The sequence below is a fragment of the Deinococcus planocerae genome (genome assembly GCF_002869765.1).
In the GTDB taxonomy this organism is placed as follows: Bacteria; Deinococcota; Deinococci; order Deinococcales; family Deinococcaceae; genus Deinococcus; species Deinococcus planocerae.
Genome location: NZ_PNOR01000015.1, coordinates 1 through 56,973 on the forward strand (window position 1 = coordinate 1; position 56,973 = coordinate 56,973).

52 protein-coding genes and 1 pseudogene (1 of these 53 only partly in view) are annotated in these 56,973 nt (G+C 70.7%); 38 read left to right on the forward strand and 15 right to left on the reverse strand.

The annotated features are described in order from the left end of the window. The 4 genes and pseudogenes from A7B18_RS10100 to A7B18_RS10110 form a co-directional block, all read left to right on the forward strand. Positions 1-126: pseudogene (locus A7B18_RS10100) on the forward strand (IS701 family transposase); the annotation flags it as partial. Between the two features lies 1 nt (position 127). Further along, positions 128-778, forward strand: a complete 651-nt coding sequence (locus tag A7B18_RS21415; RefSeq protein ID WP_146009516.1) for a hypothetical protein — start codon at positions 128-130, stop codon at positions 776-778. Beyond that, on the forward strand, positions 771-3,869 hold the full coding sequence (locus tag A7B18_RS10105; protein ID WP_102126668.1) for a type I restriction endonuclease subunit R: 3,099 nt from the start codon (positions 771-773) through the stop codon (positions 3,867-3,869). The genes A7B18_RS21415 and A7B18_RS10105 overlap by 8 nt, the downstream gene beginning before the upstream one ends. 103 nt (positions 3,870-3,972) lie before the next feature. Further along, positions 3,973-4,611: a class I SAM-dependent methyltransferase gene (locus A7B18_RS10110; RefSeq protein ID WP_102126574.1), complete on the forward strand. Its 639-nt coding sequence runs from the start codon at positions 3,973-3,975 to the stop codon at positions 4,609-4,611. Positions 4,612-4,617: 6 nt separating this feature from the next. Here the strand turns inward: A7B18_RS10110 and A7B18_RS10115 are convergent, their stop codons facing one another. Next, positions 4,618-5,799, reverse strand: a complete 1,182-nt coding sequence (locus tag A7B18_RS10115; protein WP_102126575.1) for an acyl-CoA dehydrogenase — start codon at positions 5,797-5,799, stop codon at positions 4,618-4,620. A gap of 23 nt (positions 5,800-5,822) precedes the next feature. Beyond that, entirely contained in the window at positions 5,823-6,083 is a 261-nt protein-coding gene (locus A7B18_RS10120) for a hypothetical protein (protein WP_102126576.1), read from the reverse strand. Positions 6,084-6,138: 55 nt separating this feature from the next. Here A7B18_RS10120 and A7B18_RS10125 point away from each other — a divergent pair, with 55 nt between their 5' ends. From A7B18_RS10125 to A7B18_RS10160, 8 genes are all read left to right on the forward strand, one after another. Further along, the gene (locus A7B18_RS10125; RefSeq protein ID WP_102126577.1) at positions 6,139-6,441 is read left to right on the forward strand and encodes a hypothetical protein; all 303 of its coding nucleotides are present in this window, start codon (positions 6,139-6,141) and stop codon (positions 6,439-6,441) included. 82 nt (positions 6,442-6,523) lie between these two features. Then, entirely contained in the window at positions 6,524-7,564 is a 1,041-nt protein-coding gene (mreB, locus tag A7B18_RS10130; protein ID WP_102126578.1) for a rod shape-determining protein, read from the forward strand. Between the two features lie 67 nt (positions 7,565-7,631). After that, a complete protein-coding gene (fabZ, locus tag A7B18_RS10135; protein WP_102126579.1) occupies positions 7,632-8,060 on the forward strand; it encodes a 3-hydroxyacyl-ACP dehydratase FabZ in 429 nt (142 codons plus the stop codon). Positions 8,061-8,205: 145 nt separating this feature from the next. Continuing rightward, on the forward strand, positions 8,206-9,351 hold the full coding sequence (locus A7B18_RS10140; protein ID WP_102126580.1) for an LptF/LptG family permease: 1,146 nt from the start codon (positions 8,206-8,208) through the stop codon (positions 9,349-9,351). After that, the gene (locus A7B18_RS10145) at positions 9,348-10,541 is read left to right on the forward strand and encodes an MGDG synthase family glycosyltransferase (protein ID WP_342747169.1); all 1,194 of its coding nucleotides are present in this window, start codon (positions 9,348-9,350) and stop codon (positions 10,539-10,541) included. The genes A7B18_RS10140 and A7B18_RS10145 overlap by 4 nt, the downstream gene beginning before the upstream one ends. Continuing rightward, the gene (locus A7B18_RS10150; protein ID WP_102126582.1) at positions 10,538-11,761 is read left to right on the forward strand and encodes a polysaccharide deacetylase family protein; all 1,224 of its coding nucleotides are present in this window, start codon (positions 10,538-10,540) and stop codon (positions 11,759-11,761) included. Before A7B18_RS10145 ends, A7B18_RS10150 begins: the two co-directional genes overlap by 4 nt. A 64-nt stretch (positions 11,762-11,825) precedes the next feature. Further along, positions 11,826-12,584 (forward strand): class I SAM-dependent methyltransferase, encoded by a 759-nt coding sequence (locus tag A7B18_RS10155; protein WP_102126583.1) that lies wholly within the window; start codon positions 11,826-11,828, stop codon positions 12,582-12,584. 41 nt (positions 12,585-12,625) lie between these two features. Continuing rightward, positions 12,626-13,246: a LysE family translocator gene (locus A7B18_RS10160; protein ID WP_102126584.1), complete on the forward strand. Its 621-nt coding sequence runs from the start codon at positions 12,626-12,628 to the stop codon at positions 13,244-13,246. Between the two features lie 21 nt (positions 13,247-13,267). Here the strand turns inward: A7B18_RS10160 and A7B18_RS10165 are convergent, their stop codons facing one another. Further along, positions 13,268-13,780, reverse strand: coding sequence for a metal-binding protein (locus A7B18_RS10165; protein WP_180970100.1), 513 nt, complete (start codon positions 13,778-13,780; stop codon positions 13,268-13,270). A gap of 67 nt (positions 13,781-13,847) precedes the next feature. Between A7B18_RS10165 and A7B18_RS10170 the strand changes: the two genes are divergently transcribed. The 4 genes from A7B18_RS10170 (at position 13,848) to A7B18_RS10185 (ending at position 19,872) form a co-directional block, all read left to right on the forward strand. Further along, a complete protein-coding gene (locus A7B18_RS10170; protein ID WP_102126586.1) occupies positions 13,848-15,923 on the forward strand; it encodes a S8 family serine peptidase in 2,076 nt (691 codons plus the stop codon). A 141-nt stretch (positions 15,924-16,064) separates the two neighbouring features. Beyond that, a complete protein-coding gene (locus tag A7B18_RS10175) occupies positions 16,065-17,642 on the forward strand; it encodes an ABC transporter substrate-binding protein (protein WP_102126587.1) in 1,578 nt (525 codons plus the stop codon). An 88-nt stretch (positions 17,643-17,730) separates the two neighbouring features. Then, positions 17,731-18,768: an ABC transporter permease gene (locus A7B18_RS10180; RefSeq protein WP_102126588.1), complete on the forward strand. Its 1,038-nt coding sequence runs from the start codon at positions 17,731-17,733 to the stop codon at positions 18,766-18,768. A gap of 102 nt (positions 18,769-18,870) precedes the next feature. Then, complete coding sequence (locus A7B18_RS10185; protein ID WP_102126589.1) at positions 18,871-19,872, forward strand: ABC transporter permease; 1,002 nt, start codon at positions 18,871-18,873, stop codon at positions 19,870-19,872. Positions 19,873-19,955: 83 nt separating this feature from the next. Here A7B18_RS10185 and A7B18_RS10190 read toward each other — a convergent pair whose 3' ends face one another. Both A7B18_RS10190 and A7B18_RS10195 read right to left on the reverse strand, forming a co-directional pair. After that, positions 19,956-20,708 carry a shikimate dehydrogenase gene (locus A7B18_RS10190; RefSeq protein WP_102126590.1) on the reverse strand — a complete coding sequence of 251 codons (753 nt, stop codon included), beginning with the start codon at positions 20,706-20,708 and terminating at the stop codon, positions 19,956-19,958. Positions 20,709-20,789: 81 nt separating this feature from the next. Next, complete coding sequence (locus A7B18_RS10195) at positions 20,790-21,998, reverse strand: hypothetical protein (protein WP_102126591.1); 1,209 nt, start codon at positions 21,996-21,998, stop codon at positions 20,790-20,792. A gap of 219 nt (positions 21,999-22,217) precedes the next feature. On the opposite strand from A7B18_RS10195, the gene recN reads away from it, so the two are divergent. The 3 genes from recN (at position 22,218) to pckA (ending at position 26,952) form a co-directional block, all read left to right on the forward strand. After that, positions 22,218-23,912, forward strand: coding sequence for a DNA repair protein RecN (recN, locus tag A7B18_RS10200; RefSeq protein ID WP_102126592.1), 1,695 nt, complete (start codon positions 22,218-22,220; stop codon positions 23,910-23,912). Between the two features lie 81 nt (positions 23,913-23,993). After that, entirely contained in the window at positions 23,994-25,139 is a 1,146-nt protein-coding gene (locus tag A7B18_RS10205) for a protease complex subunit PrcB family protein (protein WP_102126593.1), read from the forward strand. A 223-nt stretch (positions 25,140-25,362) separates the two neighbouring features. Continuing rightward, entirely contained in the window at positions 25,363-26,952 is a 1,590-nt protein-coding gene (pckA, locus tag A7B18_RS10210; RefSeq protein ID WP_102126594.1) for a phosphoenolpyruvate carboxykinase (ATP), read from the forward strand. A gap of 650 nt (positions 26,953-27,602) precedes the next feature. Here pckA and A7B18_RS10215 read toward each other — a convergent pair. Then, positions 27,603-28,493: an EamA family transporter gene (locus tag A7B18_RS10215; protein ID WP_102126595.1), complete on the reverse strand. Its 891-nt coding sequence runs from the start codon at positions 28,491-28,493 to the stop codon at positions 27,603-27,605. Between the two features lie 89 nt (positions 28,494-28,582). Further along, positions 28,583-31,099 carry an alpha-glucan family phosphorylase gene (gene glgP / locus A7B18_RS10220; RefSeq protein WP_102126596.1) on the reverse strand — a complete coding sequence of 839 codons (2,517 nt, stop codon included), beginning with the start codon at positions 31,097-31,099 and terminating at the stop codon, positions 28,583-28,585. Between the two features lie 130 nt (positions 31,100-31,229). On the opposite strand from glgP, the gene A7B18_RS10225 reads away from it, so the two are divergent. Next, positions 31,230-31,718, forward strand: coding sequence for a hypothetical protein (locus A7B18_RS10225; protein WP_245872820.1), 489 nt, complete (start codon positions 31,230-31,232; stop codon positions 31,716-31,718). Between the two features lie 13 nt (positions 31,719-31,731). Here the strand turns inward: A7B18_RS10225 and A7B18_RS21945 are convergent, their stop codons facing one another. Both A7B18_RS21945 and A7B18_RS10230 read right to left on the reverse strand, forming a co-directional pair. Beyond that, positions 31,732-31,908 (reverse strand): hypothetical protein, encoded by a 177-nt coding sequence (locus A7B18_RS21945; protein WP_180970101.1) that lies wholly within the window; start codon positions 31,906-31,908, stop codon positions 31,732-31,734. 6 nt (positions 31,909-31,914) lie between these two features. Continuing rightward, positions 31,915-32,700, reverse strand: coding sequence for an inositol monophosphatase family protein (locus A7B18_RS10230; protein ID WP_102126597.1), 786 nt, complete (start codon positions 32,698-32,700; stop codon positions 31,915-31,917). A 28-nt stretch (positions 32,701-32,728) separates the two neighbouring features. Between A7B18_RS10230 and A7B18_RS10235 the strand changes: the two genes are divergently transcribed. Beyond that, complete coding sequence (locus A7B18_RS10235) at positions 32,729-33,409, forward strand: hypothetical protein (protein WP_102126598.1); 681 nt, start codon at positions 32,729-32,731, stop codon at positions 33,407-33,409. Positions 33,410-33,477: 68 nt separating this feature from the next. Here the strand turns inward: A7B18_RS10235 and A7B18_RS10240 are convergent, their stop codons facing one another. After that, positions 33,478-34,020: a hypothetical protein gene (locus A7B18_RS10240; RefSeq protein WP_102126599.1), complete on the reverse strand. Its 543-nt coding sequence runs from the start codon at positions 34,018-34,020 to the stop codon at positions 33,478-33,480. A 109-nt stretch (positions 34,021-34,129) separates the two neighbouring features. Next, on the reverse strand, positions 34,130-34,729 hold the full coding sequence (locus tag A7B18_RS10245) for a hypothetical protein (RefSeq protein ID WP_102126600.1): 600 nt from the start codon (positions 34,727-34,729) through the stop codon (positions 34,130-34,132). A gap of 41 nt (positions 34,730-34,770) precedes the next feature. Between A7B18_RS10245 and purB the strand changes: the two genes are divergently transcribed. The 8 genes from purB (at position 34,771) to A7B18_RS10285 (ending at position 41,850) form a co-directional block, all read left to right on the forward strand. Beyond that, positions 34,771-36,078 carry an adenylosuccinate lyase gene (gene purB, locus A7B18_RS10250; RefSeq protein ID WP_102126601.1) on the forward strand — a complete coding sequence of 436 codons (1,308 nt, stop codon included), beginning with the start codon at positions 34,771-34,773 and terminating at the stop codon, positions 36,076-36,078. Positions 36,079-36,174: 96 nt separating this feature from the next. Next, positions 36,175-36,543, forward strand: coding sequence for a phage holin family protein (locus tag A7B18_RS10255; protein WP_102126602.1), 369 nt, complete (start codon positions 36,175-36,177; stop codon positions 36,541-36,543). Beyond that, positions 36,540-37,427 carry a pantoate--beta-alanine ligase gene (panC, locus tag A7B18_RS10260; protein WP_102126603.1) on the forward strand — a complete coding sequence of 296 codons (888 nt, stop codon included), beginning with the start codon at positions 36,540-36,542 and terminating at the stop codon, positions 37,425-37,427. Before A7B18_RS10255 ends, panC begins: the two co-directional genes overlap by 4 nt. Continuing rightward, positions 37,424-38,500 (forward strand): PilT/PilU family type 4a pilus ATPase, encoded by a 1,077-nt coding sequence (locus A7B18_RS10265; protein WP_102126604.1) that lies wholly within the window; start codon positions 37,424-37,426, stop codon positions 38,498-38,500. Before panC ends, A7B18_RS10265 begins: the two co-directional genes overlap by 4 nt. Positions 38,501-38,547: 47 nt before the next feature. Next, positions 38,548-38,736: a hypothetical protein gene (locus A7B18_RS10270; protein ID WP_102126605.1), complete on the forward strand. Its 189-nt coding sequence runs from the start codon at positions 38,548-38,550 to the stop codon at positions 38,734-38,736. 283 nt (positions 38,737-39,019) lie between these two features. Next, entirely contained in the window at positions 39,020-39,490 is a 471-nt protein-coding gene (greA, locus tag A7B18_RS10275; RefSeq protein ID WP_102126606.1) for a transcription elongation factor GreA, read from the forward strand. A 182-nt stretch (positions 39,491-39,672) separates the two neighbouring features. Continuing rightward, complete coding sequence (malQ, locus tag A7B18_RS10280) at positions 39,673-41,178, forward strand: 4-alpha-glucanotransferase (RefSeq protein ID WP_102126607.1); 1,506 nt, start codon at positions 39,673-39,675, stop codon at positions 41,176-41,178. 99 nt (positions 41,179-41,277) lie between these two features. Continuing rightward, a complete protein-coding gene (locus A7B18_RS10285) occupies positions 41,278-41,850 on the forward strand; it encodes a cob(I)yrinic acid a,c-diamide adenosyltransferase (RefSeq protein ID WP_102126608.1) in 573 nt (190 codons plus the stop codon). 338 nt (positions 41,851-42,188) lie between these two features. On the opposite strand, the gene A7B18_RS10290 is transcribed toward A7B18_RS10285, so the two are convergent. Then, entirely contained in the window at positions 42,189-43,304 is a 1,116-nt protein-coding gene (locus A7B18_RS10290; RefSeq protein WP_102126609.1) for an N-acetylmuramoyl-L-alanine amidase family protein, read from the reverse strand. A gap of 131 nt (positions 43,305-43,435) precedes the next feature. On the opposite strand from A7B18_RS10290, the gene A7B18_RS10295 reads away from it, so the two are divergent. Then, entirely contained in the window at positions 43,436-44,062 is a 627-nt protein-coding gene (locus A7B18_RS10295; RefSeq protein ID WP_102126610.1) for a hypothetical protein, read from the forward strand. Between the two features lie 39 nt (positions 44,063-44,101). Here A7B18_RS10295 and A7B18_RS10300 read toward each other — a convergent pair whose 3' ends face one another. Next, positions 44,102-45,154, reverse strand: a complete 1,053-nt coding sequence (locus tag A7B18_RS10300; RefSeq protein ID WP_245872821.1) for an HD-GYP domain-containing protein — start codon at positions 45,152-45,154, stop codon at positions 44,102-44,104. A 341-nt stretch (positions 45,155-45,495) separates the two neighbouring features. On the opposite strand from A7B18_RS10300, the gene A7B18_RS10305 reads away from it, so the two are divergent. The 8 genes from A7B18_RS10305 to A7B18_RS10340 all read left to right on the forward strand — a co-directional run bounded on the left by A7B18_RS10305 (position 45,496) and on the right by A7B18_RS10340 (position 55,871). Beyond that, complete coding sequence (locus tag A7B18_RS10305; protein WP_102126612.1) at positions 45,496-46,305, forward strand: TIGR00282 family metallophosphoesterase; 810 nt, start codon at positions 45,496-45,498, stop codon at positions 46,303-46,305. Further along, entirely contained in the window at positions 46,289-48,775 is a 2,487-nt protein-coding gene (locus A7B18_RS10310; RefSeq protein ID WP_102126613.1) for a phosphoenolpyruvate carboxylase, read from the forward strand. Before A7B18_RS10305 ends, A7B18_RS10310 begins: the two co-directional genes overlap by 17 nt. A gap of 103 nt (positions 48,776-48,878) precedes the next feature. Next, positions 48,879-49,613 carry a Stf0 family sulfotransferase gene (locus A7B18_RS10315; RefSeq protein ID WP_102126614.1) on the forward strand — a complete coding sequence of 245 codons (735 nt, stop codon included), beginning with the start codon at positions 48,879-48,881 and terminating at the stop codon, positions 49,611-49,613. Between the two features lie 80 nt (positions 49,614-49,693). Beyond that, complete coding sequence (locus tag A7B18_RS10320; protein ID WP_102126615.1) at positions 49,694-51,151, forward strand: alpha-amylase family glycosyl hydrolase; 1,458 nt, start codon at positions 49,694-49,696, stop codon at positions 51,149-51,151. Positions 51,152-51,211: 60 nt separating this feature from the next. Beyond that, positions 51,212-52,855 (forward strand): chloride channel protein, encoded by a 1,644-nt coding sequence (locus A7B18_RS10325; RefSeq protein ID WP_245872822.1) that lies wholly within the window; start codon positions 51,212-51,214, stop codon positions 52,853-52,855. Between the two features lie 53 nt (positions 52,856-52,908). Then, a complete protein-coding gene (locus A7B18_RS10330; protein WP_102126616.1) occupies positions 52,909-54,153 on the forward strand; it encodes an MFS transporter in 1,245 nt (414 codons plus the stop codon). An 87-nt stretch (positions 54,154-54,240) separates the two neighbouring features. Beyond that, a complete protein-coding gene (msrP, locus tag A7B18_RS10335) occupies positions 54,241-55,233 on the forward strand; it encodes a protein-methionine-sulfoxide reductase catalytic subunit MsrP (protein ID WP_102126617.1) in 993 nt (330 codons plus the stop codon). A gap of 89 nt (positions 55,234-55,322) precedes the next feature. Beyond that, entirely contained in the window at positions 55,323-55,871 is a 549-nt protein-coding gene (locus A7B18_RS10340) for a protein-methionine-sulfoxide reductase heme-binding subunit MsrQ (RefSeq protein ID WP_102126671.1), read from the forward strand. A 20-nt stretch (positions 55,872-55,891) separates the two neighbouring features. Here the strand turns inward: A7B18_RS10340 and A7B18_RS10345 are convergent, their stop codons facing one another. Next, entirely contained in the window at positions 55,892-56,677 is a 786-nt protein-coding gene (locus tag A7B18_RS10345; RefSeq protein ID WP_102126618.1) for an amino acid ABC transporter ATP-binding protein, read from the reverse strand. 42 nt (positions 56,678-56,719) lie between these two features. Next, positions 56,720-56,973: the final stretch of an HIT family protein gene (locus A7B18_RS10350; RefSeq protein WP_102126619.1), read on the reverse strand. It continues 268 nt past the right edge of the window; only the last 254 of its 522 coding nucleotides appear in the window; its start codon lies off the right edge, out of view — the gene reads right to left on this strand; its stop codon occupies positions 56,720-56,722.

Sequence of the window (56,973 nt, forward strand, 5' to 3'; positions counted from 1 at the left end):
GAAGTCGCCGCCCGGGTGGCCCTGCCCCTGCTGGTCATTCAACGACTCGCTGCACAGGTCTGTCGAGAGGAAGAATTCCTGCGCCAGCACGGGTATTCACTCACCTTATCCAGATGCAAGACCTAAGTTGACCCTGCCGCCCTGGGTATATGGTCCATTCGAGTTATTACTTCACGCAGAGCTTCACTATCGTGAGGGAGGAGAGTTTGACCGACGCATAGCGTTGATAAGTTTTGACAATGCTATCGAAGTCGCAGTGAGCACGTTCCTATCTTTACATCCTTTACAAAGAGGCAAGGAGGAATATGATGGAGCTAAGGTGCAACACTGGTTGCGCTCATTTCCAAACAAATTAGAATTTATAGAGCACAGGTGCGGCAATCAAAAGATTACTCCCGCGGTCAGCAGCGCAGACATGATTTACTATCACAATATACGTAATGACCAGTATCATGAAGGGAAGGCAACAATACCAACCTGGGAGACTCTAAGCGGTATTAGATCGGCTGCTTTATGGGTTTTTAACTTTCTTTACAATGTACCTGATATAGAATCAAGAATTGAAACAAGAATTAGAAGCTTGACTCCCGAAGTTGATATACCTAAACGGGATGATGAACTTGATAAATTTATAGATACCAAGTACGGCGTGGTGTGGTTTGGCGAGACCTCAATTTATGCTAGCGATCTTCTTTTTGCCTACGATCCCATCGCCTATCGCAACATAGGTATTGAGGCAAAACAAATAAAGCTGCAAGGCGGTGACGGTGATGAGTAGTTTCAACGAATCCACCGTCGAACTCGCCGCAATTGAATGGTTGGGGCAACTCGGCTACGAGTACCAGTACGGCCCCGACATCGCGCCCGAAGTGCCGGGGGCCGAGCGAGCAGCCTTTTCTGAGGTGGTCCTGGTTGAGCGGCTGCGCGTGGCACTCGAACATCTCAACCCCGGCGCCTCGGCCCAGGCACTCGAAGAAGCTCTGCGGCAACTGACCGCGCCGGACCTCCACCCCAACCTGCTTCAGGCCAACCGCGCCCTGCACGCCCTGATCGTGGGCGGCGTGCGGGTGGAGTTGCCCGACGACTCTGGAGGCACGCGGGCCGAGCATCTGCGGGTGATCGACTTCGACCAGCCCCAGGGCAACTCCTTCCTGGCGGTGAATCAGTTCACCGTGACCGAGGCCAGGGTGGAGCGCCGACCGGACCTCGTGCTGTTCGTCAACGGGCTCCCGCTGGTGGTGCTGGAGTTCAAGAACACGCGCGACGAACGGGCGACGATTGAAAAGGCGTTCGACCAGTTGCAGACGTACCAACTGCAACTCACGCGCTTGATGGCCTACAACGCCCTGCTGGTGATCTCGGACGGCACCGGGGCGCGGCTGGGCGTGGTGGGGGCGCCGTTCGAGCGGTTCCAGCCCTGGAAGACGGTCACGGGCCGGGAGGTGCTGCCCGAGAGCCTGGGCACGCTGATTCAGGGGGCCTTGAGCCCGGCGGTGCTGCTGGACCTGCTGCGGCACTTCACGGTGTTCGAGGCGGATGGTCCGGAGCTGGTGAAGAAGGTGGCGGCCTATCACCAATACCACGCGGTCCTGCGGGCAGTCCATCAGACGGTGGAGGCCAGCCGTGCCGATGGCGACCGCAAGGGCGGGGTGGTATGGCACACGCAGGGCAGCGGCAAGAGCCTGTCGATGGTCTTCTACGCCGGAAAGCTGGTGGTGCAGCCCGAACTGGCGAACCCGACGCTGGTGATCCTGACCGACCGCAACGACCTCGACGACCAGCTCTTCGGGATCTTCAGCCGCTGCGCGGAGTTGCTGCGGCAACAGCCCGAACAGGTGGGCAGCCGGGCCGCGTTGCGGGAGTTGCTGGGCGCGCGGGCGGCGGGCGGCATCGTCTTTACGACCATCCAGAAGTTCATGCCGGGGGACAGGGGCGACACCTTCCCCACGCTCTCGGAGCGTTCCAACGTCGTGGTGATCGCGGACGAGGCGCATCGCAGCCAGTACGGCATGAAGGCGCGGGTGGATCAGAACACCGGCCAACTGTCTTACGGCTTTGCCAAGCACATGCGCGACGCGCTGCCGAACGCGACCTTCCTGGGCTTCACGGGCACGCCCGTCGAGCTGCGGGACGCCGACACGCGCGCCGTGTTCGGCGAGTACATCGACGTGTACGACGTGCAGCGGGCGGTGGACGACGGCGCGACCGTACCCATCTTCTACGAGTCGCGGCTGGTTCGCATCAGGCCCGACGACGCGGCCTGGGACACCCTGGACAGCGAATTCGAGGACATCACCGAGGGCGAGGAGGTCGCCAGCCGCGAGAAGCTCAAGACGAAGTGGGCGGCGCTGGAGGCCCTGGTGGGCGACCCCAAACGGGTGCGGCTGGTCGCCGAGGACCTGGTACAGCACTTCGAGCAGCGGCAGGAGGTCATCGAGGGCAAGGGGATGATCGTAGGGATGTCACGACGCATCTGTGTAGCCCTGTACGACGAGATCATCCGCCTGCGCCCCGAGTGGGAGGGCGCCGGAGACACCGAGGGCGTCATCAAGGTCGTCATGACCGGCAGCGCCACCGACGACAAGAGCTGGCAAAAGCACATCCGCAGTGGCGCCCGCAACCGCGAGATCGCCGACCAATTTCGCCAAGCGGACAGCTCCATGCGGCTCGTCATCGTCCGGGACATGTGGTTGACGGGCTTCGACGTGCCCAGCCTGCACACCATGTACATCGACAAACCCATGCACGGCCACAACCTGATGCAGGCCATCGCCCGCGTGAACCGCGTGTTCCGGGACAAGCCGGGCGGGCTGGTGGTGGACTACCTGGGGCTGGCGAACAGCCTCAAGGAGGCCATGCGCGTCTACACGGACGACGGGCGGGTCGAGCCCAAGCGCGACTTCGAGGAAGCCCTGGACCTGATGCAGGAGAAGCTCGACGTGGTACGGGGCATCCTGCACGGGTTCGACTACACCGACTTTGCCGGGGCCACCCCGGCAGAGCGCGTGGCCCTTATTGCGGCGGGACAGGACTTCGTTCTTGGGAAGCGCGAGGCCGTCAAGGAGCGGTACATCCGGGAAGTGCTGGCCCTGGGGCAGGCCTACGCGCTGGCGATTCCACACCCCGACGCCCTGGCCGTGCGGGAGGAGATCGTCTTCCTGCAAACGGTTCGCGCCGCCCTGAGCAAGCAGGAAACTACCCAGACCCGGCAGGCGCGGCATGAGGTCAACCACGCCATCCAGCAACTCGTCGAGAAGGCGGTCGCGCCGGACGGGGTGATCGACGTGTTTGCGTCGGCGGGACTCAAGCGTCCAGACATCTCGATCCTGTCAGAGAGCTTTCTTCAGGAAGTACGCGACATGCCCCAGCGCAACCTCGCCGTAGACCTGCTGGAAAAACTGCTGCGGGACGAGGTGCGAACCCGTTCACGCCGCAACGTGGTTCAGTCGCAAAACTTCAGCGCGAAGTTGGAAGATGCCATTGCCCGATACCAGAGCCGCAGCATCGAGACGGCCCAAGTGATCGAGGAGTTGCTGGACCTGGCCCGGCAGATGCGGGAGGCTCAGCGGCGCGGCGACGACCTGCGGCTCTCGGAGGACGAAATCGCTTTTTACGACGCGTTAGAGGTCAACGACAGCGCGGTCAAAATCATGGGCGACGACGTTCTGCGGGAGATTGCACATGAGATCGCCGAAACAGTGAGGCGTAATGCCACAGTCGATTGGCACCTCCGCGAACAAGCGCGGGCCAAGTTGAGATTAATGGTGAAAAAGGTTCTGCGCAGGCACGGCTACCCGCCGGACAAGACCGAAAAGGCCAGCCAGTTGGTCCTTGATCAGGCGGAACTCTTCGCCGGACAGGTCACGTAACTTCTTGCCTCCGGGGTCTGCTGGAGCTTAGAACGCAGCTCGTGATGAATCCTGCCCCACCACCGGACGGGGCTTCTACTTGCCCCCAGGAGAGAGGGGCCCCGTGAACGACACCCCTTCCCCCTCCGCCGATCACTGGCAGGCCGAGCACTACCGCGACCGTCACGCCTTCGTCTTCGAGACGAGCCGTGACCTCGTGTCGGGCTGGCTCGCGCCGCAGCCGGGCGAACGTGTCCTCGACCTGGGGTGCGGCACGGGAGAACTGACCGCCCAGATCGCCGGGAGCGGCGCGGTGGTGACGGGCGTGGACGCCTCACCCGACATGATCGCGGCGGCACGGGAGCGGCACCCCGGTGTGACCTTCCGGCTGGAGGACGCCCACCACCTCACCTTCCAGGCGGAGTTCGGCGCCGTGTTCAGCAACGCGGCGCTGCACTGGATGAACCCCCTGCCGCCCGTGTGGGCCTTCCCCAGCCCCGCGGAGCTGGCGACGCTCCTGGAGACGGCAGGCTTCCGGGTCGAGCGTCTGCACCGCTTTGGCCGCCCCTCGGTCCTGAGCGGCGCGGACGGCTTGCGGGCGTGGCTGGAGGGCTTCGCGGGGGCTTGGCTCGCGCCACTCGGAGACGACGAACGGCAAGCCGTCCTGGCCCGCGCCGAGGAGCGGGCGAGGCCCCGGCTGTGGAACGGGCAGGACTGGGTGGCCGACTACGTGCGGCTGCGGGCGCTGGCGGTGAAGGCGTGAGGCACCTCAGCCCACGATCTCCCCGAACACCGCCCGGCTGATCACGAGCTGCTGAATCTCCGAGGTGCCCTCGTAAATCTCGGTGACCTTGGCGTCGCGGTAGAGGCGTTCGACGGGGTACTCGCGGCTGTAGCCGTTGCCGCCGAAAATCTGGATGGCGTCGCGCGCAGCGTCCACGGCGGCTTCCGAGGCGAGCAGCTTGGCGATGCTGGCCTCCTTGCCGTGGGGCTGGCCCTGCTCGCCCAGCCACGCGGCCTTGAGGGAGACGAGCCGGGCGGCCTCAATGCGGGCGGCCATGCGGGCGATCTTGAAGGAAACCCCCTCGAACTCGCGGAGCTTCTTGCCGAACTGCTCGCGCTCGGCGGCGTAACGGGTGGCGTGCTCCAGCGCCGCGCGGGCGATCCCGAGGGCCTGCATGGCAATCCCCACCCGCCCCGAGTCGAGGCTGGACAGGGCGATGATCAGGCCCTGGCCCTCCTCGCCGACCATGTTCCCCTGCGGCACGCGCACCCCGTCGAAGGTCACGGTGGTCGTGTGCGCGGCGTGCAGCCCCAGCTTCTCCTCAGTGCGCCCGAAGGAGAGGCCGGGGGTGCCCTTCTCGACGACGAAGCAGCTCACGCCGCGGGCCCCGGGACCGCCCGTGCGCGCCATCACGAGGTAGGTGTCCGCCTGCCCACCCGAGGTGATCCAGGCCTTGGCGCCGCTGAGGACCCAATCTTCGCCGTCGCGCGTGGCCCGGAGTTGCAGGCTGGCAGCGTCGGAGCCCGCCCCGCTCTCGGTGAGGCAAAATGCGCCGATGCGCTCGCCCGTGGCGAGGGGGCGCAGGTACTTCTCACGCTGGGCGTCCGTGCCGTACTTCAGCAGCATCTTCTCCGGCAGGCCGTTTTGCACGGAGACGATCACGGCCACCGAGGCGTCGGCGGCGGCGATCTCCTCCAGGCACAGGGCGTAGGTCACGGCGTCGAGCCCGGCCCCGCCCCACGCCTCGGGCACGGTCGCTCCCAGGAGACCCAGCTCGGCCAGGCCACGCAGTTGCGGCCAGGGGTACTCGCCGCTGCGGTCGTACTCGGCACTCAACGGGGCGATCTCGGCGCGGCAGTAGTCGCGGACGTGCCCGACGATCAATCGCTGCTCGTCCGACAGGGCGAAGCCCAGGCCGGAGTCGGGGGGAGTGACGGTGGTGGTCATGCCACCACGCTACCAAACGGGCGTTAGGAGCCGTGTAGTGCGGCTGACAGCGCCTCCTCGATGCCCCGCCCGCGCCAGCCGGTGTCCACGCCCAGGGCCTCGCCCCCCTCCCACCGCAACGCCGCGCCGATCACCGCGCCGCCCGCGATGGCGAGGGCCGCGCCCGTCAGCGCGTCCAGCGGGGCTCCCGGGCACAGCCGCGCCGCCGACGCCTTCAGGGCGGGCGCGAGGGGCCGGGGGGGCCGGGTGACGCGAACGCGGGCGGGCAGGGGCGGGACGCTCACGGGGCGGAGTCTACCGCCGGGGGGGCGGATTCCCTTCTCAGGCGGTACCTCTACAATGCCCGGCGATGACGGCGACCATCCGGGCGGCGGGGCAGGGGCGAGGGTGCGGGCGCTGAGGTGGGGGCTCGTCGTGGTGCTGGCGCTGGCGGCGCTGGCGCTCGCCGCGCTGACCCTCGGCACGTTCGCCACGCTCAACCCGGGCGCGCCGCTGTGGCTGCGGTCGCTCGGCAGTGTGGAGGGGGTGCTGAGCGCTCAGGCGGGGCTCGGGGAATTCGGGAGCTTCCAGCGCGCCCTGGGGCTGATGGTCCTGGCGAGCCTGCTCGCGGGGCTGGCGGCGTACCTGAAACCGAGAGGGTGAGGGGGGGCGGCTTCCGGCCCCCCGCTTCAGGGCGCTTTCATGACCCGTGCTACGATTGGGGCGTTTTGAGCGGAGGCATGGCGTGAGGTTTTCTGAAGACATCGGCATCGATCTGGGTACCGCGACATTCCTGATTTACACCAAGAGCCGGGGCCTGGTCCTTCAGGAACCCAGCGTGATCGCCATGACGCGCGACAGCAAGCAGGTCAAGGCCGTCGGCGAGGAGGCCTACCGCATGATCGGGCGCACCCCCGGCGGGATCGTCGCCGTGCGGCCCATCAAGGACGGCGTGATCGCCGACGAACTCCTCACCGAGCGGATGATCACCATGTTCCTGCAAAAGGTGCAGGGCGGGGCGGGGCGCATGTTCGGCCTCAAGCCGCAGCTCATGGTGGGCATTCCCAGCAACGTGAGCGACGTGGAAAGGCGGGCGGTGCTGCGCGCGGCGCTGAATGCCAACGCCCGGCGCGCCTTCCTGATCGAGGAGCCGCTCGCGGCGGCCATCGGGGCGGGGCTCAAGATCGCCGAGCCGGTGGGCAGCATGATCGTGGACATCGGCGGCGGGAGCAGCGACATCGCGGTCATCTCGCTCGGCGGCATCGTGGTCAGCGAGTCGCTGCGGGTGGCCGGGGACGAGTTCGACGAGAGCATCATCCGCTACGTGCGGCGCAAGCACAATGTCCTGGTGGGCGAGCGCACCGCCGAGGAGATCAAGGTCAAGGTGGGGGCCGCCACCCTCCTCGACGAGGGCGAGAACCTCACCGCCGAGGTGCGGGGCCGCGACCTCGTGAACGGCCTGCCGAAGACGATCACGCTCGATACCCGCGAGGTGGTCGAGGCGCTCAGCGAGCCCGTCAGCCAGATCGTCGAGGGCGTCAAGCGGGTGCTGGAGATCACCCCGCCCGAACTCGTGAGCGACATCCTCGACCACGGCATCGTGATGACGGGCGGCGGCTCCCTGCTGCGCAACTTCGACGTGCTGATCCAGCAGGCGACGAACATCCCCGTGCGGGTGGCGGAAAACGCCGTCGAGGCCGTCGCCATCGGCACGGGCATGGCGCTGGAGATGATCCCGGTGCTCGGCGACAGCCTCGTGTCGAGCGACCACTACCTGCGCCGCTGACCCCGTGGGAGCCGCCGGGGGGCCGAGTGTGGCGCCCGGCCTCCCCCACGCCCCAAGGAGACCTGCTATGGAACCCCTCCTCATCCAAGACGTGCTACGCGTGCTGCCCCACCGCTTCCCCTTCGTGCTCGTGGACCGGGTGCTGAGCGCCGGGAACGGCGAGGTCCACGCCCTCAAGAACGTGACCGTCAACGAGCCCTTCTTTCCGGGGCACTTCCCGCAGGAACCCGTGATGCCGGGCGTATTGATCGTGGAGGCGCTGGCCCAGGCGAGCATGTTCTGCCTGCACGGTGAGCTGGAGCCGGGCACCGTCGGCTACCTCGCCGGGGTGGAGGGGGCACGCTTCAAGCGCAAGGTGATTCCGGGCGACCAGCTCCACCTCCACGCCAAACTCGACTTCCTGCGCCGGGGCCTGGGCAAGACGACCTGCCGGGCCGAGGTGGACGGACAGGTGGCGGCGGAGGCGACGATTCTCTTCGCGGTAGGGAAAGGGTAAGTGGGAAGTGGTCCGTGGTGAGTGGTGGGCGGCGACCCATGCCTGAAGATCTGCTCTTCGGGACCTGGGGGTGGTCGGGAGAGGGCGGTCGGCCCTTCTCCACTGACCACTCACCACTTCCCACTCCCCGCCCCGAAGGGGCCAAGTGACCCGCCTCACCCGCTACGTCACCCGCGAGCTCTTGCCGCCGCTGCTGGCCGGGACGCTGCTCTTTACGGCGATCCTGAGCTTCGGGTACTTCTTCATCAGCAGCCAGTGGCTCCAGGGGGTGCCCGTGGGATTGATCGGGCAGTGGATCGGGTATCAGGTGCCGGACACGCTGGTCAAGATTTTCCCGATGGCGGTCGTGCTGATGACGGTGGTGGCCTTCGGGCGCCTCGCCACCGAGCGCGAACTCGTGGCGGTGCAGTCGGGCGGGATCGGGCTGGGGCGGATCGCGCGGCCCGTGGCGGTCGTCGCGGGGATCGTCACCCTGATTGCCGTGTGGCTGAGCCTGTGGGTGGCGCCCCGCGCGAACGTGGAGACGCGCGGCCTGTACTGGGACGTGCTGACGGGCGCGGGGCTGGGGCGGCTCGCCGGGCAGACGCTCGACCTGCGGGGCGGGCTCACCCTCTCTCTTGCCGGGTACGACCACCGCACGCGGCAGATGAGCGGGGTGCGGGTCGAGCGCTGGCAGCCGGGCGACATCCGGCGCGGCACGGTGATCTTCGCGGACGCGGGCACCTTCGAGGGCAACGTCCTGAGCCTGACGGGGTATCAGGTCTTTTCCGTGAACTATGGGGCGGTGGCGAATCTCGCGCGGGTGCCCGAAGGCGACCCGGCGGCCTTCCGCGCGGCAGTGCAGGAGGTCTTCCCGAACGTGATCCTGCCCGAGCGGGCGACGGACACCCTCACGCTCGACACCGGGCTCTCGCGGCAGGAGACCTTCGCCGAGTACGCGGACGCCATCGGGGCGGACTCGCAGGGGTGGGATGAACTGACCACGGCGCTCACGGCCCCCGGCGTGCCCGAGGGCGAGCGGCAGGACGCGCGGCTGGGCCTCAACCGCAAGCTGGCGCTGCCCTTCGGGAACCTCGTGCTCGCGCTCGCCGCCCTGCCCTTCGCGCTGCGCTACGGGCGGACGCTGGGCGTTTCGCTGGGGATCGCCCTGATGATCGCGGTCGCGTATTACCTGCTGTTCTTCGTGGGGCTGACGGTGGCGGGCAACCTGCCGGGGCTGCCCGAGGTCGGGGTGTGGCTGGCGAACGTGGTCTTCGCGGGGATGGGCCTATGGCTGCTGAGGCGCGCGTGAAACAGAGTTCGCAGGAGGCGGTGCGCGGGACGCAGGAACAACCACCGCGCACCGCACACCGCCTCCTGCCTCCCTCCACCGAATTGCGCGCCCTGATCCTCTCCGCCTCGTTCGGCAGCGGACACCATCAGGCAAACGACGCGCTCGACCGGGCGCTGCGGGCAGCGGGGGTGAGCCTGGAGGCGCGGCACGCGGACTTCATCGCGTACCTCACGCCGCTGGAGCGGGCGGTCACGGCGGGCACCTACGCGGCGTGGCTGCGCTACGCGCCGGGGATGTACCGGGCCTTTTACGAGTGGACCGACCGCGAGACCGAGCCCCGGGCGCTGACGGGCACCTTCGGCTGGCTGGGCCTGCGCGGGATGCTGCGCGACGTGCGCGAGGTGCGCCCCGAGGTGGTCGTGAGCAGCTACCCGACCCCCGTGGCGCTGGCCCACACCGCCCGCACGCGGTTGGGCGAGGACTTCCTCAACGCCCTCGTCGTCACCGACTACCGCATCCACCACCACTGGGCGCGGCCCGAGGCCGAACTCCTGATGGTGCCCACCGAGGAGGCCCGCGAGCAGATGGGGCGCTGGCGCATCCCGCAGGCGGATGTCATCGTCACCGGCATCCCCATCTCGCCGAGGTTCCGCGAGCTGATCGGAGTGGACAAGGCGGCCCTGCGCGAGCGGCACGGGCTCACGGCGGACGAGCCCCTGATCCTCGTGTCGGGGGGCGGCACGGGCACCTACCGGGCCCTGGGGCGGGTGCTGGCCGAGTTGGCGAACCTGGGGCGACGGGTGCAGGTGCTCGTGCTCGCGGGGGCGCGGGGGCGGGGCATCCAGCGGACGGGAGGGGCGACCCTCCACGCGCTCGGCTTCACGCGGGATTTCCCCGAACTCCTCGCCGCCTCCGACCTCGTGGTGGGGAAGGCGGGGGGGCTGACGGTCGCGGAGGCCACCACCCTCGGGGTGCCGCTCGTCATCCACGACCCCATCCCGGGGCAAGAGGAGCACAACGCGGATTATCTCGTCCGGCACGGGGCGGCGCTGTGGGCGAGAGACGTGGCGAAGGTCCGGCCCGCCATCCTGCGCGCCCTCGACCCGGACGAACACGCCCGCCTGAGCGCGGGCGCGACTGCCGTCAGCGTGCCCGACGCCGCCGACCGGGTGGCCTGCGCCCTGCTGCGGAAACTGGGGCGGGCATGAGGCGGCGGGGCTGGCTGGGGCTGGGGGCGCTCGCTCTGCTGGGCTCCGTAGGTCTCCCCTACCTCCTCGTGCAGCGGCTGAACCTGGGCCTGATCCGCGAGGGACGGCAGGAGAAACGGGCGCTCGCCCTCACCTTCGACGACGGGCCCGACCCCGCCACCACGCCCGCCGTACTGGACGCGCTGCGGGGGGCGGGTGCGCGGGCCACCTTCTTCGTGATCGCCCCCCGCGCGGAGGCACACCCGGAGCTGATCGCCCGGACCCTCGCCGAGGGGCACGAGGTCGAGCCCCACGCGGCGCGGCACGTCCACGCCTGGGTGCGGACACCGTGGGAAGCCTTCCTTGATCCGGTGCGGGCGGCGCGGCGGGTGGGGGCCCTGACCCGACGATCCGCCCGGCTGCACCGCCCCCCTCACGGCGCGTACACCCTCGCCACCGTGCTGGGGCAGCGCGCGGCGGGGGTGACGGGCGCCCACTGGACGGTCGAGGGGCGTGACTGGCACCCGCAGTCCACGCCGGAAAGCGTGCGGAGGCGGGTGGGAGCCCTGGCCCACCCCGGCGCGGTCGTCGTCCTGCACGACGCGGGGCCGGGGGCGCGCAACACGGTGCCCGACCTCCCCGGTCTCCTCGCCGACCTGCGGGGGCGGGGGTACGCCCTGGTGCCGCTCGGGGAGTTGGACGGGGCCGCGCCGCTGACCCTCCGGAACCTGCCCCGCCGCCTGCTGGGGGGCCTCGACCGGCGGGGGGACCGGGCGGGCGGGGTCGAGCCTGCCGGGGGACGGGCGGACAACCTCTTCCGGCTCGGGGCCGTGCGCTTCGCGCTGGAGGGCGTCACGCTGGCGGACGGGACTCCCGTGCCCCGGGGCACCCCTGCCGCCGAACTCCACCTCAACAGCCCGCTCCTCGTGGACATCGGCCTGCGCCGGGGCCTGCGCCTCGCTCCCGGGGACTTCCGGGACCTCGCCCGCGACCTTCAGGCGAGGCCGGAACTCCGGGACGCGCGGGTGATCTTCGGCATCAGCACCTTCGCGCCGCTGCTCGCCCTGCTGGGCTTCGAGAGCCACCCCCTCCCCCCCGCCGCCCTGCGCCGATTGCGCCCCTGGTCGGCCCTGGTGCGCCGCGCCTACGGGACGGAGGGCCCCATGCCCGAAGTCAGGCTGAGCGTGGTGAGTCGGGAGGCGTTTCTGGAGCGGTACGGCGAGACGGTGAGTGGTCAGTAGTCCGTGGGAAGTGGAAAAGATCGAGTCCACTCACCACTGACCACTCTCCACTACCCTCTTCCCCGTGAACTACGACGACTTCGCCGACCTCTACGACCACCAGTACGACATCTACCGCGACGACCTGCACTTCTACGCGGGGGTCGCCGAGCGCGTCGGCGGGCCGGTGCTGGAGGTGGGGGCTGGAACGGGGCGGGTGACGGCCTTCCTCGCGCGGCGCGGGGTGCGGGTCGTGGGCCTGGAACCGAGCGCGCGGATGATCGAGCGCGGACGTGCCCGGGCGGCGGAGGGCGGGCTGAGTCTGGACTTTGTGCAGGGAGAAGCGGGCAGCTTCACGCTGGAGGAACGTTTTCCCCTCGTCATCGCCCCCTTCAACTCCCTGATGCACCTGTACACGCCGAACGAGCAACTCGCCGCGCTGGAGAACCTGCGGGCGCACCTCCTTCCCGGCGGCGCCTTCGTGTTCGACCTGTACGTGCCCCGCTTCGGCGAGACGAACACCGTCCGGCACGAGGGCGAGACCTTCCACGGCCCGGACGGCTCGCGCACGGATGTCTTCCTCGTGCAGCGTCACGACCGGCCCCGCCAGCACATCACCACCGAGTATTTCGCGGACACGACCGGGCCCGAGGGTCAGCTCAGGCGGCGGCACTACACGCTGACCCAGCGGTACTACACCCGCTACGAGGTCGAGTGGCTGCTCCGGCACGCGGGCTTCGAGCCGCCGCGCGTGTCGGGCTCTTTTCAAGGCGGGCCGCTGGAGGAGGGAAGCGAGGTGATGGTGTTCCAGACGCGGCGGGGGGAGGAGAAGGGGGCTGGCTAGCCGACCGGAGCCGTCCCGTCACGTCTGGCCTAGACTCCATCATGCTCGATCCCCACCAGTACGGCGCTTTCCTTGCGGCGGCCCTGATTCTCGCGGTGCTTCCCGGTCCCGGGCTGCTCTACGTTCTGGCCCGCAGTCTGGGAGGAGGACGGCGCGACGGGGTACAGAGTTCTTTCGGCACCTTCTTCGGTGGCATGTTCCACGTGTTCGCCTCCGCCGCCGGGCTCTCCGCCCTTATCCTCGCCTCGTCGCTCGCCTTCAGCGTCGTGAAGTACGCGGGGGCGGCCTACCTGATCTATCTGGGCGTGCGGACGCTGCTCTCCAAGGAACAGCTCCACTTCGATGTGGAGGGTGCGCGTCGGCAAAATCACGCCTTCCGGCAGGGCATCGTCACCGAACTGCTCAACCCGAAGACCGCGCTCTTCTTCCTGGCCTTCATCCCGCAGTTCGTGAACCCGGAGGCAGGCGGCGTGTTCTGGCAGTTCGTGCTCCTCGGGACGACCTCGGTCGTGCTCAACACGCTCGCCGACCTCGTGGTCGCCGCGTTCGCCGGGCCGCTCGGGTCGCGCCTGCGGCTCAATGCGCGCTTTCAACGCGGCCAGAAGGTCGCCTCGGGCGGCGCGATGATCGCCCTCGGCACCTACGCGGCGGTCGACCGCTGAGTGGGCCGCCCCCATCCCCGCCTACCTCCCCAGCTTCCGCATCCCCCGCCGCATCCCGTGGTCGGGCCGCACCCCGTCGGCAATCAGGTGGAGCCACTGGCTGAGGTAGTAGCCGAGCAGGATGGGCACGAGGAACTTGAGGCTGACCGGCTCGGGAATGCCCGGCAGGGGCAGGTCCGGCACGAAGGTCCGCAGCAGCCCGACGACGAGGGCGACGATCACGGCGACGTAGGCGAGGCGGGTGAGCGGCCCGACCACCCAGGTGTGCGAGAGGCCCCGGTGGCTGAAGATCATGCCGTAGGGCACCCAGAGGATGCCGAGCAGGCCCCAGTGGCGCTTGCTGTCCACCCGCCCCTCGGCGAGGTCGAGGTCGGGCGAGAGGAGGAAGGTGCCCGCCGCGAAGCCCAGGGTGAAGTTCAGCGCCTGCACGGGCGTGACGGTGACGAGCCCCGCTCGGGAGGCGAGCAGGACCCCCGCGGCAAGGACGCTGTAGGCGGCGATGTTGATGAGATTGTGGACACGTCCGCTGGGCACGCCCCCATTGTGGGGGCCCGGCCCGTCTTCACATACCGCCCGCCCGGCTGCGGCATCCTGAGCACGCATGAAACGTCTCCTCGGCCTCGTCACCGCCACCCTCCTGCTGTCCGCGTGCGCCCAGACGCCCACCAGCGTTCCCCCGCGAACGGTCGACCTCGGCACGCGGCTGAGCGTCCCGGCGGTCCGGGGCTTCGCGGGCCGGTGGACCGTGGAGGAGGTCCCCGCCTGGCTCACCGTCTCACCCCTGAAGGGCACGGGCGACGTGCGGCTGACCGTGACGGCGGACCGGGCGCGGGCGACCCCGGCGGCGGCGGACCAGCCGAAACTGAGCGGCCAGATCACGGTCACGTGGCAGCACGGCGAGGAGAGCGGGCGCACGACGTGGACGGTCACCGCCGACCAGTACACCCTGACCGGGCGGGTGGTGGACGCGGCGCGGATTCAGGGGGCGGACGTGGGGACGCGGGCGGCCAAGACCTCCGCCCCGACCACGGAGGCACGCGGCGTCATCGTCAAGTACCGCTCGGCGGCGGCGCAGTCGGTCGCGCTCGGGCGGAGCGGGGGGGTGGGCCTGAGCGAGGCGGCGCGGGAGCGCACGCGGAGCACCCTGGCGCGGCTGAACGTGCCGCCCTCCTCCCGGCGGGACCTCGGCGGGCGGGCGGTGCGGCTGGAGACGCGGGACGTGGAGGGGGCCTTGCGGGCGCTGCGGGCCGACCCCAACGTCGAGTACGCCGTGCCCAACGCCGTGCTGCGGGCGCAGGCCGTCGCCGCCCCGGTCGTGCCGACGGACGAGTACGCGGGGTTGCAGTGGGCCTACCGCCTGCTCGGCTACGGGAGCGTGTGGCGCGACATGGAGGGGGGCGCGTACACCCGGCCCGTCACGGTCGCCGTGGTGGACTCCGGCGTGCGCTACGACCATCCCGACCTGGAGGGGCAACTGTACGGGCCGGGGGACGGGGCGCTCGACGTGCTCGGCTTCCGGGCGGCGGCCCCGGACAGCGCGGGTTACGACAACGGCGACGGGGACGGCCCCGACCCCGACCCCACCGACCCGGACACGCCGGGCCGCACCCTGGGGAGCCACGGCACCCACGTCAGCGGCATCATCGCGGCCCGCTGGGGCGAAATCCGGCAGGCCTGCCCGGAGTGCAGCGCGAGCGGCGTGGTGGGGGCGTCGTACCGCGCGCCCGTCAAGGTGCTTCCCGTGCGCGCCATCGACGCCTCGGGCGACGCCGAGATCGCGGACGTGGCCCTCGCCGTGCGCTACGCGGCGGGCCTGACGGTCACCCTGGACGGCCAGACGTACACCAACCCCCACCCGGCGGGGGTGGTCAACCTCAGCCTCGGGGGTGAGGTGAACGCCGAGGCGGCCCAGCCCCTGTGCGACGCCGTGGCCGACGCGGCGCGGGCGGGGGCCCTCGTGGTCGCGGCGGCGGGGAACGGGTACGGGACGGCGCCCTACTACCCCGCCGCGTGCGAGGGGGCGGTGGCGGTCGCCAGCGTGACCCTCTCGGGGGCGAGCGCTCCGGAGCGGGCGTCTTACAGTAGCGCCTACCCGCAGGTCGCCCTCGCGGCGCCGGGGGGGGTGGACCCGCAAGGCGCCACCTTCTTCGGCGGCGGCACCCTGAACGGCCAGCCCTTCCCCGACCTGATCTTCTCGACGGAGTGGGACTACGTGGGGGACGGGCCCGTCTACCTCGCCGAGTCGGGCACGAGCCAGGCCGCCCCGCAGGTGGCCGCCCTCGCCGCGCTGCTGCTGAGCAAGGGCGTGACCACGGGCCGCGCGGACACCCTCGCCCGGCTGGCAGCGACCGCCACCGACCTGGGCGCCCCGGGCCGGGACGATCAGTTCGGCTTCGGGATGATCAACGCGGCGGCGGCCCTGGGCGCCCCGGCGGTGAGCGACACCCTCGGGGTGCGGGTGCAGGACGCGCGGGGAAACGCCTTCCAGCCCGCCCTCGACGCCCTGGGCCGCTTCAACGCGTTCCTGCCGGACGGCACCTTCCGGGTGGTCGGCGGGCGTGACCGGGACGGCAACGGCGTGTACGGGGAGACGCACGAGCCGCGCGCCGAGCGTGAGGCGACCCTGGGCCCGACGCGGACGAGCGCGGCGGTCGGCGACCTCAGCCCGCAGCCCTGAGGGGCCGGGAGGCTGCGCCTTGACACCGTTCGGGGGGGCCCCTACCCTGAACCCACGCTGGCCCTTTATCCGCCCCTCACGTCCGAGCGTCTCCCACCACCGGTGGTTCGGCGCGGACGGGAGGCGGCCCCCGGAGGCTTCATGAAGAAAGTGCTTCTGACCGCCCTGCTCGCCGCCCTGCCCAGCGCGGGCGCGGCGACCCTCGTCTTCGGCGCGAACGGCGATCCCGTCAGCCTGGAGCCGGGGAACATCACCGACGGCATCTCCATCCTGGTGCAGCGCCAGATCTACGACACGCTGGTGGACTTCAAGGACGGCACGACCGACCTGACCCCCGGGCTGGCGACGAGCTGGAAGAGCAACGCGAACGCCACCCAGTGGACCTTCACCCTGCGGCAGAACGTGAGGTTCCACGACGGCACGCCGATGAACGCGGACGCGGTGGTCTTCAACGTGAGCCGCTGGTGGGACCCCAAGCACCCCTACGGCTTCCGCGACCAGGGCCGCACCTTCGAGATCGTGGGCCAGCTCCTGGGCGGCTACAGGGGCGACGCGACCGCCGTCATCAAGAACATCGTGAAGGTCAACGACAACACGGTGCGCTTCGACCTGAATCAGCCCTCCAGCGTGTTTCCCAACGTGATCGCCGCCGGGTACTTCGGCATCGCCAGCCCCACCGCGATCCGCCAGCAGGGGGCGAGGTACGGCACGCCCGCGAGCAAGCCCGTGGGCACGGGCCCCTTCATCTTCCAGGCGTGGCGCACGGGCGACCGGGTGACCCTGACGCCCAACCGGGCGTACTGGGGCGAGAAGCCCAAGGTCGACGGGCTCGTCGTCCGGGCGATCAAGGACCCCTCGCAGCGGCTGAACGAACTCAAGGCCGGGACCATCGACTTCGCCAACGACCTGACGCCCGAGGCGCTCAGGAGCGTGCAGGCCGACCGCAACCTCGTGGCGGTCAAGCGCCCTTCTTTCAACGTGGGCTTCGTGAGCCTGAACAACCGCAACCAGTACCTGAAAAACGAGCGGGTGCGGCGGGCCGTCAGCATGGCGATCAACAAAGACGCCATCGTGGAGGCCTTCTGGCCGGGGCTGGGCATCAGCAACGCCTCGTTCGTGCCGCCCGTCCTTGCCTGGGCGAACTCGAAGAACGTGCCCGAGGACTACAAGTTCGATCCCCAGGCGGCCAAGCGGCTGCTCGCGGAGGCGGGCTACCCCAACGGCTTTTCCATCGACTTGTGGTACATGCCGGTCAGCCGCCCGTACTTCCCCTCGCCCAAGCCCATCGCCGAGGCCATCGCCGCCGACCTGAGCGCCATCGGCATCAAGGTGAACCTCAAGACCGAAGACTGGGCGAAGTACCTCGAAGACCGCAACAAGGAGCCGGGCTTCGACATGTACATGATCGGCTGGACCGGGGACTACGGCGACCCCGACAACTTCTACAGCGCGTACTACGGGGCGACCGCCTCGGACGACATCAACTGGAACCCGCCGCAGCTCCAGCGCCTGCTCGAACAGGGCCGCGCCGCCGTGTCGCAAGCGGACAAGGCCAAGATCTACGCGCAGATCCACGAGATCACCTACAACGCGAACTACCGCCTCCCGGTCGTTCACAGCCAGCCGCTCGCCGCCGCTCGCACCTACGTCAAGGGCTGGGTGCCCAGCCCGCTCGGCAGCGAGGCCTTCAACAAGATCAGCGTGGTCGGCAAGCGGTAAGCGCACCCGACGACGGGGCGCGCGGGGCGGGCAGCGAGAAGGGGGCCCGCCCCGCGCCCCTTCTCCGCACACAGAGGAGCGTTCCCCCTTGGGCAGTTACCTGATCCGCCGCGTGCTGCGGACCCTGCTGGTGATGGTCGGCATCAGCGTGGTCGTCTTCGCCTTCGTGCGCTCGATTCCCGGCGACCCCGCCACCGCCCTCCTCGGCGAGCGCGCCACCCCCCAGGCCAGCGCCGCCCTGCGCGAGCAGCTCGGGCTCAACAAGCCGTGGTTCATCAACTACCGCGACCCCGCCAATCTCCTCGACGCCCAGTTCCCGAAGTACGTCGGCCAACTCGTGCAGGGCAACCTCGGCAGCGGCATCAAGAGCAACATCCCGGTGCGCGACGAACTTGCCGCCCGCTTTCCCGCCACCGCCGAACTCGCCGTTGCCGCCCTGCTCTTCGCCCTCCTGATCGGCCTCCCTGCCGGAATCGTCGCGGCCCTGCGGCGCAACAGCGTGTGGGACAACCTCGCCACCACAATCAGCCTCGTCGGGGTCAGTATGCCGATCTTCTGGCTGGGGCTGCTCCTCGCTTACTTCTTCGGGGTGAGGCTGGGCTGGCTGCCCCCCAGCGCCCGGCTGGGCAACGACACGGTGCTGGAGCCCATCACCGGCTTCTATGTCCTCGACGCCCTCTTGAGAGGCCAGCCCGCCGCCGCGTGGGACGCCGTCCGGCACCTGATCCTGCCCGCCATCGCGCTGGGCTCGATTCCGCTCGCCATCATCGCGCGGATCACCCGCTCCAGCCTGCTGGAGGTGCTCGGGCAAGATTACGTGCGCACCGCCCGCGCCAAGGGCCTCGCCGGGCGCACCGTGACCCTCAAGCACGCCCTGAGAAACGCCCTGCTGCCGGTCGTCACCGTGATCGGTCTCCAGGCGGGGGCGCTTCTCGGCGGGGCGGTGCTCACCGAGACGATCTTCTCGTGGCCGGGGCTGGGCTCGTGGGTGTACGACGCGATCAGCCAGCGCGACTACCCGGTGATCCAGGGCGGGGTGATCTTCGCCGCCCTCGTGGTGAGCGTGGTGAACCTGATCGTGGACCTGAGCTACGCGGCGCTGGACCCCAGGATTCAATACAGGTGAGTGGGGAGTGGGGAGTGGTCAGTGGAGGCCAAAGCTTTCGCTTCCGCTCACGCCCATCTTTTCCCACTCACCACTGACCACTGACTACTCACCGAGGTGTTCATGACCACCCTCTCCCCTCCCAGGTCGGCCCGCAAGCGTCAGCCCAGCATCTTCTGGCGGCGCTTCCGGCGCTCCACGCCCGGCAAGGTCGGCGCGGTGATCGTCGCCCTCTTCGCGCTGCTGGCGCTGCTCGCGCCGATCATCGACCCCTACGACCCCACCACCGACCGCAACTACCGACTTAACCTCAAACCACCGAGCGTCGCGGCGCTGTGGAACCCCGAGGTCGCCGAGGAATACCGCGACCCGGCCACGGGCACCGTGAACGCCTGGGCCGCCCCCTTCGGCACGGACAACCTGGGGCGCAGCGTCGCCACGCGGGTGCTGCACGGGGCGCAGCTCAGCCTCAAGGTCGGCGTGGTGAGCACGGTGCTCGCCCTGATCGTGGGCACGCTGCTGGGGGTGCTCGCCGGGTACTTCGGCGGGTGGTTCGACTCGGTGGTCGGGTACCTGTCGGACGTGATGCTGGCCTTCCCGAGCATCCTGCTCGCCATCGGCTTCGCCAGTATCTTTTCCAGCGACAACCCGCCGCTCCTGATCGGGGCGCTCGACCGCCTCTTCGCGCTGAACAGCCCGCAGCTCGTGACCGCGATGCTGGCGGTCTCCCTGGTGCAGGTCCCGGTGTACATCCGTCTGGCGCGCGCGGTCGTGCTCAGCGTGCGCGAGCGCGAGTTCGTGCAGGCGGCGGGGGCGCTGGGGGCCACCCAGGGGCGGATGATCTTCCGGCACGTGCTGCCCAACAGCCTCTCGCCCTTGATCGTGCAGGGAGCCCTGAGCATCGCTACCGCCACCATCGAGGTCGCCGCGCTGGGCTTCCTGGGCATCGGCGCGCAGCCGCCCCTGCCCGAGTGGGGCACCATGATCAGCGACTCGCGGCAGTACTACATCGACGCGCCGTGGACGATGGTCTTCCCGGGCCTCGCCATCTTCCTGACCGTGCTGGGTTTCAACCTGCTCGGCGACGGCTTACGGGACGTGCTGGACCCACGCAGCACCCAGTAAGGGGCAGAAGGCAGAAGGCAGAAGGCAGGGGGCAGAAGGCGAGAGAGGGGCCTTCTGCCCTCTGCTTTCTGCCTTCCGCCGCCTCAAACCAGCGCGCCCGCCAACTCCGTCAGGTCCTCCGGGCGGTAGCGCTGCCCGGTCGCGTGCAGCAGTTGGCGGGAGAGGCGCAGGGCGGGCAGGAGGCTGAGGTCGAGGGTCGCCGCGCCGCTCGCCCCGGAGTTTGCGCGCCCGGTGAGGTCGGCGAGGGTGTGGTAGGGCTGGAGGAGGCCGGGGGGGAGGGTCCCGCCCGTGAGGACGATCAGGTCGGCCCGCTCGGCGAGGGAGGCCAGGGCGGGGTCGAAGCGGCTGACGGGAAAGGCGCGGACCCCGGCGGGGAGGTCGCGCACGAAGCGCTCGGCGTCGGGCACGCTGTCGGCGGCGATGCCGACGGTGGTAAAGCCCAGCCGCACGAGGGGCAGGGCGCGGGCGAGTTCGCCCCCCGAGCCCAGCAGCAAGGCGCCCGCCCCGCGCGCCGCGTAGCCGCTGGCCTCCACCGCGTCGGTGAGGGCGTCGGCGAGGGCGTAGGTGCCCTGGGCGCCCCCGGCGGTGAAGGCGACGGCATCCACCCGGCCCACCCGGCGGGCGCTGGCGTCGGGGTCGGCGGCCCCGGCTGCCATCCCCTCCCGCGACTCGTGCACGAGGGCCCCTGAAAAGCGCAGGGTGCGGCACGCCTGCATCACCGCGCCGAGGTTCTCGTCGGGTACCCCCACGACGATCAGCCCCGCCGTGCGCAGGGCGCGGGCGGCAGCCGGGGAATAACCGATCAGGGCGAGCGGCGCTTCTGGAGGGGTGGACATCGCCCCAGAGTGTACCGCGGGTCACGAAAGGCGAGGACCGCCCGGGGCGTGGGCGGTCCTCGCCTTTCGTGACCCGCGGTGTCAGTTGGTCTTGTTGCCAGAGTTCTGCGCGGGCGTCGAGGGCCCGCCCGCGGCGGCGGACCCGGCGGCGGGCGAGCCGCCCCAGGTCGCGCCCGTGGTGCCCGCCTGGGTTCCGCCCGCGGCGGCGGGAGCGGGGGCCGGGGCGGGGTCCTCGATGCGTTCGAGCCACATGGTGCCCACGAGGTTGCGGGCGTTGCGGCCCGCGCGGTGCAGGCTCTCGGCGGCCTCGGGGTTCACGCGCCCCACGGCGTCGAGGATGGCCTGCCGGGCGGCGGGCACGCGGGCGAGCACGACCGCGCCCGTGCCCAGCAGCAGCAGGCCGACGAGGCCCCCACTCCCGCCGCCCCGCGCCCCGGACTTGGCGGCGCGTCCTTTCTGCTGGCTCAGGCGGGCGAGTTCCTTCCTCGTCGCCTTGGGCAAGGGCCCGACCTGCCGCCGGACCTCGCGCTCGATTTCGTCGGCGCTCCAGCTCCGCTCCATGGCCCGCAGCTCTTTTTCGGCGTCCATGCGGGCGGCCCTGAGCGCCTGCTCGGCCTGACGCAGGGCCGTCTCGGCGGAGACCACCGCCGCCCCGGCGTTCCGGGCGCCCTCGGCCTTGTGGGCGCGCGCCTCCTGTTTGACCTGTGCCGCCGCACCCCCAAGCAGGTGCTCGCCCTGACGGCGGCGAGCCTCGGCCATACGGGCCGCCTTGTCAGCCGCGCGGGCCGCCTGGGCCCGCTTCACCCGCACCTCACGCCTCACCTGCCGCCCGGTGCCCTTCAAGGCCCGCCCGGCGTCCTCGGCGAGGTCTTCCACCGTCTCGCCAAGCGCCTCCACGCCGCGCTTGACGCCCCGGTGCACGTCGTGGGCGACCCCGGCGGCCTTGACCACCCCGGCACCCGCCGCCGCCGTGACCGTCCCCGCGGCGGCCTGCGCCATCTCCCCGGCGCGGTCGAGCACCGACTCGGCCCGGTCCGCCGCTTCCTCGCGCACGGTGTCCACGGCCCGCGCCGTCTTCCGCGCTACCCCGTGCGCCGTGTGTCCGGCCTCGGCGGCGGCCTTGAGTTTCGCCCCGCGCGCCGTCCCGCCCAGCGCCTCCTGGAGGTCGTGGCGCAAACGCTCGGGCGCGTTCTCGGGCCGGGGCCGGGTGTTCGCGTTCAGGCCGAGGGCGCCCAGGCCGCCGAGCAGCGTCCGGCGGCCCGTCCCCTTCTCCGGGTTGAGCTTGTCCATGTCCCTACTCCTTTCACGTTCCGCTGCCCCCTCCGGGGGAAGAGCGAAAGACCATGCGGCCCCCATTCTGGAAGCCCCCGCCCCCCGGAGTGTGGGCAGACCGTGACGTGGGTTTCATGTTCCCGGCGCCCCGTCCCCATCCGCGCGCCGCGCCCGCCTTGCGCACACCGTGACGCCTGTGCTCCTTTCCCCCACCCCGGACGCTCTACACTCGGGGGCGTGACCCGCAAGGCCCGCGCCCCCACCGCCCCCACCGCGCCGCCTTCGCCCGCGCCCGGCCCGGCCCCGGCGGGGCCCCTCCTGTCCCGGCTGGAGGTGCGCAACCTCGCCACCATCCGCGACCTCACGCTGGAGCTGCGGGGGGGCTTCAGCGCCTTTACCGGCGAGACGGGCGCGGGCAAGAGCATCATCGTAGACGCGCTCGGGCTGCTGCTGGGCTCGCGGGCGAATACCGACCTGATCCGCACCGGGGAAGACGGCCTGCTCGTCACCGGCTTTTGGGGCGGCGGCGAGGACGAATACAGCGCCAGCCGCCGGGTGACCACCCAGGGCCGCGGCACCGCCCGCCTCGACGGCGAGGTCGTCTCTGTGCGCGAGCTTCAGGAGTGGGCCGCCACCCGCCTCACGATCCACTGGCAGCACAGCGCCGTCAGCCTGCTCACCCCCGCCAACCAGCGCTCGCTCCTCGACCGGCAGGTCGGCGCGGAGGTCGCGGCCTACACGGCGGCCTACCGCGCGTGGGGCGAGGCGAGGGTGCGGCTGGAAAACCTGCGGGCGAACGAGCGCGAGCGGGCGCGGCAACTCGACCTCCTGACCTTCCAGGTGCGCGAGATCGAGGGGCTCGCTCCCCAGCCCGGTGAGGAGGAGCCCCTGGGCAACGAACTCACCCGCTTATCGAACCTGGAGACCATCGCGCAGGGGGCGGCGGGGGCGCTCGACCTCCTCTCCGACGGCGAGACGAACGCGGTGGGCATGATCGCCGAGGCGCTCAGGGCGCTCAACGCCGGGGCGAAGTACGACGAGACGAGCGCCCAGCTCCAGCGCGACCTGCGCGACGCCCTGGACGCCGTGCAGGCGGTGGTGGGCGAACTGCGCGACGTGGCCGAGGACAGCGCCCCCGACCCGGAGGAACTCGCGCGGGTGGAAGGGCGGCTCACCGCGCTCGGCAGGCTGCGCGCCAAGTACGGCCCGACCCTGGAGGACGTGCTCGCCTTCCACGCGTCCGCCGAGGCGGAACTCGCCGAACTCGACCGCGACGAGCGCGACGCGGACACCCTGGAGGCCGAGGTCGGGCGGCTGGAGCAGGGGGCGGTGCGGGCGGGCGAGGCGCTCGACGGGGCCCGCCGCCGCCTCGCCGGGCCGCTCGCTGCGGGGCTCGTCGGGGTGATCCGCGAGCTGGGGATGCCGCACGCGCGGCTGGAGTTCCGCCTGACGCCCCTGCCCCACCCCGGGCCCTCGGGATTGAGCGACGTGACGCTGCACTTCACGGCCAACCCCGGCGAGGACCTCGGGCCCTTGGCGGACGTGGCCTCGGGCGGTGAGCTGTCGCGCGTGATGCTGGCGATCAGCACGGTGCTCGGCGCGGAGACGCCCGCCGTCGTCTTCGACGAGGTGGACGCGGGGATCGGCGGGGCGGCGGCGCTCGCGGTCGCCGATCAGCTCGGGCGGCTGGCGGGCGAGCGGCAGGTTCTGGTGGTGACCCACCTCGCCCAGATCGCCGCCCGCGCCGACCACCACTACAAGGTCGAAAAACACGTCGAGGACGGGCGCACGGTGAGCCGGGTCCGGTTGCTGGGCGACGAGGAGCGGCTGGAGGAGATCGCGCGGATGCTCAGCGGCAACACCTCGGAGGCGGCGCTCTCGCACGCGCGGGAGCTCCTAAGCCGTGGGCGCGGGCGCGCGGCGGCGAACTGAGGGCGCGTGGAGACGTCAGCGTGGGCGTTTCCTGAAGGAGAGCTTCAGTCGGTCGTCAGGCTGCGTGCCTAAGCTGACCGCATGAAGACATCCCTGACCGCCGCGCTCCTGCTGGGCGCGGGCCTCCTTGCGGGCTGCTCGATGACCGGCCCCGGCAACCTGAGGGTCCACGAGGTGCTGCTCTACGGCGGCACCCAGGAGCGCATCGCCTGGGTCTACGGCGACCTGCGGGGCTCGGCCCAGAGCAGCGTGAAGCTCGGGAACACGGCGGCGGAACTGCGCGCCCAGGTGCCCGACCCCCTCGCCGTGGCGGGTACCCTCAGCGTCAACGGGAGGGCGACGTACCGGTTGCCGACCGCCGCCGTGACGCCGAAGCTGGCGGTCACGCGCGACACGCAGGGCCTGTTCAACGTGACCCTCAACGAGGCGTCGGGGACCGTGTACTTCACCGACGGGCGGGGCTGGAGCCGCCTGAGCGCTCCGGCGGGCCCGGGCCTGCGGGGCACCGCCGTCGCCGGGCTGCGCGGGGCGGGCAACCTCACCGACGCGGAGGCCGACGCCCTGAGCGCCGCGCTCGTGAGCCAGGGGCCGCTCGCGGTGGCCGTGCTGAACGAGGCGGGCGTGCCCGACGCGCCCCTGACGGTCGAGCCCACCCCCGCCGAGTACCGCCGCACGGCGCTGTACGTGCTCCCGAACGTGCGCACGGTCGCCCTGCCGGGGACGGCCACGGGCACCGTCACGATCACGCCGGGCACCCCCACGCCGGGAGCGGGCCAGCCCGGCGGCACCCAGACACAGGGCCAGGCCCAGGGGACGCGCGTGACCTTCACCGAACTCGCCAGCGGCACGAACGCCGCCGCCACCACCCCGGCGGTGCAGGTCGCCACCACCCAGAGCGCCCTGAGCGCCCTTTACAACCTCGCCTACGGGCGGCAGACGGGCGTGCCCGCCGCGCCGAGTCTGGGGGCGGGCGGCACGGCGGTCGGCGTCTTCCTGGGGCAGCGGCCCACCGGGGGCTACGGGGTGCGGGTCGTGGGCGCGAGCAGCCAGAACGGCGTCCTGACCCTCACCGCCGAGGTGCGCTCGCCGGGAGAGGGCAGCATCACCACCCAGGCGCTGACGAGCCCGTGGACCATCGTGCGCGTGCCCGGCACCTACCGCGAGGTCCGCGTCGTGGACGCCCAGGGCCGACCCCTGCCGGGCGCGGGCGGCGGGCAGATTCGCTGAGGTGAGGCTTCATCAGAAGGGGGGCACTCGGGGGACCGGGTGCCCCTCCTTTCTATGGGACGGCGGCGACGGGCACGGCGACACGCACCCCAAAGGGAGGGTTCCGACGTGGCGTGCGCGGGTGTTTCCGCCCGCGTGACAACACCAAGGTTGGCGTGGAACCGCTTCCTGAGCGAGGATTATTGTGTACTCTCCCACACCAACCCTTTCCGGAGGCAATCCCATGAGCCTGACCAGTTCCAATCCGCTCCAGTCGCTCGGTATTCGTCACGCCACGCTGCACCACAACCCCGGGGTGGACGAGCTGTACGAGGCCGCCCTGCGGCTGGGCGAGGGGCAGGTGGCGGCGGGCGGGCCCCTCGCCGTCCGCACCAACAAGACGGGCCGCAGCCCGAAAGACCGCTTCATCGTGGAAGACGACCTCACCCGCGGCGCGGTGTGGTGGGGCGGCTTCAACACGCCCGTGAGCCCGGAGGTCTTCGGCAACCTGCTGGGGAAGATGACCGCCTACGCCGAGGGCCGTGAACTCTTCGTGCAGGACGTGTACGCCGGAACCGACCCCGCGCACCGCCTCGCCGTGCGGGTGGTGACCGAGATGGCCTACCACTCGCTCTTCGTCCGCAACATGTTCGTGCGCCCCACCGACGCCGAGCGGGAGGGCTTCGAACCCGACTGGACGGTCCTGAACATCCCCTCGTTCAAGGCGGACCCGGAGCGCGACGGCGTGCGCAGCGAGACCTTCATCCTGGTGAATTTCAGCCGGAAGATGATCATCGCGGGAGGCACCCAGTACGCGGGAGAGAACAAGAAGGGCATCTTCGGGGTGCTGAACTTCCTGCTGCCGCAGCAGGGCGTGATGCCGATGCACTGCTCGGCCAACGTGGGCGCAGAAGGGGACGTGGCCCTCTTCTTCGGCCTGAGCGGCACGGGCAAGACGACGCTGAGCGCCGACCCCAGCCGCAAACTCATCGGCGACGACGAGCACGGCTGGACCGACACGGGCATTTTCAACTTCGAGGGCGGCTGCTACGCCAAGGTCATCCACCTGAGCCCCGAGGCCGAGCCTGCCATCCACCGCACCACCCAGACGTACGGCACGGTGCTGGAAAACGTCGTCCTGAGAGAAGACGGCACGCCCGACCTCGACGACGGGTCGCTGACCGAGAACACCCGCAGCGCCTATCCCATCGAGCAGATGGGCAACATCGTGGAGGGGGGGATGGCGGGCCACCCCAAGAACATCGTCTTCCTCACCGCCGACGCCTTCGGGGTGCTGCCGCCATTGAGCCGCCTGAGCCCCGAGCAGACGATGTACTTTTTTCTCAGCGGCTTCACGGCCAAGATTCCCGGCACCGAGGACGGCGTGACCGAGCCCAGCCCCACCTTCTCGACCTGTTTCGGGGCGCCCTTCATGCCCCGGCACCCCGGCGAGTACGCCCGGCTGCTGGCGACGAAGGTGCAGGAGAGCGGTGCCCGCGTGTGGCTGGTGAACACGGGCTGGACCGGCGGGCAGTACGGCCAGGGCAAGCGCATGAGCATCGCCCACACGAGACGGCTGATCAACGCCGCCCTCTCGGGCGAACTGGGCGACGTGAAGTTCATCCGCGAGCCCTTCTTCGATCTGGAGATTCCCACCGAGGTGCCCGGCGTGCCCAGCGAGGTCCTCAACCCGCGCGACGCCTGGGCCGACAAGGACGCCTACGACCGCACCGCCCGCAAGCTGGCGGGGATGTTCCGCGAGAATTTCAAGCGCTTCGAGGACGGGGTAGACCCCAAGGTCACGGCGAGTATGCCGGAGCACGGGAGGGGGTAAGAACCTTCAGGCTCTCTAACCGCCCCGGCTAAGGTTGGGGCGGTTTTTGCTGCGCGAGGAACACCCCTTCTACATCGGGCAAGACGGCTGATCGGTGCATACTTACAGTGATGAATGGCTCCGGCGCCCAACAAAGCCCTTCAGGGTTAGAGACTAAGGTTGCTCTCGAACTAAGCGCTTATTCAGAGAGAACCTCAATAGGATCGGGTTTCAGTGTGCAACCGTCCGCAGACCTCTGCTACTTGTTAGAGTTGTATATTCCGCGATTGCTCTCCCGCCATCATCCAGAGTGGGAAAGAAAAAGCTTGGACGGTATGTTTTTAGCCAGCGCCCAAAAGGTCGGTTTAAGAACTGCCGAGCTCGCTGGTATGTGCATCCTGATTAGTGATCAGACTGTGACACCCTTTTTTATTCGCTTGGCTCTCACTTCATCACACGGTTCAATAACGTCCTATCGGGTGCTTTTGGGTGAGCCAAGGGGCGGTCACCTTGGAATCTCTGGACCGCCTTTTAACTCCTCACATGCTCAATGGCTACTGCAAACTGTCGGCACACGCTTGAATAGGATTCGCTGGTCATACACGATAACCAGTGATGCAAGTTGAAGCGAAAAGGGTGTCACGACAAACGCCGTTCAGCCTACATCCCCCTCAATTCGCCGGTTCCACCTCCACTACCCTCCTCTCTCCGCTCAGGCTGATGCCCGCGCTGGCGGCGATCACGCAGAGCATCGCCAGCCATTGCAGCGGGGTCAGGCGCTCGCTCAGGAAGAGCAGGCCGCTCAGGGCAGCGAGGGCGGGCTCCAGGCTCATCAGCACGCCGAAGACGCGGGCGGGCAGGGCGCGCAGGGCCGCCATCTCCAGGCTGTAGGGCAGGGCGCTCGACAAGACGGCGACGGCCAGCCCCGCGAGGAGGGCAGCAGGGGCGAGCAGCCCGGTCCCCGCCTGAATCAGGCCGAAGGGCAGGGTCACGACCGCCGCGACGAGCATCCCCGCCACGACTCCGGTCACGCCCGGCACCCGCCTCCCGACCGCCCCGCCCGCCAGGATATACAGCGCCCAGAAGGCCCCGGCAGTCAGGGCCAGCGCCGCACCGAGCGGATCGAGGGTGCCGCCCTCTCCCCCGTGCGGCGCGATCAGGACGATGCCGAGCGCAGCGAGCGCCACCCAGGCCAGGTCCTGGGCCCGCCGCGACAGGGCGAGCGACAGCACCAGCGGCCCCACGAACTCCAGCGTGACGGCCAGCCCCAGCGGCAGCCGCGTCAGCGAGAGGTAGAAGGTCAGGTTCATCAGCCCGAGGGCGGCGCCGTAGGGGATGACGGCCCGCCACGCTGCCGGGGACAGGGCGCGCAGGTTAGGGCGGAAGATGAGGCTCAGGAGGGCGGCGGCCAGGGTCACGCGGAGGGCCGTCGTCCCCGCCGCGCCAAGGGTGGGAAAGAGCGTCTTGGCGAAAGCCGCGCCGCCCTGGATGCTCAGCATGGAGAAGAGCAGCGCCGGGATGGGGGGCAGCGAGGGGGGCAGGGCGCGGCGCACGCGTGGCATTATGGCGCCCAAGGCAAGACCGCCCCCGCCTTTGTCTCGGCGGGAGCGGTCCGGCGGGGGCTAGCGGCTGAGCGCGGAGAGCTGCCCGCTCACGCCCACTTGATCAGCCCGGCCTCCAGCGGGTTGCTCAGGCCCTCGATCTCGGGGACCATGCGGACGCCGACGGAGTACAGGCCGCTGTCGTCGAGGGGCACCTGGGCGCTGAACTTGCCGTCGCCGTCGTGGGTCAGGGGCACGCGGGTGACCTGTTCGCCGCGCTTGAGGACGGCCTCGACCTGGAGTTCTTCCGGGCGGATTCCGGCGGGGTTGACGCTCGCGCGGACCTCGACGCGCTCGCCGGGCCGGGCGGTGGTGGGGAGGTTCGCCGTGGCGTGCAGGGTCGTGTACGGCCACTGCTGGCGCACCCAGGTCTTCCACGAGGCGATCTCGCGCGCCCGCCTGCCCCCGTCGGCGCTCACCTCCGCGCCCCGCGCCGTGAGGGGCAGATAGTATTTCTGCACGTAGTCGATGACCTGCCGCTGCATCGAAAAGCGCGGGCTCACCGTCCGGATGGCGCGGCGCACCGTCTTCGCCCAGCCGCTGCGCTGCCCGCCCGTGCCGTAGTACAGGGGCACGATCTCGGTCTCCAGCGTGCTGTAGAGGCTGTAGGCGTCGGCGTCGTCCTGGGCGTTCAGGTCACTGTACTCGCGCTCCTCTCCGATGGGCCAGCCGTTGGTGGTGTCATAGCCCTCCCGCCACCAGCCGTCGAGGATCGAGAAGTTGGGAGAGCCGTTGAAGCTCGCCTTCATGCCGCTCGTGCCGGAGGCCTCCAGCGGGCGGCGGGGGTTGTTCAGCCAGATGTCTACCCCCTGCACGAGCTGGCGGGCGACGCTCATGTCGTAGTTCTCCAGGATCACGATCTTGCCGCGGAACTCGGGCTCCTGGGACACGCGGTAGATCTCCTGGATGAACGCCTTGCCGGGGTTGTCCGCCGGGTGCGCCTTGCCCGCGAAGACGAACTGCACCGGGCGCTCGGGGTCGTTCACGATGCGGCTGAGCCGCGCCTTGTCGCGGAAGAGCAGGGTCGCGCGCTTGTAGGTGGCAAATCTGCGCGCGAAGCCGATGGTCAGGGCATTCTCCGAGAGCACCGTGTCGGTCGCGGCCACGTCGGCGGCGGAGGCCCCGTTGCGGATCATCTGGGCCTTGAGGCTGCGGCGCACGAAGGTGACCATCTCGCGCTTCATTTCGAGCTGCACGTCGGAGAGCTGGGTGTCCGACAGCTCCTCCACGGCCTCCCACATCGCCTCGTCCTCCAGCCGCTCGGTCCAGTCGGCGGGCAAGACGCTGCCCAGCAGCCCGCGCATGGGCTGGCTCGTGAAGGTGAGGTTGTGCGCCCCGTTCGTGACGTGGCCGATGGGCACCTCGCCCGCCTCGGCGCCCTCGTAGAGGAACTTCCACATGTCGCGGCTGACCTCGCCGTGGAGTTCGGAGACCCCGTTCGCCGCGCGGCTCATGTTGAGGGCGAAGACGGTCATGGAGAAGGTGGGCACCCAGTGGTTGTCCCAGAACTGCTCGTGGCGGGCGAGGGCATAGAGGTCGTCGCGGCTGACGCCCAGCAGGCCCGGCCACTTGCCGAGGTGGCGGTCCATCAGGTCGTAGGCGAAGGCGTCGTTCCCGGCGGCGACCGGCGTGTGGGTGGTAAAGAGGGTGCTGCTCGCCACCGCCTCCAGCGCGGTGCGGAAATCGAGGCCCGCCTCCACGAACTCGCGCATCCGCTCCAGGCCGAGCAGGGCGGCGTGGCCCTCGTTCATGTGGTACACGCCCGCGGGGACGTTCAGCAGCCTGAGCGCCCGGATGCCCGCCACCCCCAGCAGCACGTACTGCTGCACCCGCAGTTCCTGGTTGCCGCCGTACAGCCGCGCGGTGAGCTTGCGGTCGTCCTCGCTGTTCTCGGGCACGTTTGCGTCGAGGAGCAGCACCTTGATGCGCCCCACGGCGAGTTCCCACACCCGGATATGGACGGCACGGGCCCCGATCCGGACGGACACGCGCGCCTCCTGCCCGTCCGGGGTCAGCGCGGGCCGGATGGGCAGGGTGGTGAGGTCGAGTTCGTCGTACGCCTCCTGCTGCCAGCCGTCCTTGCCCAGCATCTGCCGGAAGTAGCCCTGGTGGAAGAGCATCCCCACCGCCGTGAAGGGCAGCCCCAGGTCGGAGGCACTCTTGCAGTGGTCGCCCGCCAGCACGCCGAGGCCACCGCTGTAGATCGGCAGCGACTCGTGGAAGCCGTACTCCATGCTGAAGTAGGCGACGGGCGCGAGGCCAGGGGCGTTCTGGCTCGCCCAGGTGTCTTGCTTCGTCATGTACGCGTCGAAGTCGGCGATCACCCGCTCGTAGCGCGCCAGATAGTCGGGGTTGGCGGCGGCGTGGGCCAGCCGCTCCTGCGGGACCTCGAGCAGCGTGCGAACCGGGTTGTGTTGGAAGCGCTCCCAAACCTCGGGGTCGAGGTCCTGGTAGAGCGACTGGGCGTGTGGGGTCCACGACCAGTACAGGTTGTAGGCGAGTTCCGACAACCGCCCGATTGAGCGGGGCAGTTGCGGCAGCACGGTGACCTTGCCGATGACGTTCATACCCGCTGAGACTACACCATCGCTTCCCGGGGGCAGCCTGCCGGAGAACAGCGATGCACACGTATAAAACGCGGCCTGTCTAGATGGAAACGGCGGGGGTGCGTCGCCCCCCGTCCCTTACCCTGAGGCCGTGAAGACGATCCAGGACGGGGCAAGCGACGACCCGCAGGCCCTGCTGCGCGCGGAGGGAGAACGGCTCGCCCGGCGCCTCACGCAGACGCTCGGCGGAGGGGCGGAGGACGTGGCCCGCGCGCACCTCCTCGGCCTGAGCCTCGCCGTGAACCTCGTGAACGCCTTCCTGCCCACGGTCGAGCAGGTTTCGCGCCACGCGGGGCGGCCCCTGCACGCGCACCTCACCACCGACGGGCGAGGGCGGGCGGTGGTGGAGACGGTGACCGCGGACGGGGAGAGGCACGCCCGGCTGCCCGTGGACGACCTGCTGGAGTCGGCGCTGTACGTGCGCGGACGGCTCCACCCCACCGTCCTCGCACACCTCTCGGAGGCGATGCGGGGCAGCGAGGGGCACGCGACCCGGGCGCTGGCCGCCTGCCTGAGAAGCGCTCCGGTCCTGGGAGCCCTGCGGCGGCACCTGACCGCGCTGCTGAAGAAGGGGCCCTGACTGACCCCTTCCTCTACCCCGGCTCGCGCAATCGGCGCAGCAGCCAGAAGCCGACCGCGTCGAGCGCGACGAGCAGCACGAGGGAATTCAGTGCGGGCCACCGCTCGCCGTGCCCGAATTCGAGCAGGATGCTGGCGACGCCGCCGAGGTTGAGGAACACGATCAAGACGGTGAGGAGGACGGGCAGCACCCCGGCTCACCCCTCCCGCAGCAGGGCGAGGAGTTCCCCGTGCACCCGCCCGTTCGTCGCCACGATCATGGGGGCGTAGGGGGTGGCCTCGCCGCCGCGGCCCGTGACCGTGCCCCCCGCCTCCTCCAGGATCAGGCTTCCGGCGGCGCTGTCCCAGGGCTTGAGGCCGAACTCCCAGTAGGCGTCGGTGCGCCCGCAGGCGACGTAACACAGGTCGAGCGCGGCGGCCCCCGGTCGGCGAACGGGCACCCCGAGCCGCAACAGCCGCGCGACGAGGGCGAGGTTCCCCTCCCCGCTCGCGTCGTAGGGAAAGCCGGTGGACACCAGGGCCGGGGTCGTCAGGGTGGGCGTCTCGCTCACGCGGATGGGCGAGCCGTTCAGGAAGGCGCCGCCCCCGCGCGTGGCGGTGAAGAGTTCGTCGCGGTTAGGATCGAAGACGACGCCGACCACCCGCTCGCCGCGTTCCTCCAGCCCGATGCTCACGCAGGAGAAGGGGAAGCCGTGCGCGTAGTTCACGGTGCCGTCGAGGGGATCGACCACCCAGCGGAAGGGGGCGTCCCCCACGCCGCCGCCCAGGCCCTCCTCCTCGCCCAGGACGGCGTGATCCGGGTACGTGCGGGCAATCACGTCGCGGATGGCGGCCTCGGAGAGCGCGTCCACCTCGGTCACGAGGTCGCTGTAGGTGGACTTGGAGCGGATGGTGAGGGCCTTTCCGGCGTGCGCGCGGTGGATGGCCCCGGCGGTGCGGGCCGCCTCCACGGCGACGGTCAGGGCGGCGGCGAGGTCGGTCATCCCGGCGAGTCTAGGCGATAATGGCGGGGTGCCGCGCCGCCTTTTCCTGCCTGCCCTGCTGCTTTCCCTCATCCTCGGCGGGTGTGCTCCCCCCGGGGGCGTGCGCGAGTTGAACTTCCGGGCGGGTCCCGCGGGCGGCGAGGTCAGCGCGGCGCGTCTGCTGACCGATCAGGTCGTGCCGGGAGACCGCCTGGTGACGGTGGCGCAGGCCCTCGACCGCGCGCCGGAGGGCAGCCTGATCGTGGTGTGCGGTCGGCGCTGGCGGGCGGCGAGCCCCTGGGGCGTGTGCCCGCACGTCTCGCGCAAGGTGGCGCCGGGGCTGCTCACCGAGGCGCCGGGCCTCTTCGCGGGGGGCCTGCTCAACGGCGGCCCGCAGACCGTCCCCCAGACCCGGCTCGCGTCGCGGGAGGTGGTGATCGTGCTCGACGTGGGGGTGCGCCCCGAGCAGATGCCGACCCTGCGCGCGGCGGTCGCCCGGCTGGACGGCCTCGCGTACCGGGTGGGCGGCGGGGACGACCCCGACCCGCGGGACGGGCTCGACTGCTCGACCTATCAGAACGCCCTCCAGCACGCGGTGGGCCTGCCGAACGTCATCCCGAAGCACGGGGCGTGGGATCTGTACCTGCCACAGGACGCGCTGACGGTCGCGGGGGTGCGGGTGCTGTGGGTGGGGGTGCGCGAGGAGAAAGCGGGAGGCGGGACCGGGTGAACAGGGGCGAGGGGAAGTGCGCCGCAGCCCACTCCCCCTCCCTACAACGTCAACCTCGCCTGTTGGACCTACTTCCCGCCTTTGCCCTTGCCGCCGTGCTCCTTGCCGGACTTCTCGGCCTTCTCGCCCTCATTCTCATGCTCGTCGTGGGTGCCCTTTCCCCCGCGCACCTGAGCCGTCTTCGCGTCGGCCTGGCGGTTGACGAGGGCGGACAGCGGCAGCGACACGGTCCGCCCGCCGGGTTGCGGCCACTCGAACTTGATCGCCCCGGGCTTCGACAGGTCGCGTGCCAGCGTGTAGGTCTGCGGCTCGCCCTGTCCCGCCGGGGGAACGACTTGCACGGCCCTCGCGTCCGCCAGGGTGGAGCCCTCCGTCAGCGCCACCGTCCCGTCGGGGTTGAGGGTGCCGATCACGCTGCCCTCCGCGTCCACGAGCTGCACCTGACCGCCCGCCGCCAGGAAGGTCTCCAGAGCCTCGGTCGAGTCGCGGCTGACCGACGCGGGCACCGTGCCGGGCAGGCTGACCGGGGTCGCCTGGGTCTGGGGTGAGGTCTGCGCGCCCGCCACGCCGAGCGTCAGGGCGGTGAGCCACATCATCGTGCGGTGTTTCAAGGTGTTCCTCCTGGGGTTGGATTCCTCCGGCCAATGTCGGTGCGGTCTCTGACCCCAGGCTGACGTCAGGCGCCTCCCCCGTTGGGGGAGAAAGGACCGACGAACAGGTTCACAGCGCGTCGTAGCGGGCACGCACCTCCGCCGCGGCACGGTCGGCTCCAGCTTTCTGAAAAGCCGCTTGCGCGCACTCGTACTCGGCCCGGGCCTCAATGGAGTCGCCCGTCTGCGCCGCGAGGTCGCCCAACGCCCGGTGGACGCAGGCGAGGGTCATGGGATCGTCGGCGGCCTGAGCATCGGTCATCGCGACAGTCAGAGCGGCCCGCGCGGCCTCGATCTCCCCGAGCGCGAGCCGGTTCACGCCCACCTCGTACCCGTTTACGGCCCGCTCAAAGGCGCGGTCACCGGGGAGGGCGTCGATCAGTGCGTGCTCCTCGGCAAACAGGAGCAGGGCGGCCCGGTGGTCTCCGGCGAGCCGCTCCACCATGCCCTGCTGATGGACGAAGATGTGCTCCTCAGGCTCACCCGCATGGGCGACGCGCAGCCTCGCGTACACCTCCCGCGCCTCGTCGAATAGGCCCTCGTGCGCGAGGATGTACCCCAGCGTATGCTGCCCGTCGCCGGAGGCGAGGAGCGTAGGGTCGGCCTCCAGCAGCGCCCGCGCCTCCCCGTACCGCTCCTCGCCCAGCGCCGCCCAGACCTGTTCCAGCATGGCCCGAGGATAGGCCCGCGCCGGGTGCTACGCTGCCCGCCGTGATCGACCGTTACCTGACCCCCGAGATGCGCGCCCTGTGGAGCGAGGCGAGCAAGTACCGCGCGTGGCTGCGGGTCGAACTCGCCGCCATGCAGGCCCAGGCCGCCCACGGCGAGGTGCCCCGGGGGGCCTTCGAGGCGCTGACGGCCCGCGCGGAAGCCGGTCCCCTCGACGACGCCTTCGCCGTGCGGGTGGCCGAGATCGAGGCGGTCACCCGGCACGACATCGTGGCCTTTACCCGGGCGCTCACCGAGCGGTACGGCAAGGAGGCCCGCTTTATCCACCACGGCCTGACGAGCACGGACGTGGTGGACACGGCGCAAAACCTGCTGCTGGACGAGGCGCTGGGGCTGATCGAGGCGGACGTGCGGGCGCTGCGGGACGTGTGCCGCGACCAGGCCGTCACCTATAAGCTCACGCCCACGGTGGGCCGCACCCACGGCATCCACGCCGAGCCCATGACCTTCGGGCTGAAGTTCCTGAACTGGATGGCGACCTTGGGCCGCGACCTGGAGCGGCTGGCGGCGGCGCGGAGGCGGGTGCAGGTCGTCATGCTCTCGGGCTCGGTGGGCACCTACGCGCACGTCTCCCCCCGCATCGAGGAGGAGGTCGCCGCCGCCTGGGGCTGGCAGGCGGCCCCCGTCACCAACCAAACGCTCGCGCGGGACCGGCACGCCGAAGTCTTGAGCGCCCTCGCCATCCTGGGCACCACCCTGGAGAAGATCGCGGTCGAGATTCGTCACCTCCAGCGCTCCGAGGTGCGCGAGGCGATGGAGCCCTTCGGCAAGGGGCAGACGGGCAGTTCCTCCATGCCGCACAAGAAAAACCCCATCCTGACCGAGAACGTGACCGGCCTCGCCCGGCTGCTGCGCGGCTACCTCGTCACCGGCCTGGAGGACGTCGCCCTCTGGCACGAGCGCGACATCAGCCACTCCAGCGCCGAGCGCGTCATCCTGCCCGACGCCACGAGTGCGGCGAGCTACGCCACCCGGCGCCTGACGGGCGTGCTGCGTGATCTCGTGGTCTTCCCCGAGAGGATGCTGCGGAATCTGAACGACCTCGGCGGTCTCGTCTTCAGCCAGCGGGTGCTGCACGCCCTGATCGACGAGAAGGGCATGAGCCGCGAAGCCGCCTACGACCTCGTGCAGCGCCACGCCCTGAGAAGCTGGGAGACGGGCGAGGGCCTGCGCGACCTGCTGAAGGCCGACACCGAAAACCCCCTTACTGAAACGGAACTCGACGCCGCCTTCGACCTGGGGTGGTATCTGCGGCACGTGGGGGAGATTTACGGGCGGTTCGGGCTGTAGGGCTGGGCCGAACCGCTGACGGCCCCACGCCGGGCACGTGTCCATCAGATGACCGGACGGCGTGCCGCTCGACTTTCCAGCCCCTATCCTCTCCCTATGGGCTTCCTGATTCGACTGCTCGTGAACGCGCTGGCGCTGTACCTCGTGACGCGGGTGTACGCGGGCGTGAGCTTCGCGCCGGGGGCGGGCGCGGGCGCCGTGATTCTCGCCGCCCTCGTGCTGGGGATCGTGAACGCGCTCATCCGGCCCGTGCTGCTGCTGCTCAGTCTGCCGATCAACCTGCTCACGCTGGGGCTGTTCACGCTCGTGGTGAACGGCGTGGTGCTGCTCATCGTGGCGGCGGTGACGGCGCTGAACGTGGCGGGCTTCGGGGCCGCGATTGTCGGCGCCCTGGTCCTGACGGTCATCGCGTGGGCGCTCGACCTCGTGGTGAACGCGCTCGGGCTGGACGGGAGGCGGGATTGACCGCTCCCCGCACACCGTCCCTCGTCACCACTCCCGAGGAGTTGCGCGCCGCCCTGGCAGATGGGGGCCGCGTCGGCCTCGTTCCCACGATGGGCTACCTGCACGAGGGACACGCGCGGCTGATCGAGCGGGCGCGGGCCGAGAGCGACACCGTGGTCGTGAGCGTCTTCGTCAACCCCCGGCAGTTCGGCCCCCGGGAGGACCTGAGCCGCTACCCGCGCGACCTGACGCGCGACCTGGGCGTGGCGGGAGCGGCGGGCGCCGACCTGCTCTTCCACCCCGGCGTGGAGGTGATGTACCCGCCGGGCTACGCGACGAACGTCACCGTGGGAGGCGTGTCGGAACCGCTGGAGGGCAGCTCGCGGCCCGGGCATTTCGACGGGGTGGCAACGGTGGTCCTCAAGCTGCTTGGCCTCGTGGGGCCGGACCGGGCGTACTTCGGGGAGAAGGACTGGCAGCAGCTCGCGGTCGTGCGGCGAATGGTGCGCGACCTGAACGTGCCTGCCCAGATCGTCGGGGTGCCTACGGTGCGGGAGGCCTCGGGGCTGGCGCTGAGCAGCCGCAACAGCTACCTGACGCCGGAGGGGCAGGAGCGGGCCGCCGTGCTCTCGCGGGCGCTGAGGGCGGTGCAGGCGGCGGCCTCGCGTGGTGAGCGCGACACGGCCCGGCTGCGGCAGGCGGGGCTGGACGTGCTCGCGGGGGAGCCCGAGGTCAGCCTGGACTACCTCACGGTGGTGGGCGGTGACATGGCGGAAAGAGAGCGTGTGGAGAATGATCCCATGACCCGCGTTCTGGTGGCCGCCCGGATGTTCGGCGTGAGGCTCATCGACAACCTGCCCCTGTGGCCGGACCTCCCGCGGCAGGCGGGCGGGGAAGGCACGTGACCCTCGAAGACCTCCTGCGGGAGATGGTGGCCCAGCGGGTCTCGGACGTGCACCTCCAGGTGGGCAGCCCGCCGATGGGGCGGGTGGACGGGGCGCTCCTGCCCTTCGGCACCCAGCCGCTCACGCCGGCGGACACCCGGGCGCTCGCGCAGTCGCTCCTGAGCCCGGGGCAGTGGGACGACTTCGAGTACCGCAACGAGGTGGACCTCGCCTACAGCGTCTCCGGCCTCGCCCGCTTCCGCTGCAACGTGTTCCGGCAGCGCGGCGCGGTCGGCGTCGTCATGCGGGTCGTGGCGGACGCCGTGCCCGGCTTCGAGGCGCTCGGGCTGCCGGTCGAGGTCATGTACGGCTTCGCGGCGGCGCCCCGGGGCCTGATCCTGGTCACCGGGCCCACGGGCAGCGGCAAGACGACCACGCTCGCATCTCTCATCGACCATATCAACCGCACGTACCCGTACAACATCATCACCCTCGAAGACCCCATCGAGATCTTGCACCGCAACCGCAAGAGCCTCGTCGTGCAGCGCGAGATCGGCTCGGACACGCGCGACTTCCGCACGGCCCTCAAGTACGCCCTGCGGCAAGACCCCGACGTGATCATGATCGGCGAGATGCGCGACAAGGAGACGGTGGAGGCCGCGCTGACCGCCGCGCAGACCGGGCACCTCGTGCTGAGCACCCTGCACACGCAAGACGCCGTGCGGTCGGTCAACCGCATCATCGACCTCTTCCAACCCTTCGAGCGCGACCAGATTCGCCACCTCCTCGCCGAGTCCTTGGTCGGCATCGTCAGCCAGCGGCTGCTCAAACGGGCGGACGGTCTGGGGCGGGTGCTCGGCACCGAGGTCCTGATCGCCACGCCCCTCGTGCGCGAGTACGTCAAGGACGAGGAAAAGACGGCCCTGATCAAGGACGCGATGATCGAGGACAACATCCGGGGGATGCAGACTTTCGACCAGACCCTCGTGGGGCTCTACCGCCACCACCTCATCACGCTGCAAGAAGCCCTCGACGCCGCCACCAGCCCGCACGAACTCCGGCTGATGGTCAACCAGGCGGGCCTCGCTTACTGAGCGGCTGAGGTCCCAGGCCGGGCCGCCCGCCCGGCGTACACTCGGGCATGACTCCCACCAAAGCCCGGGCGCGCGCCTCCCTGCTTCTGACCCTCGGCTTCCTCACCCTGGCCTTGCACTTCGCCGTGGACGACCTCTGGCGGGCGGATGTGGCGGCAGGGTTCCTACTCGGGATCGCCGTGATGTGCCTCGTGGCTGGAGTGGCGCTCACGGGCTGGGGGCGGCGGCGGGGCTGAGCGCGGTGGCCCCGTGGCGGTGGTGGGGCCAAGAGCACCCCGCCTCCTCCACGGCAACCGCCTCTCGGGGCCCTGTACACGGGAACGAGGGCATGTTGAGTGCGCACAGGCACCTCACTCGGCAGGTGCGACCCTTTGTTTCGCCGAGGCTTCCCACCCTGCGGCGCGGCCCCGCGAGTCTGCCCGGGCCCCGTCCGTCGCCTGTTCTTCCCCAGCCGTGAGGCCGACGCGGGGAGGGCCGGATACGGCGGCGCCTCTCTCCCCTGCCCTATACTGGGCCGCCATGACCAAACAGCGCATCCCCATGACGCAGCGCGGCTACGACAAGCTGGTCGAGACGCTGGATCACCTCAAGACCACCCGCCGCGAACAGATCAGCGAATACATGGGCTCGGCCATCGCCGACGGCGACCTGCGCGAGAGTGCGGCCTACGACGAGGCCCGGATGCAGCAGAGCGAGAACGAGGCGCGCATCGTGGAGATCGAAGACCAGCTCGAACGCGCCCAGATCGTCGCCGAGGACGCGGCGGGCGGCGCGGGCCTGGGCGCCCGGGTGCGCGTGCGTGACGAGAAGGGCGTCGAGCGCCAGTTCGAGCTGGTGGGCACCTACGAGGTCGACGTGCTCAACAACCGCATCAGCGACGCCAGCCCCATCGGCAAGGCCCTCAGCGGCAAGCGCCCCGGCCAGACCGTGACCGTGCCGCTGCCCAAGGGAAGCGCCAGGTTCGAGGTGCTCGAAGTCACCTACGACTGAGCCCGGCGCCGGGCGGGGAGGACGGAAGCGGGAAGGCCCGTCCTCCCCGCCTTTTCTCTTGTTTCAGAAAGACCCGCCCCCCGGAAAACGGCCCGGCTCTCCCGGTAAGAATAGGTACAATACGGCGGCTTTCTGGAATCACTTCCACTCCACCCCGCTCTCATCCCAGGGAGGACCCCCTCATGACGATCAAGCGCTCCAGCGGCGTGCTGCTGCATCCCACCAGCCTGCCCGGGCCCCACGGCATCGGCGAACTCGGCGCCCACGCGCGGGCGTTCGTGGACTGGCTGGCCTCGGCGCGGCAGCACTACTGGCAGGTCATGCCGCTCGGGCCGACCGGGTACGGCGACAGCCCCTACCAGGCCTTCAGCGCCTTTGCCGGGAACCCCTACCTGATCGACCTCGCCACGCTGCGGGAGGAGGGCTTGCTCCAGGAAGAGGACTTCGCCGACCTGCCCGGGTTTGACGAGCACCGGGTGGACTTCGGCCTCCAGTACGTCTGGCGTACCGGGATGCTGAGGCGGGCCTACGAACGTTACGCCGCGGGCGGGGCACCCGAATTGCAGGCCGACTTCGACTCTTTCCGGGGGGAGGAGGCCGCGTGGCTGGACGACTACGCCCTCTTCGCGGCCCTCAAGGACGAGCAGGGCGGGTTGCCCTGGAACGCCTGGGAGCCGGGGTTGCGCGACCGCGAGCCGGGGACGCTGGCGGCGGCGCGGGAGCGGCTGGCCTCCGACACCCTGCGGGTGAAGTTCATCCAGTTCCTGTTCTTCCGGCAGTGGACGGCCCTGCGGGAGTACGCGCGGGAGCGGGGCGTCGGCATCATCGGGGACATTCCGATCTTCGTGGCGATGGATTCGAGCGACGCGTGGGCCAACCGCGAGGGGTTCTATTTCGACGACCAGGGGCAGCCGACCGTCGTGGCGGGGGTGCCGCCGGACTACTTCAGCGAGACGGGGCAGCTCTGGGGCAACCCGCTGTATCGCTGGGACGTGATGGCGCAAGGCGGCTTCCGCTGGTGGATCGAGCGCTTCCGGGGCAGCCTGCGGCTCTTCGACGTGGTGCGGGTGGACCACTTCCGGGGCTTCGCCGGGTACTGGGAGATTCCCTTCCCCGCCGAGACGGCGATCCACGGGCGCTGGGTGCCCGCGCTGGGCCACGAGATGCTCGCCGCCGTGCGGGAGGCGCTGGGCGACGTGCCCATCATCGCCGAGGACCTGGGCGTGATCACCCCCGACGTGGAAAAACTGCGCGACGACTTCGGGCTGCCGGGGATGGCCGTGCTGCAATTCGCCTTCGGGGGCGGCGATTTCAGCGTGAACGCCTTCCTGCCCGAGAACCTGCGGGAAAATCAGGTCGTGTACAGCGGCACCCACGACAACGACACCTCGCGCGGGTGGTGGCGGAACGCCCTGGAGAGCGAGCGGCACAACTTCCGGGTGTACACGAGCAGCGACCCCTCCGAGGAGACCTTCGCGTGGGGGCTCGTCCGGATGGCCTTCGAGAGCCGGGCCAACCTCGCCGTCGTGCCGCTGCAAGACCTCCTTAACCTCGGCAGCGAGGACCGCATGAACCTCCCCGGCTCGACCGGCCCCCAGAACTGGACGTGGCGCTACCGGGAAGGCGACCTGACGCCGGAGCTGGCTGGCAAGCTCCGCGAGTTGACGGAGACGACGGGTCGGGCGTAGCGGGATTGATCGGATGGAGTGGGAGCGAAGGCGAAAGCTTTGGCTCCCGCTTCCCTTTTTCCCACCCCCCGCCGCCCGCGACCCACTACCCTGTCTCCCATGAAGCTCTATACGAAGACGGGCGACGACGGCTCCACCGGCCTTTACGGCCCCGAGCGGGTCAGCAAGACGCACGTGCGGGTCGAGGCGTACGGGACGGTGGACGAGCTCAACAGCGTGGTAGGCCTCGCGCGGGCGCACAACATGGGGAGCGCGCAGCCCGACGCGACCCTCGACGCCGACCTGGAATACCTCCAGAACGCCCTCTTCGACGTGGGGGCCGACCTCGCCACCCGGCAGGGCAGCGTCTCCGCGAGCAAGATCAGCCGCATGGACGCGGAGGACGCCGCTTTCCTGGAGGCGATGATCGACCGTTACCAAGACGTGGCGCCCGTCTTCAAGGGATTCGTCCACCCGGGCGGCACCGCCACCGCCGCCGCCCTCCACGTCGCCCGCACGGTCGCCCGCCGCGCCGAGCGCGTGACCATTGGGCTTGCGGGAGTCGAGGAGGTCAACCCCCACGTCCTCGTCTACCTCAACCGCGTCTCCGACCTGCTGTTCGTGATGGCCCGCGCGGCGAACCAGACGGCGGGGCTGGAGGAACACGCCTGGACGGTGAAAGGAAGGCGATAAGGCAAGCCCGGCAGCTAATGTCGAATAGGAGGGCAACATGCGGTCTACGAGTTATGCTGAAGAAATAGCACATGCTGATCGAGACGGGGCACGGATCGAAAGACTGAGGATTAAAGCGACTGGTGAGGAAGAGATACGTTTTTCCTGGTGGAAAGACGGTAGGTTTCAGACACGTCCCTTAGATTTATCCGAGGACGACTTGCTCGCCCTCATGCAGGCAGCAATTCAAAGAGGAGTGTTCACGAGCGGTTTTTTCAATGAGCTTGAGCAGGTGTTAAAGAACCGTTAGCGAAGCAGCTCTGGTTCAGCAGGTTAGTTCGTCCACATCTATAGAACCCCTACTCCGCGTGCACGAAATCCAGAATCGCCCGAGCAATCGCCGTCGCCACCCGGTCGCGGTAGGCGGGCTGGGCGAGGCGGGGGCCTTCCACCGGGCTGGAGCCGAAACCGATCTCGATCAAGACGGCAGCGGTGGTGGGGTTGCGGATGACGTAGAAGGCGTCGGTCTGCACGCCGCGGTTGAGCGCACCCGTGGCGGAGATCAGGCGAGACTGGACCTTCTGGGCGAGTGAGCGCGAGAAGGACACCTTGGCCTGGGCGAGGAGGTCGCCGAGGAGGTTCTGGGCGTTGTTGGCGGCGCGGCGGGTGAGCTCCTGGCCGAGACTGCCGCCGCCGTTCTCGCGGACGGCGAGGCTGCGGTTCTGGCCCGCGAGCGGCTGGCCGAAGTAGTACGTCTCGATGCCGTGGGCGGCGGGGTTGGTGGAGGCGTTGACGTGAATGCTGACGAAGGCGGTGGTCTTGGCGTTGGTGGCGAGGCGGGAACGCAGGTCGAGGTCGGTGCTCTTGTTCGCGCTGAGGTGCCGGTTGCTCTCGCGGCTCATCACGACCTCGACGCCGTGCCGCCGCAGCTCGTCGCGCACCCGGCGGGCCACGTCGAGGGTGACCTCGGCCTCGGTGACCCAGCGGCTGCGCATCCCCTGGTCGATGCCGCCGTGCCCGGCGTCGAGGACGACCACGGGCCGGGCGGGGCGCGCTGTGCCCGCCGGTCGGGTAACGGCGGCGGGGCGCACGGGCGCGGCGGGAGAGCGGGCCGCCGCCCCCGCCCCCGTCGGCACGTCGATCACGAGCCGGGCGGGCTGACCGCTCCTCGGAGGCAGGACGGTCGCGGTCGCCTTCCTCCCGCCGGGGGTGAGGGTCACGGTGACGGTCTGGCCCGCGACGGTGTACCCCGTCACGCCGGGGGCACTCAGGCGACCCCGCGCGGCAGCCAGGGGCACGCTCAGCCGTACGGTGACCCGCCCGCCCGTGACCTGGGTGCTGGAGGTGGGGGTGCGGGCGGAGGCGGGCCGGGGCAGGTCGAACACCACCCGCGTGTATCCGGGGTGGGTGCCCACCCGCGGCGCGGCGAGGGCCGTGGAGGCCGCAAGCAACAGGAGAAGGAGGAGACGCTTCACTGCGCACGGAGTGTACCCCGCCGCGCCCCCGGGCGGGTCAGGAGGGATGAGCGCGGACGGCTCGCCGGGGCTGAAGCGGGCCTGACGCGCCCGCTCACCGGGCTCAGGGGGCGGACGCTAGGGTGGGGCGCATGAAGCGCTTTGTCCTTCCCCTGCTCGCCGCGCTGACCCTCGGGGCAGGCGGGGCCGTGACGTTCGGGGGGCTCAACGTGACCCCCCGGGGGACGCAGAACCTCAACCTCCAGACGGGCGCGACCGAACTGCCCCAGGGGGGAAGCGCCACCGACGCCCGCACCGGGCTGCGGCTGAGTGCCGCCCGGATGGAGTTGCAACCCGGCGAGCGCCTCGTCACCCGGACGGCCACGGTCACCACCCGGCAGGGCGGCACCCTGCGGGCCGGGAACGTGACCTACGACCTGGGGCGCGGCACGGTGACGGCCTCGGGCGGAGTGACGTACTCGGACGCGCGGCTCCAGGGGCTCCGGGCCGAGCGCCTCATCCTGCACGTGCGAACGGGCTTCGTGAGCGCCCTCGGCGGCGTGCGGGCCAGGGCGCCGCAGCTCAGCGCCGCCGCCCTGGCCTTCGACGCGAACACGTCCCAGGTCGTGCTCGCGGGCCCCTACCGGGCGAGCGCGGGGGCGCTGGGGGCGGGCGCGGGCAAGCATCTGCTCCTCGTGTTCGGCGGCAACCGCCTGCTGCGCGCCACACCGAACCCCGACGCGGCGACCGTGGCCCGCTTCGCGCCCTACCTGAAGTGACCGCCGCAGGCCGCGGCCCGGGGGACGGCGGGGCGCCGCTCAGTCCAGGGCGTCGGCGGCGTCCCCGAAGCGTTCTGCCAGGTGGGTGAAGCCCAGCACCCCGCACACGAACAGGCGGGTGAGCGCGGGGTCGAAGTGGCGCCCCGCCTCGCCGATGAGGTGCTCCACGGCGTCCTGATAGCTCCAGGCGGTCTTGTAGGGCCGCGCACTCGTGAGGGCGTCGAACACGTCGGCCACCGCCACGATGCGGGCGGAGAGGGGGATGCGGCCCCCCTCCAGGCCGAGGGGGTAGCCCGCGCCGTCCCAGCGCTCGTGGTGGTGGCGCACGGCCTCCACCGTCTGCACGGGCAGGAACGGCAGGTCGGCGAGGAGCTGCACCCCCCAGACCGGATGCTGGAGGATGACCTCGTACTCCAGAGGCTCGAGGGGACCGGGCTTTTGCAAGATGGCCTGGGGCACCCGCGCCTTGCCGATGTCGTGCAGGGCCGCCCCCCAGCGCACGGCGGCCACCTCGGCGGGAGACAGGCCCGAGGCCTCGGCGAGCCTCCCGGCGAAGTCCACGATCCGGCGGATGTGCTCGGCCTGCCAGGCGTCCTGGCTCACCCCCAGGAAGTTCACCGCCTCGTCGAGGGCCCGCTCGGTGTCCTGAAGCCGCTCGGCGGTGCGGAAGGCGTGCTGCGCCGCGGGGGCGAGCGGTTCGAGCGTGCCCGCCACATACTCGCCGCGCGCCCCCCACGTCACCCGCACGACGTGGGTGTGCAGCGGCGTGACGAGGGTGATCTCCTCCAGCGCCCCCTGCCCCACCCGCAGCGCCCCCGGGTGACGGGCCCGGTCATAGCGCAGCCAGCGGTGCAGCGGCTGCCCGGCGGCCTCCTCAGGCCTCACCCCGGTGACCGCCTCCCACGCCCCGCCGACCTCCAGGATCAGCCCCGCCCCGTCGAGCAGGAAAAGCGCCGACGGCTGCGCCTCCAAGAGCAGTTGCCGCAGGCCCGGACGCGCTGCGGAAGACGCGGCGGCGGGAACGGGTCGGGGAGTCGGGCGGGCCGGGGTGGAGGCGGACGGTGCCCCAAAGAAATCGAGGTCGTCAAACACGGGCACTCCGGCGGCGGCAGGGCACGGCCCGGCCCGCGCCCTGGCCCCGCACGCACCGCTTCACCCCGGCCCCCTCATTCACAGATGCAACCTAGCGCCTGCGCTGTGAGGAAGACGTGAGCAAGCCCCACAGTTCACGTCCCCTCCCCCGTCTGCCCGCATGAAGGCCGAATGAGAGGCCAGGCGAACCGCGCCCACATCGCCCTTTCTCGGCTCCCTCATCGTCCACGCCATGCTCCACGTTCTCCTTCCCGCGGGCGCATTCTAGCGCCTGGCCTCACCGAAAAGTAAAGGTTTGATGATGTCGGTCACGGCGGACCCACCGCGCTAGGGTGGGGGTCATGCTGCGGGTGCTGTTCGTGGGGGACGTGTACGGGGCGCCGGGGCGCCGGGTGGTGGGGGCACACCTGCCGACCCTGCGCTCCCGCTTCGACTTCGTGGTCGTGAACGGCGAGAACGCGGCGGGGGGCTTCGGGCTGCACCGGGAGGCCGCCGACGCCATCTTGCGCGCCGGGGCGGGCTGCATCACGCTCGGCAACCACGCCTGGCACCACAAAGACGTCTTTTCCCTGATGCTCGACGAGGAGAAGTACCCCATCGTGCGGCCCCTGAACTACGCCGACCCCGGCACCCCCGGCGTGGGCTGGCGGACGTTCGAGGTGAGGACGCCGGGCGGGACCACCGAGCGGCTGACGGTCGTGAACGTGCTCGGGCGGGTCTTCATGGAGGCGGTGGCGAACCCCTTCCGGGCGCTGGACGAGCTGCTGGAGCGGGGCGACCTCGGGAGCGTCCTGGTGGACGTGCACGCCGAGGCGACGAGCGAGAAAGCGGCGCTCGCGTGGCATCTCGACGGGCGGGTGGCCGCCGTGATCGGCACGCACACCCACGTCCCCACCGCCGACACCCGCATCCTGCCGGGGGGGACGGCCTTTCAGACCGACGCGGGCTTCACCGGGCCGCGGGACAGCGTGATCGGCGCCGCCCCCGAGGGACCCGTGGCGAAGTTCCTGACCGAGCGGCCCCACCGCTTCACCGTGGCGGAGGGGCCGGCGGAGCTCAACGGGGTGATTGTCCAGATGGAGGGGGGGCGGGCTCTGGGGGTAGACCGCTACCGTTACGTGGAGGGGGACGAACATGGGCATTCGCAGTGACGTGAACGTGCTCGGGCGCACGCTGGGGCAGGTCCTGAGGGAACAGGAGGGCGAGGCCTTTTTCGATCTCGTGGAACGCACCCGGGCCCTCGTGCGCGACGTGCGGGCCGGTGGGGACGACCGCGAGCTGCGCGCCCTGCTCTCGGGGCTGGACGCGGGGACCGCCGAGAATCTGGTGCGGGCCTTTTCCTGGTACTTCCAGCTCGTCAACCTCGCCGAGGAGTACGAGCGGGTGCGGGTGCTCTCGGGCACCCAGGGCGTGCGGCCCCAGAGCATCGAGCAGGCCCTCGTGGACCTCCGGGCCCAAGGGGTGAGCGCCGAGGAGGCCGAGGAGCTGCTCGCCCGGCTCGACCTGGGGCTCACCTTCACCGCACACCCCACCGAGATGCGGCGCCGGACCATCCGCCACCACCTCGTCGAAGTCGCCCGCGACATCCCCAACCTCAACGAGGCGGGGCAGGAGCGGGTGGCCGCCCACGTCGAGGCGATGTGGAGCACCCCGGAACTGCGGCGCCTCAAGCCCACCGTCCTCGACGAGGTGAAGGGCGGCCTGACCTACATCACGAGCATCGCCCAGGCCCTGCCGAACCTGCAACGCGACCTCGCGCGCGGCTTCCGGCACGTGTACGGGCGCGACACGGACGCCCGGCTGCCCCTCTCCTTCTCCTCGTGGATGGGCGGCGACCGCGACGGCAACCCCTTCGTGACGCCGGAGGCCACCCGCGAGGCGTTGAGTCTGCACCGCGAGCGGGCGCGCGAGTTGCTGCTGACCTCGATCCGGCAGGCATACTCCGACCTCAGCCAGGACGAGACGGGCTCGCAGGGGCAGGGGCAGGAACCGTACCGGCGGGAGTTGCAGGCTCTTCACAATGCGATCCGCGACGGGGAGAAGGTCGAGCTGCTGCCCCGCCTGGAAGCCCTCCAGGCCCGGCTCCACACCGACGGGCAGCACCGCAGCGCGGACCAGCTTCTCACGCCGCTCCTCGCAGTGGCACGGGTGTTCGGACAACATCTCGTGAGCCTGGATGTCCGTGAGCACAGCGCCCAGACGGGGGCGGCGGTCGCGCGGCTGCTCGCCGAGGCGGGGGGGGAGCCGGATTACCAGAACCTGCCCGAGCACGCCAAGCAGGAGATTCTTACCCACGAGTTGCGCTCGCGCCGTCCCCTCTGGCCCGCCGGGGAAGACTTGCCGGAGGAATTGGAAAAGGCCATCGGCCCGGTCCGCGAGGTGCAGGCGGCAACCAAGCTCGTCGGTCCCCGCGCCTTCGGACGGTATGTCATCAGCATGAGCGAGAGCGTGTCGGACGTGCTCGAACCGCTGCTGCTCGCCCGCGAGGTGGGCTTCCGGGTGCTGCCCGTGCCCCTCTTCGAGACGCTGGCCGACCTCTCCCGCGCCCCGCAGGTCGTGTGGGAACTCCTCAGCCTGCCCGAGTACCGCGCGGTGCTGGGTGAGGACGTGCAGGAGATCATGCTGGGCTACAGCGACTCGAACAAGGACACGGGCTTTCTGGCCGCGAACTGGGCGCTGCACGAGGCCCAGCGCCGGGTCAGCGACGTGTGCCGCCGGGCGGGGGTGCGGTGGCGGTTCTTCCACGGGCGCGGCACGAGCATCGGGCGGGGGGGCGGCCCGGCGAGCCGCGCGATCCTGGGTCAGCCCGCCGGGACCATCGACGTGGGGCTGCGGATCACCGAGCAGGGGGAGGCGCTCGCCGACAAGTACAGCCACCCGGTCCTCGCGCGGCGCAACCTCGAACAGGCACTCTACGGCTTGATGCTCGCCGCCGCCCGGCCCGCGCAGGACCCGCCCGCCGAGTGGATGGAGGCGATGGAGCGGGCCGCAGGAGCGAGTGCCGCCGCCTACCGCGCCCTGGTGGACGACCCGGCCTTTATCCCCTTCTTCGAGGACGTGACGCCCATCCACGAGATCGCCCGGCTGAACATCGCCTCGCGGCCCGTGCGGCGGCCCGGGGCGCCGAGCCTGTCGAACCTGCGCGCGATCCCCTGGGTGATGAGCTGGACGCAAAACCGGGCGAACCTCCCCGGCTGGTACGGTCTGGCGGAGGGCCTGCGAGAGATCGGCCCGGACCTCGCGCGCACGATGTATGCCGGGTGGCCCTTCTTCCGCACGATCCTCGACAACGCGCAGATGAGCCTCGCCAAGAGCGACTTCCTGATCTTCGGCGAATACCTGCGGCTTACAGATAATCACGACCTCGCCGGGCGGCTGAAGGGGACGTTCGACGAGACGGTCTGCCTGGTGCAGGAGGCGGTGGGCGCCGAGCTGCTGGCGAACGAGCCGCGGCTGCGCGAGAGCATCGGGCTGCGCAACCCGTACATCGACCCCATCCACCGCATCCAGGCCGAGCTGCTGCGGCGCGCCCGCTCTTCGGAGGGCGGCCTGGACGAGTTCGAGCGCCCGCTGATGGTGAGCCTCCAGGGGATCGCGGCGGGGGTGCGGAATACGGGGTGAGGCGTCTTCCAGACCCTGAGAGTCAGCGGCCATCGAAGTCCCTTCTCCGCTGCCTACGTCATCGGGCGGAGGCGGTGCTGCCCTTTTTGGGCCACAGTAGGGTGTGGAAGGTCAACTCCCCGAACGCTGCTACACGATCTGGTTTTCCCAGCGCACGGGCAGCACCCTGCTGTGCGAAGCCCTGCGGTCCACGGGCATTGCGGGAAGAATCTCCGAACAGCTCAATGAGCGTGACCCACAGGCGACGACGCTCGAAGACCTGCGGGACATGGTGCGGGAGGGCACGACGCCGAACGGCGTGTTCGGCCTGAAGTACGGGCCGGATCAGCGGTTCGGGCCGTGGATGCAGACCTTCCGAAGGGAACTGGCCCTCTCCCCGGAGGTGCCCCGCCCGGACGTTTGGGAGGCCGTGTTTCCCAGCTCCCGGCATCTCTACATGACGCGCCGCAACAAGGTCCGGCTGGCCGTGTCGTGGTGGCGGGCCATCGTCTCGGGGGAGTGGCACCGCGAGCGGGGGCAGGCGCCACAGGCGGGGGACCTGCAAGGCCGCTACTCCTTCGACGCGATCAACCACCTCTTTGCCGAGTGCAGTCTGCGCGAGGCGGCCACCGAGGAGTTCTTCGCCGAGGGAGGCGTCCTGCCCCTCACGCTCGTCTACGAGGACTTCATCCGCGACTACGAGGGGACGGTTCGGGCGGTGCTGGCGTATCTGGACCTCCCCACCGACGTTTCCATCGCTCCCCCGGCGTTCGAACGGCTGGCGGACGGGCTGACGGAGGAATGGGTGCAGCGCTTCCGGGAGGAACGTCAGGCGGGCTGGAGCAACCGCGTCTGGTAATGGCTCAAGGAGAGGGGACCGGGAAGCGAACGGCTGAGCTGGGACGTGCCTCCCGCCTTTCCCCTACCATGTCCCCACCTATGCGCCGCCTTCCCCTGCTCGGCGCGCTCCTGGCCTCCCTGGCGGGCGCGCAGACCTCCCCTCCCGCCGCCCCGCCCTCCTGGGAGGGGCAGATCGTCTATCAGGTCATGCCCGACCGCTTTTTCGACGGCGACAGGACGAACAACGCGGGCGTGGACCGCACCAACCTCCGCGCCTGGCACGGCGGGGACCTCACGGGGCTGACTCAGAAACTGCCCTACATCCAGGGCCTCGGGGCGACCGCCGTCTGGCTCACGCCGATCTACCGGCAGCAGGCGGGCAACTCCTTCGACACCGCGCCCTACCACGGCTACTGGCCCGCCGACTTCCGGGACGTGGACCCGCACTTCGGGACGCTGGCTGACTTCGACACCTTCACGAGAGCAGCGAGGGGAGCGGGGATGCGGGTGGTCCTCGATCAGGTGATCAATCATTACGGGTACGCGGCCCCGGCGGTGAAGGAGCACCCGGCGTGGTTCCACACCCAGGCCGACTGCAATGCGGCGAGCGCGGCGAACCGGGACGTGGACTGTCCCCTCGCCGGACTCCCCGACCTCAAGCAGTCCAATCCCGAGGTGCGCGACCTCCTGTTCAGGAACGCGGACTTCTGGCGGGCGCGGGGGATGGACGCCTTCCGGTACGACGCGATCAAGCACGTGGAGCGGCCCTTCCTGGGGGACGTGCTCGCCCGCGACCGGGCCGCCGGGACGTGGACGCTGGGCGAGTGGTACGACGCCGACACGGGGACGGTGGCCCAGTGGCAGCGGGCGGGCATGGGCAGCCTCTTTCTCTTCAGCCTGCAAGCGGCGATGCAGCGGAGCCTGATGGGTGGGCAGGGGCTGACCCAGGTGGCGAACGTGCTCTCCCGGCAGGGCGAACTCGTCAGGCCCGGTGAGGTGGCCCTTTTCCTCGACAACCACGACGTGCCCCGCTTCGCGCAGGGTTCTCTTTTCGAGGACGAGGGGCAGGCCCGCACCCGCTACGGCCTGCGGGCGCTGATGACGCTAAGGGGCGTGCCCGTGATCTGGCAGGGCACCGAGATCGCCATGCGGGGAGGCGCCGACCCCGACAACCGCCGCGACATGCGCTTCGAGACCGAGTGGACGCCCGGGGAAAAGGCCGTGTACGCCGCCGCCCGGGACGCCATCGCCATCCGCAAGGCCAGCCGCGCCCTGAGCGTGGGCGCCCAGACCCTCCTGCCTGTGCCCGACGCGATGCAAGACGACCTCCTGCTCCTCACCCGCGAGGTGGACGGGGAGCGGGTCCTGGCCGCCTGGCACGGGGGCCGGGAGCGGAAGACGTACAGCGTGCGCCTGAGCACCCTGGGGCTGACGGCGGCGGGCCAGCCCGTCACCCGCAGCCTGTACGCCGAGCAGGACGCCAAGGTGAGCGTGAGCGGCGGGTGGCTGCACCTCAGCCTGCCGGGGAAGGACGCGGCGGCCTTCGCGTTGAGGTAGGGGGCGTCAGGAAGGGGTGAGGCGTTCGGAACGGGGCCGCCCCCCTCCCCCTGCACTACCATGCTCCCCGTGCGTTCTCCCCTGCCCCGCGCCGTCCGGACCCGCCTGGAAACCGGGCGGCTGGTCGTGCTCAGCGTGGCGCTCGGCGCGCTGGTGGGAGGGCTGTGTATCCCGCTGCGGCTGGGGCTCGACCTGTTGGTGCGGCTGGGGGGCCAGGTCACGGGCTACTCGCCCCCCGGCACTCCGGGCGAGGGCGGGCTGCTGATGGCCTTCGTCGGACCGGCGCTGCCGTGGGGGCTGCTCGCCCTGCCGGTGGTCGGCGCCGCCTATGCGTGGCTGGTGCCGAGGGAGACGGGCGACCCTCTCACGGGACTCGTGGGGGGCTACCACGCGCGGGGGCAGTGGCCCGCCCCGGTCTTCCAGCTCCGGACGCTGGCGGGCACCCTGCTGGGGTACGGGGCCGGGCTGCTCGTGGGCCGGGACGCCCCCTTCACGCTGGTGGGGCAACTCGGGGCGCGGGTGTTGCAGCGGGCCACCCGGCTCGACGCGGTGGAGGCGCGCACCCTGACGCTGGCGGGGGCGGCGGCGGGGCTGGGGGCGGTGCTCCACGCGCCCCTGGCGGCGGCGGTCCTTGTCACCGAGGTCTTGTACCGCCGCTTCGAGTTCGAGTTCGAGGTGCTGATGCCCTGCGTGCTCGCCTCGGTGGCGGCGTACGCGGTGTACGGGGCGGCCTTCGGGTTCACGCCCCTGTTCAGCGCCCTGGACCTCCAGGTGCCCGCGGGGCCCCAGTGGGCGGGCTTCGCCGGGGTGGCGCTGGCGGTGACGCTGGCGGGCTGGGCGTCCGTGTTCGCCTGCCGGGTGCTGCCGGACGCCTGGTTGGCCGGAGCCCCGCGCGTGGTCCTGGGCGGCGGCTTCGGGCTGCTCACGGCGGCGCTCGCCCTCGGCACCCCCGCGGTGCTCGGCGACGGGTCGGGCTGGGTGCAACTCGGGCTCTCGGGCTTTCTCGGGCCGGAGGCGGTGGGGGTCGGCGCGTGGCGCTGGCTCCTCCTCGCGCTGGGGGCGCGGCTGGCCTTCGGGGGGGGCGTGCTGCCCTCGGTAGGGGTGGGCGGGCTGCTCGGCACGGGAGCGGCGACGTGGCTCGGCGTGGACCCGGCGGTCGGCGCGCTCGTCGGGGCGGTGGCCTTCCTGACCGCCACGCTGAACGTGCCCGTCGCGGCGGCGCTGCTGGCGGTCGCGTGGGGGGGAGACGCCATGCTGCCCACCGCGCTGCTCACGGCGGGGCTGGCCCACCTGATCAGCGGCGAGGGCGGGCTGCTCCCCGGTCAGGCCCGCTCCCGCGCCGCGAGCCCCGTCCACGCGGGGGGGGCCCTGACGCTGCTCCCCGAGGGGGTGCGGCTCTCCCCCCGCCGCCCTCCCGAGGGCTCCCCGGGCGCCCCGCTGGACGCTCCCGCCGGGGAGGGTGGACCCACCCCCCTCTCCTCCGACCGGGAGCTGTACCGGCGGGCCGTGCCGACCGGGTGGCAGGGCGCGCGGCTTTCGGTCCTCTCCCTCCCTCCCGGCGTGGAAGTCGTGGGCGTCGTGCGGGAGGGCACCGTGCGCCCGCCGCGCCCCGAGCTGCGCCTCACCGCCGAGGACGAACTCGTGTTTCTCGCGCGCCCCGACGCCTACGCCGCCCTGGAAGGGGTGCTGCGGCTGCCGGGGTGAGGGCTGTCCCCCCATCCTGAACGGCCCTCCCGGACCGTGCCCATAATGCCCGGGTGTCGGTCGTCCGCCCCCTCCCCCGCCGCGAGCCCTGGAACCGCGACGAGCGGCTGGGCATCCTCAACGGCTGGCTGGTGCTGCTGGGGGACGGCTTTCTCAACGTGTCGGTGGTGCTCGCGGGCTTCGCGGCGCGGCTGGGGGCGCCCAACGCCGTGATCGGGCTGCTGCCCGCCATCGCGGGGGGCGGGTGGATGCTGCCGCAACTCCTCGTCGCCGCGCGGGTGCGGCCCCTGCCGTACAAGCTGCCCGTGTACCGCTCGGCGGCCCTCGTGCGGATGCTCTCCTACCTGGCGATGGCGGCGGTCGCCGCGACGCTGGCCGACCGTCCCGCGCTGTGCCTCACCCTCTTCGTGCTGGCGATGCTGACGAACGCGGTCGCCTCGGGGGTGGCGGGGCTGCCCTTTCTGGAGGTCGTGAGCAAGGTCGTGCCCCCGGAGAGGCGCGCCCGCTTCTTCGGCACCCGCAACCTGTACGGCGGGCTGCTCGCCTTCGGGGCGGGGCTGGGGGTGCGCTGGATTCTCTCGTCCGGGCTGGCCTTCCCGCTGAACTACGCGCTGATCTTCCTGCTCGGCGGCGCCGCGTACACGGTGGGCTACGGGGTCTTCGGGCGGGTGACCGAGCCCCCCGACCGGCCCCAGCCCCCCGGCAGGCTGTGGGACGAGGTGCGGGCGATCCCGTCCACGCTCGCCGACGGGCACTTCCGGGCCTTCCTGGGGGTGCGGCTGCTCCTGGCGGCGGCGAGCCTCGGGGACCCCTTCTACGCCGTGTACGCCCTGCGCGAGCTGGGGTACCCGGCGGCCACCCTGGGCGTCTTCGTGATGACGCTGACCGGCGTCGCGCCCCTGTCGAACCTCTTCTGGCAGCGGGTCGCCGAGCGCAAGGGGTCGCGGCGCATCATCCGGTACGCGTCGGTCTCGGCGGCCCTCGCCCCGCTGACGGCCCTCACGGTGGGGACGCTGGGGCTGGGGACGTGGGCGTACCTGCTCGTCTTCCTCTTCTCCAGCGTGGCCGCGCAGGGCTTCGGGCTGGGGCACACCAACCACCTCCTGAACATCTCGCCGCCCGAGGAGCGCAGCCGCTACATCGGCACGCTGAACACGCTGGTGGGCACGGCCCTCTTCGCCCCGGTCGTGGGCGGGGTGATCGCCGACGCCTTCGGGTACCGCACCGTCTTCGCCCTCGCCGCCGTGCTGTTCGCCGCCGCGTGGTGGCAGTGCGGGCGGCTGCGCCGCGACGCCTGAGGCCGCTTGGTGTCCTGGGTTGAACCGGGCGAGGACCGCCCTCCGTATGCTGGAGAGAAGAGGCCCCCTTCGCCGCCCAGGAGACCCATGACCATCCTCCCCCCCGACCGTGACCCCGAGGGCCGCCCTGCCCCGGCGACGAACGCGCCCCCCTCCACCCCCACCCGCCGCGACTTCCTGCGCCCCGCCGCCCTCTTCACGGGGACGGTGGCGGCCCTCCGCGGCGGCCTGACCCTGCTCACCCGCCCCCCCGGGGCCGTGGACACCGCGCCGGGCGAGGACCTCGTGTGGCGCCCCGGACACCCCCCCGGCCCCTACGACACGACCGAGGCCGTGACGCCCTACCGGGAGGCCACGACCTACAACAACTTCTACGAGTTCGGCTTCGGCAAGGCCGACCCCGCCCGTCTCGGCGGCAGCCTGCGCACGCGGCCCTGGACGGTGAGGATCGACGGCGAGGTCCGCAGGCCGCAGACGGTGGACCTGGGCACCCTCCAGGGGTGGTTCCCCCTCGAAGACCGCGTGTACCGGATGCGCTGCGTGGAGGGCTGGTCGATGGTGATGCCCTGGCTGGGCTTCCCGCTCGCCGCCCTGCTGAAGCGGGTGGAGCCGACCGGGCAGGCGCGGTACGTCCAGTTCACGGCCCTGCACGACCCCGCGCAGTTCCCCGGCCAGCGCTCCAGCGTGCTCGACTGGCCCTACGTGGAGGGGCTGCGGCTGGACGAGGCCATGCACCCCCTCACCCTGATGGCAGTAGGGCTCCAGGGGCGGGTGCTCCTGCCGCAGAACGGGGCGCCGCTGCGGCTCGTCGTGCCGTGGAAGTACGGCTTCAAGAGCATCAAGTCGGTCGTGAGAATCACCCTGACCCGCGAGCAGCCGCGCACGACCTGGAGCGAGGCCGCGCCGGGCGAGTACGGCTTCTACGCGAACGTGAACCCGGCGGTCGACCACCCCCGCTGGAGCCAAGCGACCGAGCGCCGCATCGGGGAACTGGGGCGCCGACCCACCCTGCCCTTCAACGGGTACGCGGAGGAAGTGGCCCACCTGTACGCGGGGATGGACCTGAGGCAGTTCTTTTGACGGTCCAGCCTCCCGCCCGAGCCCCCCGCCGCCCCCTCCCCTGGCTCGTCCCGGCGGTGACGGCAGGCGGCCTCCTCCCCCTCGCCGTGATGTTTCTGGACGCGTGGACGGGGGCGCTCGGCGCGAATCCGGTTCAGCGCACCCTGCACCAGACCGGGCTCCTCACGCTCGTGCTGCTCATCCTCTCGCTCGCCTGCACGCCGCTGCGGCTGGTGTTCCGCTGGACGTGGCCCGCGCGCGTCCGTAAGGCGCTGGGCCTGCTCGCCTTCGGGTATGCCGCGCTGCATTTTTTGATCTACCTGTTCGACCAGGGTTTTGTGCCTAGCGCCATCGTCACGGACGTGCTGGAGCGGCCCTTCATCACGGTGGGCTTCACGGCGCTCCTGCTCCTCTTGCCGCTGGCGCTGACGAGCCGGGCAGACTCGGTGCGGCGCCTGGGCTTCGCGCGCTGGCAACGGCTGCACAGGCTCGTCTACGTGTCGGTGGGTCTCGCCGCCCTGCACTACTGGTGGGGGGTCAAGAAAGATCACACCGCGCCGTTCCTGGCCGTCCTCGCCATTGCGGCGCTGTTCGCGGTGCGGCGGATCTGGAAGCGGAGGCCACCCGTCCGGACGCGGGCCACGCAGCCGGGCGACTGACCCCCTCGGTGGGCCAACCCTCAGTGACCCAGAATCTTGCCTAGGAACGCCTGCGCGCGCTCGTGCTGCGGGTTGGTGTAGAACTCCTCAGGCGTCGTGTCCTCCACGATCTGGCCCTGGTCGAAAAAGAGGATGCGGTCGGCCACCTCCCGCGCAAAACCCATCTCGTGCGTGACGACGAGCATCGTCATGCCGGTGCGCGCGAGTTCTTTCATGACGTCGAGGACTTCCTTGATCATCTCGGGGTCGAGGGCCGAGGTCGGCTCGTCGAAGAGCATCACCTTGGGATCCATCGCCAGGGCGCGGGCGATGGCGACGCGCTGCTGCTGCCCGCCGGAAAGCTGCGCCGGGTACTTGCGCGCCTGCTCCTCGATCCCGACGCGGCGCAACAACTCCAGCCCGCGCCGCTCGGCCTCGGCCTTGCTCGTCTTGCGCACGCGGGTCGGGGCCAGCGTGATGTTCTCCAGCACGGTGAGGTGTGGAAAAAGGTTGAAGGACTGAAAGACCATCCCGACCTCGCGCCGGATCGCGTCGAGGTTGCGCGCGCCCTGGAGGGGGATGCCGTCCACCGTGATGGAGCCGCCGTCGTGCGGGTCGAGCGCGTTGATCGTGCGGATGAAGGTGCTCTTGCCGCTGCCCGACGGCCCGATGATGACCACGACCTCGCCGGGCCGGACACTCATGCTCACCCCGCGCAGGGCCTGGAAGCTCCCGAAGTGCTTGTGCACGTCCTGCGCCACGATGATGGGCGCCGCCGCCTGGGCACTCGTGCTGACGGAGACGGGGCCGGTGCTCGTGTGGGTCATGGGGGGAGTGTACAGGCAAACGTCGGGGGCGAGTTCTGACTGTCAGGGAACACTTCGTAAACGTTCTTGGAGCCGCGCCGCGATGTCCAGCATCTCTTGCTCTGCCAATTCGACGACGCCGCACTCCGCCATAAGAAAGCGAAACTGCTGCTCGTCGTAGGGCACGCCGGGGGGCAGGGAGACGACGTGCCAGTGGACGTGGCTGTTCCCCTCGTCGCTGCCGAGGGAGAGGATAGAGACCCGTTCGGTTGGCAACTCCTGCCGCAGGGCTTCAGCGACGTGGTACACGACCGTCT

Coding starts and splice junctions, on each gene's coding strand:
- A7B18_RS10105 (WP_102126668.1), top strand. CDS start 771: ATGAGTAGTTTCAACGAATCCACCGTCGAACTCGCCGCAATTGAATGG.
- A7B18_RS10115 (WP_102126575.1), bottom strand. CDS start 5,799: ATGACCACCACCGTCACTCCCCCCGACTCCGGCCTGGGCTTCGCCCTG.
- A7B18_RS10125 (WP_102126577.1), top strand. CDS start 6,139: ATGCCCGGCGATGACGGCGACCATCCGGGCGGCGGGGCAGGGGCGAGG.
- fabZ (WP_102126579.1), top strand. CDS start 7,632: ATGGAACCCCTCCTCATCCAAGACGTGCTACGCGTGCTGCCCCACCGC.
- A7B18_RS10150 (WP_102126582.1), top strand. CDS start 10,538: ATGAGGCGGCGGGGCTGGCTGGGGCTGGGGGCGCTCGCTCTGCTGGGC.
- A7B18_RS10160 (WP_102126584.1), top strand. CDS start 12,626: ATGCTCGATCCCCACCAGTACGGCGCTTTCCTTGCGGCGGCCCTGATT.
- A7B18_RS10170 (WP_102126586.1), top strand. CDS start 13,848: ATGAAACGTCTCCTCGGCCTCGTCACCGCCACCCTCCTGCTGTCCGCG.
- A7B18_RS10175 (WP_102126587.1), top strand. CDS start 16,065: ATGAAGAAAGTGCTTCTGACCGCCCTGCTCGCCGCCCTGCCCAGCGCG.
- A7B18_RS10185 (WP_102126589.1), top strand. CDS start 18,871: ATGACCACCCTCTCCCCTCCCAGGTCGGCCCGCAAGCGTCAGCCCAGC.
- A7B18_RS10190 (WP_102126590.1), bottom strand. CDS start 20,708: ATGTCCACCCCTCCAGAAGCGCCGCTCGCCCTGATCGGTTATTCCCCG.
- A7B18_RS10195 (WP_102126591.1), bottom strand. CDS start 21,998: ATGGACAAGCTCAACCCGGAGAAGGGGACGGGCCGCCGGACGCTGCTC.
- A7B18_RS10205 (WP_102126593.1), top strand. CDS start 23,994: ATGAAGACATCCCTGACCGCCGCGCTCCTGCTGGGCGCGGGCCTCCTT.
- pckA (WP_102126594.1), top strand. CDS start 25,363: ATGAGCCTGACCAGTTCCAATCCGCTCCAGTCGCTCGGTATTCGTCAC.
- A7B18_RS10215 (WP_102126595.1), bottom strand. CDS start 28,493: ATGCCACGCGTGCGCCGCGCCCTGCCCCCCTCGCTGCCCCCCATCCCG.
- glgP (WP_102126596.1), bottom strand. CDS start 31,099: ATGAACGTCATCGGCAAGGTCACCGTGCTGCCGCAACTGCCCCGCTCA.
- A7B18_RS10230 (WP_102126597.1), bottom strand. CDS start 32,700: ATGACCGACCTCGCCGCCGCCCTGACCGTCGCCGTGGAGGCGGCCCGC.
- A7B18_RS10245 (WP_102126600.1), bottom strand. CDS start 34,729: ATGCTGGAACAGGTCTGGGCGGCGCTGGGCGAGGAGCGGTACGGGGAG.
- A7B18_RS10255 (WP_102126602.1), top strand. CDS start 36,175: ATGGGCTTCCTGATTCGACTGCTCGTGAACGCGCTGGCGCTGTACCTC.
- A7B18_RS10270 (WP_102126605.1), top strand. CDS start 38,548: ATGACTCCCACCAAAGCCCGGGCGCGCGCCTCCCTGCTTCTGACCCTC.
- greA (WP_102126606.1), top strand. CDS start 39,020: ATGACCAAACAGCGCATCCCCATGACGCAGCGCGGCTACGACAAGCTG.
- malQ (WP_102126607.1), top strand. CDS start 39,673: ATGACGATCAAGCGCTCCAGCGGCGTGCTGCTGCATCCCACCAGCCTG.
- A7B18_RS10285 (WP_102126608.1), top strand. CDS start 41,278: ATGAAGCTCTATACGAAGACGGGCGACGACGGCTCCACCGGCCTTTAC.
- A7B18_RS10295 (WP_102126610.1), top strand. CDS start 43,436: ATGAAGCGCTTTGTCCTTCCCCTGCTCGCCGCGCTGACCCTCGGGGCA.
- A7B18_RS10305 (WP_102126612.1), top strand. CDS start 45,496: ATGCTGCGGGTGCTGTTCGTGGGGGACGTGTACGGGGCGCCGGGGCGC.
- A7B18_RS10310 (WP_102126613.1), top strand. CDS start 46,289: ATGGGCATTCGCAGTGACGTGAACGTGCTCGGGCGCACGCTGGGGCAG.
- A7B18_RS10320 (WP_102126615.1), top strand. CDS start 49,694: ATGCGCCGCCTTCCCCTGCTCGGCGCGCTCCTGGCCTCCCTGGCGGGC.
- A7B18_RS10325 (WP_245872822.1), top strand. CDS start 51,212: ATGCTCCCCGTGCGTTCTCCCCTGCCCCGCGCCGTCCGGACCCGCCTG.
- msrP (WP_102126617.1), top strand. CDS start 54,241: ATGACCATCCTCCCCCCCGACCGTGACCCCGAGGGCCGCCCTGCCCCG.
- A7B18_RS10340 (WP_102126671.1), top strand. CDS start 55,323: ATGTTTCTGGACGCGTGGACGGGGGCGCTCGGCGCGAATCCGGTTCAG.
- A7B18_RS10345 (WP_102126618.1), bottom strand. CDS start 56,677: ATGACCCACACGAGCACCGGCCCCGTCTCCGTCAGCACGAGTGCCCAG.